The sequence below is a fragment of the Clostridium sp. KLE 1755 genome (assembly GCF_000466465.2).
GTDB classification, from domain to species: domain Bacteria; phylum Bacillota; class Clostridia; order Lachnospirales; family Lachnospiraceae; genus Eisenbergiella; species Eisenbergiella porci.
On record NZ_KE992697.1, the window covers coordinates 1 to 57671 of the forward strand.

Consider the following 57671-nt stretch of genomic DNA (forward strand, 5'->3'; position numbering starts at 1 on the left):
TACAATACACAGTTATATAGACAGTCTCTGTGCTTTTGACATCTCATGCGCAACGGTAACAAAGGACTCATCCTCCACCTGTTCGATTAAGAAACTGTGTGCATCGTCCGTTTCCTCCGCCTCTTGTGCAGGCAGTGTAATGCCGCAGCAGCTTACCACGCATTTTCCAAGCGTATGAATGACATTGCCGCAAACGGGACATACATAAAAAACACTGCGAAGCATATTTCCCATTTTGTTCTGATTGGTCACATAATCCCCGCTCAATAGCTCTGCGACAGAAATATCCAGCGCTGCAGCCAGAGGCTCCAGGAGGCTGATATCGGGATAGCCTTTGCCTGTTTCCCATTTTGAGATGGTTTTGTCACTGACACCCAGAGTCTGCGCAAGACTTTTCTGGGTGATTTTTTTCTTTTCCCGGAGTTCACGGATTGCATTTCCGGTAATATAATGATCCATTTTTTTATCCTTTCAGCTGTACTTTACAGCGCGATATATTTTGGAAGTGCCGGCTTCCCTGTAAATCAAGGATAATGGATGACAGGATGGAATGCAACCTACGCTTCGTAGAGAATATATAAGAAAAGAAACAATATCTCTGTTTACGATTGGCTATTGGCTGTGCGGCCCTGCATTCAGGATAAACGCAACAGCCCAGGTACTTGCTCAGCTGATCCCTGACACGCCTTTTATCTGCACTCTATAAGAAATACATTTGAACTGTTACAAAAAAACAACAGTGCTGACAAATAAAACAACAAAAAAACACGGCTGAATATGCGGTATTTATTGACATTTTCCCTGGAAAGAACTATACTGAATCTGGAAAACCACAAAAATAAGGCGAAATATATGCCGAAAACAACATAAAACAACGATACACAGTAGATACAGTGCCTTTCGGAGCAGGAACCTCCTATATGTACAGCATGTACAGCCCCTGCCCCGGAAGAGAAATATGGAGGGAAAGCAGGGATGAGCAGTAAATTCAACAACAATCCTACGGCCAAGTCGGAACGCATTACCAGACTGGTTGAAAATCTGTACCGCAACATGCCGGAAATCGAACCGGCCAGGGCGGTGCTGCTGACGGAAAGCTACAAGGAAACGGAAGGGGAGCCGATTATCATGCGCAGGGCCAAAGCCTTCGCGCACATTCTGGCCAATATCCCCATTACCATAAGGGATGAGGAGCTGATCGTGGGAAGCTCCACGCTGGCGCCCAGGGGCTGCCAGACCTTTCCCGAATTTTCCTATGAATGGCTGGAAGCGGAATTCGACACAATAGAAAAAAGAAGCGCCGATCCCTTCTACATTTCAGAAGAAACGAAGAAGCAGCTGGCAGAGGTACATAAATACTGGAAGGGAAAAACCACCAGCGAACTGGCGCTTTCCTATATGGCGCCCGAAGCCGCCAGGGCGATTGAACATAATATTTTTACGCCGGGCAACTATTTTTATAATGGCGTGGGACATGTTACCGTGCAGTATGATAAGGTGCTGGAAATCGGTCTGGAAGGCATTATCAGGGAAGCGGCCGCCGAACTGGCAGGCTGCAGCGTGGGAGACGGAGATTATGCCAGAAGGCACTGCTTCCTGGAGGCTGTGATTATGAGCTGTGCAGCCGTAATCGGTTACGCGGGCCGCTATGCGGCGCTTGCCGCGAAAGAGGCGCAGGAGTGTACGGATACGGAAAGAAAGCAGGAGCTTTTACAGATAGCATCCAATTGTGAGAGGGTTCCCGCAAAGGGGGCGCGCAGCTTCCAGGAAGCCTGCCAGAGCTTCTGGTTCATCCAGCAGCTTTTACAGATGGAATCCAGCGGACACTCCATTTCTCCGGGACGCTTTGACCAGTACATGTATCCTTATTATAAAAAGGATTTGGACGAAGGCAGGATTACCAGGGATCAGGCTCAGGAACTGGTTGACTGCATCTGGGTGAAGCTGAATGACCTGAACAAGGCCAGAGACGCGGCCAGCGCAGAAGGCTTTGCGGGCTACAGCCTGTTCCAGAACCTGATTGTGGGAGGCCAGGATGAAGACGGCCGGGATGTGACCAACGATCTTTCCTTCCTGTGCATCTGGGCATCCGCCCATGTGTTCCTTCCCCAGCCGTCCCTGTCCGTCAGGGTTTGGAACTGCACGCCCCATGAGCTTCTTGTGGAGGCGGCCAGGCTGACAAGAACCGGAATCGGGCTTCCGGCCTACTATAATGACGAAGTGATCATCCCTTCCCTGATGAACAGGGGACTGACGCTGGAGGATGCCAGGACCTACAACATCATTGGCTGCGTGGAACCGCAGAAGGCGGGAAAAACAGAAGGCTGGCATGATGCGGCGTTCTTTAACATGTGCCGTCCGCTGGAGCTTGTTTTCTCCAACGGCAGGGATAAGGGAGAGCAGGTTGGCCTGCAGACAGGGGCCGTGGAGGATATGACCACCTTCGATCAGTTCTTTGACGCCTATAAGAAACAGATGGAGTACTGCATCAGCCTGCTGGTAAACGCGGACAATGCTATTGATACAGCCCATGCGGACCGCTGTCCGCTGCCGTTCCTTTCCAGCATGGTGGACGACTGCCTGAAGCGTGGAAAAACAGTACAGGAGGGCGGCGCTGTTTACAATTTCACAGGCCCTCAGGGCTTTGGGATTGCCAATGTGGCAGACTCCCTGTTTGCCATAAGAAAGCTGGTATTTGAAGAAAATAAGGTGACGCTTGCGGAATACAAGAGAGCGCTTGCCCTGAATTTTGGAAAGGGCTTTGACTCCATCACCGTTTCGGAGATGACCGGTGAAATTATCAAAGAGCTGCAGAAAGCGGGACAGAAGCCCAGCGAGGCTCAGGTTGCAGGCATTGTGAAGGGCATCGTGGACACTCAGCTTTCCGACAAAGACAGACAGCTGTGCGAAAAACTGTATGATATGATCGAAGAGGTTCCCAAATTCGGCAATGATCTGGAAGAGGTGGACTTGTTTGCCAGGGAAGTGGCTTATACCTACACCAGACCTTTACAGAATTACCGCAACCCGAGAGGCGGCACCTTCCAGGCGGGTCTGTATCCTGTATCCGCCAATGTGCCTCTGGGAGCGCAGACCGGCGCTACGCCCGACGGACGTCTGGCCCATACCCCGGTGGCGGATGGTGTTTCCCCAACCGCGGGCAAGGATGTGAACGGGCCGACGGCTACGGCCAATTCCGTTTCCAAGCTGGATCACGGCATTGCCTCCAACGGAACGCTCCTTAACCAGAAATTCCACCCCTCCGCCCTCAGCGGTGATGAAGGACTGAATAATTTCGTGGCTCTCATCCGTTCCTATTTTGACCAGAAGGGCAGCCATATGCAGTTCAATGTGGTGGATAAAAATACCCTGATTGACGCACAGAAGCACCCGGAGAATTACAAGCATCTGGTCGTGCGTGTGGCGGGCTACAGCGCCCTGTTTACCACGCTGTCACGCTCCCTTCAGGATGATATTATCCGCAGGACGGAGCAGGGCTTCTGAGAAAAGAAGAAAAGAGGAATAAACGATGGACTACCTGGACACAACAGGCCGGATTTTTGACATACAAAGATATTCCATCCATGACGGCAGGGGAATCCGCACCATTGTATTTTTAAAAGGCTGTGTACTTCGGTGCCGGTGGTGCTGCAATCCGGAATCCCAGGAATATGCGGTGCAGACCATGATGGTACAGGGTAAACCGAAAATCATCGGCGAAGATGTAACTGTCCGTCAGGTCATGGAAACCGTGGTAAAGGACCGGCCGTACTACAGACGTTCCGGCGGCGGCCTCACGCTTTCCGGCGGAGAAAGCCTCTGCCAGGCGGAATTTGCAGCGGCGCTGCTTCGGGCGGCCAAGGAAGAGGGAATCAACACAGCGATGGAAAGCATGGCCTGCGCTCCCATGGAAACCATAGAAAAGCTTTTGCCCTGGCTGGATCAGTATCTGATGGATATCAAGCATATCAACAGTGCAAAGCATAAGGAGTTTACCGGCAAGGGGAACGAACTGATGCTGGAAAACGCCAGGAAGGTGGCGCAGAGCGGCAAAACAGAGCTGATTATCCGCGTCCCCGTAATTCCCACCTTTAATGATACGGAGAGGGAAATTGAGGAAATCGCCCGGTTTTCAGATGCGCTTCCCGGCGTGAAGCGCATCCATCTCCTGCCTTACCACAGGCTGGGACAGGATAAATATGACGGACTGAACCGGGAATATCTCATGAAGGATATCCTGCCTCCCACCAATGAGCATATGGCGCAGCTGAAACGCACGGTGGAGCGCGTAAGCAGCCTGGAATGCCATATCGGCGGATGACGGAAGGAAAAATGGAGGCACGCAGTACATGAATTTTCAACAATATGATTCTGAAAAAAAACAGAGAATCGTGCAGGAGCTGGTTCCGGGAAAACAGATAACGCTTGCCCATATCATTGCCAATCCTGACGGTGAGCTGTACGAAAAGCTGGGACTGGACCCGAAGGTGGAGCTGAACCGGGCGGCCATCGGCATCATGACGGTAACCCCTGCGGAGACAGCGATTATCATGGCGGACATTGCCATCAAATCTTCCGGCGTGGATCTGGGCTTTGTGGACCGCTTCAGCGGCTCCCTCATTGTGACCGGCACGGTTTCCCAGGTGGAGGCATCCACCACGGCGATTCTGGAATATACGGAGAATAAGCTGGGCTATGAGGTCTGCAGCATAACAAGAACATGAAAAAAATAATACTTATCGGCAGGAGCGGCGCGGGAAAGACAACGCTGACACAGGCGCTGAAGGGCGAAGAAATCAAATATCATAAAACGCAGTATGTGAATTATTTTGAATGCATCATAGATACGCCCGGAGAATATGCCCAGACCCATGAGCTGGGTTACGCGCTGGCGCTCTATTCCTATGAAGCGGATGTGGTGGGACTTCTTCTGGCGGCCACGGAGCCCTATTCCCTGTATCCGCCCAACATAACCTGCATGGTGAACCGGGAAGTGGTGGGAATTGTAACCCAGATCAATGACCCGAAGGCGAACCCGGAGCGATCGGCCAGATGGCTGCGGCTGTCCGGCTGTAAAAAGATTTTTTTCGTGGATTCCAAGGCCGGAACCGGAGTTTCGGATATCCTGGATTATCTGAATGAGGAACAGACAGAAGAAATACATACAAACAACAAAAACAACAGCTGAAAAACCTATAAAAACAAATAAAAACCACAGGTAAAATGTTGACATGTGTTGTATTTAGGACTATAATGAACACGAGCTAACAAAGCGGACAGTCAGCATGTATGAAAAATGGAAAAGCAGGGCTTTTCCATACAAAATCCGCACAAAGTGCGAACATATTTTTTTTACGCCGCGGGAAGGCGGCAGAATGGAGGAAACAATGCAGAACGAGTACGAACTTAAGAAATTGATGTGCGACATCGGAAAGAGAATTTATGACCGTAATATGGTGGCTGCCAATGACGGCAATATTTCAGTAAAGCTGAACGACAATGAATTCCTTTGCACACCCACAGGTGTTTCCAAGGGCTTTATGACACCCGATTTTATCTGCAAGGTTGACGCGCAGGGCAATGTAATCCAGGCAAACAAGGGCTTCCGTCCTTCTTCCGAAATCAAGATGCATATGCGTGTTTACCAGAAGCGTCCCGATGTGGGAGCAGTAGTACATGCCCATCCTACCTTTGCAACCTCCTTTGCTATTGCAGGCATTCCGCTGACACAGCCCATCATGCCCGAAGCCGTTATCGCCTTGGGATGTGTTCCGATTGCTGAGTACGGTACGCCTTCCACGATGGAAATTCCTGATAATGTGGAGAAATATCTTCCTTACTATGATGCGGTTCTGCTGGAAAGCCACGGCGCCCTTACCTGGAGCACGGACCTGACCGCAGCTTATATGAAAATGGAATCCGTTGAATTCTATGCGGAGCTTCTTTACAAGTCCAAAATGCTGGGCGGCCCGAAGGAATTCGATAAGAACACCATTGAGAAGCTGTATGAAATCAGAAGAAAAATGGGCCTTCCCGGAAAACATCCGGCTGACCTGTGCCAGAATAAGGGCAAAAAGAACTGCCACAACTGCGGCAACGGCTGCGGTTCCGTATCCTCACCCGCGCCTGCTTCCAATGAAGTGAGCGAAGAAATGGTTGCTGAAATCGTAAAAAAGGTTATGGAGCAAATGAAATAATGGATGAAAATCTGATTGCAAGTACTGTCCGCAGGGTCCTTTCTGAAACCGGCAGCGCGGCGCACATGTCGCTGAAGCTGGCACAAGCGCTGGCGGCAAAGGTGGAGGAAAGAGCGGAAAGCCTTGGGATGCGCGTGGTTACGGCCATCGCCGACGAGGCCGGCCATCCGAAGCTTGTGCGCAGCATGGACGGGGCCTACATAGGAAGTCTGGATGTGGCTGTGAATAAAGCCTATACAAGCATAGCGTTCCAGATGTCCACAGCGGCGCTGGGAGAACTCAGCCAGCCGGGTGCCCCGCTTTATGGCATCCAGCATACCAACGGCGGCAGGATTGTGATTTTCGGCGGCGGAGAACCGCTTATGGTAAATGGTAAGATCATAGGAGCTCTGGGTGTCAGCGGCGGAACCGCCGAACAGGACACGGCCCTTGCGGCTTACGGAGCATCCATGTTAAAGGAGGTAATCTCGTGCCTGTAAATGAAAGTATGGTACAGGATATTGTGAAGGAAGTAGTTGCCAGGATGCAGCTCTCCGGAACGGCCCAGTCAGCGCAGCACGGTGTGTTCAATGATATGAACCAGGCCATCGAAGCTGCCAAAGAGGCGGAGAAAACAGTCCGCCGCATGACCATGGACCAGCGGGAACAGATCGTTTCCAATATCCGTAAGAAAACCCACGAAGCCGCGGAAATCCTTGCCCGTATGGGAGTGGAGGAAACCGGTATGGGCAATGTGGGCGATAAGATTCTGAAACATCATCTTCTGGCAGACAAAACGCCTGGTACGGAAGATATTACAACAACAGCCTGGTCGGGAGACAGAGGGCTTACCCTGATTGAAATGGGCCCCTTCGGCGTAATCGGCGCCATCACTCCCTGCACCAACCCCAGTGAAACCGTCCTGTGCAACAGCATAGGAATGATAGCCGCAGGGAATACGGTGGTATTCAACCCCCATCCCCAGGCCATCAGGACCTCCATTTTTGCCATCAATCTGGTAAATGAAGCTTCCCTGGAAGCTGGCGGCCCGGATAATGTGGCATGTACCGTGTTCAAGCCCACACTGGAAACCAGCAATATCATGATGAAGCATAAGGATATCCCGCTGATTGCCGCAACAGGCGGTCCCGGCGTGGTTACCGCAGTCCTTTCCTCAGGTAAAAGGGGAATCGGCGCAGGCGCAGGAAATCCTCCCGCGCTGGTGGACGAAACAGCCGATATCAGAAAAGCGGCGGCGGACATCGTGAATGGCTGTACCTTTGACAATAACCTTCCCTGCATTGCAGAAAAGGAAATCGTTGCTGTGGACAGCATCGCTGATGAGCTGATGAATTACATGATCAGCGAGCAGGGCTGCTATCTGATTTCCAAAGAGGAGCAGGATAAGCTGACGGCCACCGTCCTCACACCCAAGGGACTGAACCGCAAGTGCGTGGGCAGAGATGCCAGAACCCTTCTTTCCATGATTGGGATACAGGCGCCGGAGAACATCCGCTGCATCGTATTCGAAGGGGAAAAGGAGCATCCGCTGATTTCGGAGGAGCTGATGATGCCGATTCTGGGCCTGGTAAGGGCAAAGGATTTTGACGACGCTGTGGAGAAGGCTGTATGGCTGGAGCACGGCAACAGACATTCCGCCCATATCCATTCCAAGAATATAGACAACATCACCAAATATGCCAGAGCGATCGATACGGCTATTCTGGTTAAGAACGCACCTTCTTATGCGGCACTGGGCTTCGGCGGCGAAGGCTTCTGTACCTTTACCATCGCCAGCAGGACCGGGGAAGGACTTACCAGCACAAGCACCTTCACCAAGAGAAGAAGATGTGTAATGTCAGACAGCCTGTGCATACGATAGGAATCGTACGATAGAAGCCGTAGGATTGAAAATCGTATACGACAGGGCAGAAAGGGAAGGAAAAATGGACGTTAATGCAACGAATATAGAAGAAATCGTAAGACAGGTCCTCAACAGCATGGAAGGCAGACAGCCTGCGGCGAACAGCGGCGCAGGAAGCGCTCCTGCGGGAGCAATCCCGAAGACGGCGCATGTGGCCATGCTGACAAGCCTGGAGCATTACGATGTGAAGGAATTCCCCATCCCCGAAGTGGGAGACGACGATATTCTTGTAAAAGTGGAAGGCTGCGGTATCTGCGGAACCGATGCACACGAATTCAAGAAGGATCCCTTCGGACTGATTCCCGTGGCTTTGGGCCATGAAGGAACCGGCGAAATTGTCAAAATGGGAAAGAACGTTAAAAAAGACAGCGCAGGAAAAGACCTTAAGATAGGCGACAAGGTCGTAACCTGTATGATTTTCAAGGATAACCCGGATATCACCATGTATGACCTGAACAGACAGAACGTGGGCGGCGCCGATGTATACGGCCTGCTTCCGGACGATGATATCCATTTAAACGGCTGGTTTTCAGATTACCTGTTTATCCGCGGAGGCTCTACCGTGTTCAACGTAAGCGATCTGGATCTGTATTCCAGAATCCTCATTGAGCCCTGCGCCGTTCTCATCCACGCGGTGGAAAGAGCGAAATCCACAGGAATCCTCCGTTTTAACAGCAGAGTGGTAGTGCAGGGCTGCGGACCTATCGGCCTGATCTGCATCGCTATCCTGCGTACGATGGGAATCAATCACATTGTAGCGGTGGACGGAGAGGAAAAACGTCTGGAATTCGCAAAGGAAATGGGCGCATCCGATACGGTTAACTTCAAGGACCATAAGGGAATCGAAGCCCTTGCAGGCGCTGTGGAAGCCAAATTTGACGGACATCTGGCGGATTTTGCCTTCCAGTGTACCGGTTCTCCCATGGCACATGCCAATATTTATAAATTCATCCGCAACGGCGGCGGACTGTGCGAGCTTGGATTTTTCATTAACGGCGGCGACGCCACCATCAACCCGCACTTTGATATCTGCTCCAAGGAAATCACCATCGTAGGCTCCTGGGTATATACCCTTCGCGATTATGCCACCACCTTTGAGTTCTTAAAGAGCGCAAAGAAGGCGGGCATCCCCATCGAGAAGCTGATTACACATACTTTCCCGCTGGAGGAAATCAACGAAGCGCACAGGACTAACCTGGCGATGAGCGGCCTGAAGATAGCAATCATCAACAAGTAACGACAGGTAGGAGGCGAAGCCCATGGGGGAAGCCGTAGGAATTTTGGAAGTATTTGGTCTGGTATGCGCCTTTATGGCGGCGGATGCCGGATGTAAGGCAGGCAATGTGTGGCTGGAGCCTTTTGATAAGAACAAGCCGGCCAACGCCGACAGCCTTCCGGTGCCTCTTCTGGTTACCATCAAATTCAGGGGAAGCGTTTCCGATGTGGAAGCGGCGATGGAAGCGGGAGAACGCGTGGCCCGCAGCCTTACGGGAGTGGTGCAGAAGCATATCATCCCCAGGCCCACGGAGGATACGGAAAAAATGCTCAAGCTTTGCGCATTTGACAAGTCATAACCGGATTCAGTACAATAGACAATGAAGACTCAGGTAACTGTGAGAGGACAGAACAGTTACAAACTTTGAACAATTATTCAGTATAAGCGGAGGAAATTAAAAATGGCACAGGAAGCATTGGGAATGGTAGAAACAAGAGGTCTTACCGCAGCGATTGAAGCAGCGGATGCAATGACCAAATCTGCGGAAGTAAGACTTGTGGGAACAGAGAAAATCGGTTCCGGTCTGGTAACCGTTATGGTACGCGGCGATGTAGGAGCTGTAAAGGCTGCTGTGGAAAGCGGAACTGCAGCGGCAAGCAAGCTGGGCGAGCTGGTAGCGGCTCATGTAATCCCCAGGCCTCATACCGACGTGGAAAAAATTCTGCCTTCCATTTAACAATTAGGAGAGAATGTTCATGGGGAAATCATATGGCCTGATAGAAATAACAGGAGTGGTAGCGGCGATGGACGCCCTTGACATCATGTGCAAGTCCGCGGACGTAACCCTGTCAACCTGGGAGAGAAAACTGGGCGGAAGACTTGTAACCATCATAGTGGAAGGCGAAGTGGCGGCGGTTACGGCCGCTGTGGAGGCAGCCAGGACACAGGCGTTAAAGCCTCTGGCAGCTTTCGGCGTGATTGCCAACCCCCATGAAGAGATCGTCGGACTGGTGGAGCGCAGTGCAAGCCGCTTTAAGGACAGTGAGCCTTCCGATGAAAGCTATCTCCAGGAGGTTTAAAGCCTGGTTTAATGCCGCATCGGGCGGCATTGCCGTGTGAGCGGCAGCAAGGAGGAAGTCATGCCGGACAGCAATAAAGATAAGACAACACAATCCGAAACAGTCTCTGGCGGAGCTATCAAAACGGCCCGCAGGACAGCAGCAAAAACAGCACAGAAACCCGAAAAGGCACAGGTTAAAGAAGAGCCTGCAGTGAAAAAGGAGGAAAAAAGAATGTCACAGGAAGCATTGGGAATGGTGGAAACAAGAGGACTTGTTGCAGCAATTGAAGCAGCGGATGCAATGTGCAAAGCGGCTAACGTAGCGCTGGTAGGCACAGAGAAGATCGGTTCCGGACTGGTAACCGTTATGGTGCGCGGCGATGTAGGAGCCGTGAAGTCCGCAGTGGAAGCAGGCGCAAGCAGCGCAGGCAGACTGGGCGAATTAGTGGCTACCCATGTAATCCCCAGACCTCACACCGACGTTGAGATGATTCTGCCTAAGGTGAAATAAGATAGCGGTTCAGCCAACTGAGCTGCTGTAAACTAATTTTACCTGAAAGGCAGGAAATCAGTCCGGACAGGATTCTCTGTCCGGCCCGGTTTCCGGATTACGAAGAAAAGTGGGTGTGGCTGTGGAGACGAATCAAATTGAACTGATTACCAGAATGGTAATGGAAGCCATGGAAAAGAAAGAAAATGCCGGAAACGGCTATATGGTTCCCGTGGGCGTATCCGCCAGACATATACATCTTACCCAGGAGCATGTGGAAGCGCTCTTTGGTCCCGGATATCATCTGACCAAAAAAAAGGATCTGATGGGCGGCCAGTTTGCGGCAAACGAACAGGTTACCATAGTGGGCCTGAAGCTGCGGGCGATAGAAAACGTAAGGGTCCTGGGTCCGGTCAGGAAAGCCTCCCAGGTGGAGATTTCCGCGACAGATGCGATGAAGCTGGGCATTAAGGCTCCTCTGCGGGAGTCCGGAGATGTGGCGGGAAGCGCTGCGATTGCAGTCGTAGGCCCCAAAGGCGCCGTATATCTGGATGAAGGATGCATTGTTGCAAAGAGGCACATACATATGTCTCCCCGCGATGCACAGGCTGCCGGAGTAAAGGACGGCGACTATGTTTCCGTGAAAGCGGATAACGAAAGAGGAACTGTTTTTGACCATGTGAAGATCCGCGTGGACGACAGCTTCACGCTGGAAATGCATATTGACACGGATGAAGCCAACGCGAGTAAAATCGCTACCGGGGACACTGTGAAAATTATCTGAAGGTTCTCCCGGTATTCTTTCTTATTAAAAAGGATACCGGGAACTATGGAATAAGGGGAGCGCTATGATAGTAGGAAAGGTAACAGGAAGCATAGTTTCCACACGCAAAAGTGAGAAACTGATAGGCAATAAATTCATGATCGTTGAGCCCCTGGAATCCATGAAAAGTCATGCGGACCGACTGGTGGCTATTGATAATATCGGCGCGGGAATCGGCGAATATGTACTGGTAGCCCAGGGCAGCGCCGCAAGAATCGGCTGTGATATGCAGGACGCTCCTGTGGATGCGGCCATTGTTGGAATCATAGACGACGCAAGCCGGTTGGAATAAGTGGGGCAGGCTATGGATAGTAAGGAACTGAGCAAAATCATAAAGGATAACGGCATTGTCGGTGCAGGCGGCGCCGGCTTTCCGACTTATATGAAGATTGACGAAAGAGCGCAGACGATTCTGCTTAACTGCGCGGAATGTGAACCGCTGCTGAAGCTGCACAGACAGCTTTTGCAAAGGCATGCGGAAGAAATCCTGGAGACGTTCCAGCTGGTGGCTGACACCGTGGGCGCCGAAAGGGCGATTGTCGGAATTAAAGAAGAATATAAAGACACTGTGGCGGCCTTAAAGGAATGTATCCATAAATTTCCCAAGGTATCCCTTCATCTTCTGGACAGTGTATATCCCATGGGAGATGAAGTGGTGCTGATTTACGAGGCGACGGGAAAGGTGGTCAGGCCCGGTGGACTTCCCATAGAAGAAGGCATTGCTGTCTTCAATGTAGAGACCATGTATAATATCCACAAGGCGCTGGTGAAAAAAGAGCCGGTTGCCGATAAGCTGGTAACCATTGTGGGAGAGGTGGCGTCTCCTGTCACCATCAGAGTCCCTCTGGGGACCTCTTTGGAAAAATGTGTGGATTTTGCAGGAGGGGCTGTAATAAAGAACCCTGTATTCCTGGTAGGAGGCCCTATGATGGGCAATATCAGGGAGGCGGCTTTTCCGGTCACCAAAACCACCAATGCGGTGCTTGTGCTGTCTGAGGAGCATCCGTTGATCCAGAAGAAAAAACTGAATCCGGCCATTGGGCTGAAACGTGCGGCTTCCGCCTGCTGTCAGTGCCAGATGTGTACGGATTTATGCCCCAGGCATGCGCTGGGACACCCGATAGAGCCGCATAAATTCATGCGCGCTGCAGCGAACCGGGATTTCCGGGACGCCAATCCCTTTGTCAATACATACTTCTGCAGCTCCTGCGGGTTATGTGAACTGTATTCCTGCCCACAGGGCCTGTCGCCCAGAAGCCTTATGGCAGAATACAAGGCGGGGCTCAGAAATGCCGGAGTAAAGCCTCCGGCAGGTGTAATCCCCGCTCCCGTAAAGGAGTCCAGGGAATACCGCAAGGCGCCGGAGGAGAGGCTGGAGGCAAGGCTTGGACTTTCCGCCTATGACAGGGAAGCGCCCATTGATGATGAAGTGAAAAAGGTAAATACCGTTACAATTCTGCTCAGCCAGCATATCGGCGCTCCGGCCCGTCCGGTGGTTTCCGAGGGGGATATGGTAGCCAGAGGACAGATGATTGCATCCGCTGCGGACGGCCTGAGCGTACCCATTCATGCATCCATCAGCGGAAAAGTAATGAAAGCAGACAAAAACATGGTGGTTCTGGCAGCGGTTTAGACGTGCAGATGAGAGGTAGAAATAGATGAGCAAGGCAATAGGCATGATTGAATTTAAAACGGTTTCAGCAGGAATTACCGCTGCGGACGCGATGGTAAAGACCGCGGATGTGGAACTGCTGGAGGCACAGACGGTCTGTCCCGGAAAATACATTGCTTTAATTACCGGTTCCCTGAGCGCGGTGAACGCGGCTGTTGAGGCGGCACAAAAGACACGGCAGGAGGAGCTGATTGACAGCTTTGTCCTGGGGAATCCTCATGAAAGTATTTTCCCGGCCATCTACGGAACGACCCAGATAGAAAAGGTAAACGCCTTCGGCATTCTGGAAACCTATGATGCGGCATCCATAATCGTTGCTGCGGATGTGGCTGCCAAAACCGCAATTGTTGATCTGATCGAACTGCGGATCGCCAAGGGAATGTGCGGAAAATCCTATCTGATTCTTACCGGGGAGGTAGCGGCAGTGGAATCTGCAATTGAGAAGGCAAAACAATCTGTTGCAGGCAATGGAATGTACCTGGATTCCTCTGTGATTGCCCATCCGGATGAACAGATCTGCCGATCCATACTATAAAGAAAGGCTGGGTTTTTGGGGTTATGTTAGCGGTAGAGAGAAGAAATCTGATTCTTGAAAAGCTTCAGGAGGATAAGAAGGTTATTGTCAGCGAACTGAGTCAGGAATTCCAGGTATCGGAGGAAACCATACGCCGGGATCTGGATAAGCTGGATAAGGACGGCCTTGCCGTTAAGAGCTACGGCGGAGCGGTGCTCAATGAAAATACGAGTCTGGATATGCCCTTTAATATCCGGAAGAAAAACAATCCGGCGGGAAAACAGAAAATAGCCAAAATCGTGGAAACCCTGATAGAAGACGGAGATCATATCATCCTTGATCCCAGCACCACGGCGGTATTCATTGCCAAGGCGCTCAAGGCCAAGGAACGTCTTACCGTGATCACCAATTCCATAGAGGTTATCCTGGAACTGTCCGATGTTTCGGACTGGAATATCATCTCCTCCGGCGGAAGCCTGAAGGAAGGGTATCTGGCCCTGGTAGGCCCCCGTGCCATTGAAGGACTGGGTGCCTTCAACGTGGAGAAGGTGGTGCTTTCCTGTAAGGGGCTGGACATGGAAAAAGGAATTACCGATGGTAATGAACTTTTTTCCCAGGCAAAGCAGACCATGCTCAAATCCGCGAAGCAGTGTATTCTTGCGGTGGATCACACCAAGTTCGGAAGAGTTGCTTTTTCCAAAATCTGTGACATCAACCACGTTCAGGTGGTAGTCACCGATGAAAAGCCCTCCGATGTGTGGCTGGAAACCTTTGAACGTTCCGGCATTACCTGCCTGTATCCTGAGAATTGACAGCTTCATGGGCAAGGCGGTAGGCGCGCGGCGTCATGCCGAACTGCTCCCGGAAAATCCGATGAAAATAACTTGTGTTGTCATATCCCACAGACGCAATAATTTCCTCCACGGGAAGTGTTGTTGTGGTAAGCAGAAAGGCTGACTGGTTCAGCCTTTTTGTCTGCAGTAAATTCTTAAAGGTCTTTCCTGTCATCCGGCGGATCAGCCGGCTCAGATAATAGGCAGGTTCACAAAGACGGACGGACAGCTCCTCCAGCGCAGCCGTCTTATAATTTTCCTCGATATATTTCATGGCCGTAAATACTATATTCTGCTCATGCTGCCCGGGATCATCCTGGTTGATCTTGTCCGTATGGTTCAAAAGCTGCAGGAAAAGAAGCCCCATGGTCGTCTGATTGATATTCCTCCGGTTAGGCTGCCTGTTCACCAAAGACCAGATAAGATTTTCCACCAGGTTCTGAATGGGCAGCACCTCGCTCACATGGAAATGCAGGTAATCGGTAAAGCTGCGATCCTTTTTCAGGGAACCCACCAGAAATTCCCGCAGCTCGCTGCGCTCATCCATCATGAGAAAAGCCCGGTCAAAAAACTCAGGCAGAACAATGAAATTCACTGCAATATCGTCCTCCCCCGCCGGAAGAATTTCCTGCGCGGCGTTCTGGTTCAGGAACAGCAAATCCCCCGTATCCAATACGACACGCGTCGATTCATTAATTATATGGGTCGTCGTCCCGCTGCACATGTAAATAATTTCGATATAATTATGACGGTGCTTCGGAAAACGCACAAACCGCGTATGCGGCCTGATATCGATCAGCTTCCCCGCATCCAGCATCTGCCTGCTGTCCACAATAAAATCATCGTCCGCGGTGTAAATGCTCTTCTCCACCCGGGCCTCCCCGTCCAATATCTTCCTTTCCTCCGGCGAAATCACCCTCAGCTTATCAAGCAGCTCCTGATTCATCTGTTTCCCCTTCCGGTCCCGTCCCGGACCGCCTGTTTTCTCTTAAAAGCCTGTCCCTGCGCCTGCTGCAGCATATCCGCTTTGCGGTATATTGGCCTCCGGCGGAGTTTAGTACCATGTTTTCTGCGGTGGCTGCAGAAACCGGAATGCACATATGGAAAGTCAGTCGCATCGACTTTCCATGGTATAATGTCAGCTATGCTGACATTATACCATTTCTGCCATCTTGCCGTCAAAAGGGATATATCTCATGTGATTGGTGGGTAACTGTGAAGAGGCTGAACAGTTACATTAGTGGAGTAACACCTGCAGTTATTTTCGGAATTTCCCGGAGGAGGATCAGGCACTGATTTATGGTATTGTAGGAGGGACTCCTCAATATCTGCTGCAAATAAACGATCGCCTGAGCGTTGAGGAGAACATTAAGAATACATTTCTGAATCCCACTTCCTCAATGTTTGAGGAGCCGGAAAAATAATTGAATCTTGCCGGATGAAATCAAGGCAGAGTATATTTAAAAGCAGCAGGAGCAAAAAAGATAAAATTATTTTTTACTCCTGTTTCTTTAAAATAGGAGTGCAAATAAGGACGGTAAATTTGCAATTGCCGTCCTAAAAAAATAAGCGCCGCAGAGGTATAATAGTAGCAGTGAAATCGGGACGAAAGAAGGTAAAATTATGGCAGAGTACTATCTTGCTGTGGATATAGGCGCCTCCAGCGGCCGCCATATCCTGGGACACCTGGAAGACGGCAGAATCGTATTGGAGGAGGTATACCGTTTTGAAAACGGCATGGAGAAAAAGGACGGCCATCTGTGCTGGAATCTTCCCCGCCTTTTCCACGAAATCAAGGAAGGCCTGAAGGCCTGCAGGGCGGCCGGGAAAATCCCCAAATCCATGGGCATTGACACCTGGGCCGTGGATTATGTCCTTCTGGACGGGGAGGACAGGATCCTGGGAAACACCTATGGCTACCGGGACGGCAGAACCAAAGGCATGGACAAAGAGGTATATAAAATCATACCGGAGGACGCCCTGTATGCCAGGACGGGAATCCAGAAACAGATGTTCAATACCATTTACCAGCTGATGGCGGTGAAAACCCAGGAGCCGGAGAATATGGAAAAAGCGGAGTGGCTGCTGATGCTTCCTGATTATTTCCATTTTCTGCTCACGGGCAATAAGCTGTCCGAGTACACCAACGCCACCTCCACACAGCTGGTCAGCCCGGAAACAAAGCAATGGGACTATGAGCTGATTGAACGGCTGGGCTATAAGCCCTCTGTTTTCCGGCCGCTGCATATGCCGGGAACCGTGGTGGGACCTTTTTCCAAAGAGGTGGAAGAGGAAGTGGGCTTTACCTGCGAAGTGGTGATGCCTGCAACGCACGATACGGCATCCGCGGTTATTTCCGTACCCGCGCTTACCGATGACTGCCTGTACATAAGCTCCGGGACCTGGTCGCTGATGGGAATTGAAAATGACAAGGCAATCTGTTCCCCGGAAAGCAGGGAAAGAAACTTTACCAACGAAGGCGGATATGAGTACCGTTTCCGTTATCTGAAAAATATCATGGGGCTGTGGATGATCCAGTCCGTGCGCCATGAGCTGGGGGACAAATATTCCTTTGCACAGCTGTGTGATATGGCGGAGGCAGAAAGCGATTTTCCTTCCCGCGTGGATGTGAATGACGACGCTTTTCTGGCGCCCGACAATATGACGGAGGCCATTAAGGCTTATTGCAGAAAGCATGGATGGAGAGAGCCGGAGACAACCGGACAGATTGCAGCCGTTATTTATCAGAGCCTGGCGGAAAGCTATGCGGAAACCGTCAGGGAAATCGAAGCGCTCACAGGGAGAACCTTCCCGGCCATCAATATTGTGGGCGGCGGATCCAATGCGGCATATCTGAACCAGCTGACTGCGGATAAATCCGGAAGATGCGTTTACGCAGGCCCGGGAGAGGCGACAGCTATCGGCAACCTGGCGGTACAGATGCTGAAGGACGGAAAATTTGAGGGACTTGCCCAGGTGCGCGCCTGCATTTACGATTCCTTCGGTGTGAAAAAATATGAAGCGAGGTAAAGATTCATACCCATCTGAACTGTTACCCAATTACATCATCAGTCGAAAACGTGTGAAACGCACGTCGTCCCATGGGACGGAAAGGAGATAATTATGAACGTAAAAGAAAGATATGAATCCGCAAAGGAAATTTATGCGGCGATTGGCGTGGACACCGACAAGGCGGTGGAAACCCTGGAAAACATTGCGATTTCCATGCACTGCTGGCAGGGCGACGATGTTACCGGCTTTGATCAGAAGGGACCTCTTACCGGAGGAATCCAGACTACCGGAAACTATCCCGGAAAGGCAAGGACACCGGAAGAACTGATGGCAGATATTGATAAGGTATTCAGCCTCGTGCCCGGAAAGCATAAACTGAACCTGCATGCAAGCTATGCTATTTTTGAAGATGGTGAATTTGCGGACAGAGACAAAATCGAGCCGAAGCATTTCAAAAAATGGGTTGATTTTGCGAAGGAAAAAGGAATCGGCCTTGATTTCAACCCCACCTTCTTCTCCCACAGCAAGGTAGTGGACGGCCTGACCCTTTCCAGCCCGATCGATGAAGTTCGCAATTTCTGGATTGAGCATGGAAAAGCCTGCATCCGCATTTCCCAGTATTTTGCAGAAGAGCTGGGAATCCCCTGCGCAATGAACATCTGGATTCCGGACGGCTATAAAGACATTCCCGCCGACAGGCTGGGGCCCAGGGCGAGATTCAAAGATTCCCTGGATCAGATCCTTTCCATCCCTTACGATAAAACCAAGGTTCTTGTGTGCCTGGAATCCAAGGTATTCGGCATCGGCCTGGAATCCTACACTGTGGGATCCAGTGAATTTACCGTCAATTATGCGGCAAACAACGGCATTATCAGCCTTATGGACAACGGACATTATCATCCCACAGAGATGGTATCCGATAAAATTTCCTCCATGCTCCTGTTCAATGACAAGATTGCGCTTCATGTAACAAGGCCGGTACGCTGGGACAGCGACCATGTAGTTCTTTTTGATGATGAAACAAGAGAAATTGCAAAGGAAATCGTAAGAAACGACGCCATTGACCGCGTGCTTCTTGCCCTTGATTTCTTTGATGCCAGCATCAACCGTATTTCCGCGTGGACCGTTGGTATGAGAAATATGCAGAAGGCCCTTCTTTACGCCCTGGTTTCTCCCAACAAGCGTTTTAAGGAGCTGCAGGATACCAACCAGTTTACAGAACTGATGGCAATGCAGGAAGAAATGAAAACCTATCCCTTCGGTGATGTGTGGGATTACTTCTGTGAGAAAAACAATGTTCCTGTCAAGGGAGATTGGTTCAGGGAAGTAATGAAATATGAAGAAGAGGTTCTTTCCAAAAGAGCGTAGTTGCAATAACACCGGAAAACGTCAGGGCAAAATTGTAATTGCCGGTCATTCTGGCCCGTCCGGACTGTTACAGATTGACGGGGAATCAGAAAAAAGGCCGGAAAAACCGGCAGGTCATAAAATTTGACAAAATAGGACAGGCATGATATGATTTCCACGTAAAGGCCGGTTAAGCCCGGCGGGAAAAAGTACATATTTTTCAGGGGAGCTTGTGGAGCAGGCTGAGAGGAAGTAATCCAACTTCGACCCTTAAACCTGATTTGGGTAATGCCAACGTAGGAAGAAGTTGCACAGCTTACATGATATGAAAGCGGAGTATACCGATCCTGGTATGCTCCGTTTTTTTAGTGAGCGTCCGCCAAAAGCCGCATTTTCTTTTGCTGCAATTCCTGTTTCCTGCATTCGCACTGCCGCACAGGCCCTGAAAAGAAAGAGAAAAACTGTGAAGGAAGTAAACGGTCAGGAGGAAACAGTATGAATTATGCAACACAGATGGAAGCCGCGAGAAAAGGTTTTCTCACGGAACAGATGATAGCGGTGGCGGAAAAGGAGCATATTTCCGGGAAGGAGCTGTGCAGGCTTATGGCGGAGGGCAGGATTATCATCCCCTGCAACAAAGAGCATAAGTCGATTGTGCCAAACGGTCTTGGCTCCATGCTGAAAACCAAAATCAATGTGAACCTGGGCACATCCAGAGACATGACGGATTTGGAAATGGAATATGAGAAGGTGCGAAAGGCAGTGGAAATGGGAGCGGAAGCCATTATGGATCTAAGCTCCTTTGGCGACACGAGGAAGTTCAGACGTTACCTGACGCATAACTGCCCCGCCATGATTGGAACCGTGCCGATTTATGATGCGGTGGTCTATTATCATAAGCCCCTGAAGCAGATTACCTCGGGGGAATGGATTGATATTGTGAGAATGCACGCCCGTGACGGCGTGGATTTTATGACTATCCACTGCGGGATCAACAAAGAAACCGCCCATAAGTTTAAGAAGAATAAGCGTTTGACCAATATCGTTTCCAGAGGCGGTTCCATTATTTTTGCGTGGATGGAAATGACAGGAGAAGAAAATCCTTTTTATGAGCACTATGACGAGATTCTGGATATCTGCCGGGAATATGACGTTACCCTCAGCCTGGGGGATGCCTGCCGTCCAGGATGCCTTGCCGACGCTACCGACGCGTCCCAGATAGAAGAACTGATTACCCTTGGGGAGCTTACAAAAAGAGCCTGGGAAAAAGACGTACAGATCATGATTGAGGGACCCGGGCACATGCCGCTTAACCAGATCGCAGCCAATATGGAAATCCAGAAAACCCTCTGCCACGGTGCACCCTTTTACGTGCTCGGCCCCATAGTAACGGACGTGGCCCCTGGCTATGATCATATTACGGCGGCCATCGGCGGGGCGGCGGCAGCGGCGGCGGGAGCCTCCTTCCTCTGCTACGTAACGCCAGCGGAGCATCTGCGCTTGCCTGACGTGGAGGATGTGAGGGAAGGCATCATTGCCGCCAGAATCGCAGCCCATGCGGCCGATATCGCCAAGGGCGTACCCGGGGCCATGGACTGGGACAATCAGATGAGCCTTGCCAGAAAGAAGCTGGATTGGGAGCGGATGTTCTCTCTTGCCATGGACCCGGAGAAGGCCAGGAGCTACAGGGAATCCTCCCGGCCGGAAAAAGAGGATACCTGCAGCATGTGCGGAAACTTCTGCGCCGTAAAAAATATGAACCGCATTCTGGATGGAGAAATCGTGTCCATCTATGAAGAGTAGCGCAGCTAAATCTATGGAAAACGAGGGTGAAAAAATGCTGAAAGAGCAACTGGAAAAAGTAAGAGGGCAGATGCCTTTAATTCACAATATTACAAATTATGTCACCGTAAACGACTGCGCCAACATCCTGCTGGCCTGCGGCGGTTCGCCGATTATGGCCGATGATTTGGAGGAAGCGGAGGAAATTACCGCTGTCTGCGGCGGCCTTAACATCAATATCGGAACACTGAACCGCAATACGATTCCTTCCATGCTGGCTGCCGGTAAAAAAGCCAATGCCTGCGGCCATCCTGTGCTGCTTGACCCGGTGGGCGCGGGAGCCAGCCGGCTGCGCACGGAAACTGCCCGGAGACTGCTTAAGGAAGTACATTTTACAGCCATCCGTGGGAACATTTCCGAAATCAAAACCCTTGCGCTGGGAATGGGAGGCGCCAGAGGCGTGGATGCCGACGGCATGGATGCGGTAACGGATGCGAACCTGGAAAGCACGATCCTTTTTGCCGGACGCTTCGCAGAGGATACAGGAGCCATAGTGGCAATTACCGGAGCAATCGATATTGTAACAGACGGTGATTTTGCCTGTGTCATCCGCAACGGCCATCCCCTGATGAGTAAGGTGACCGGCACCGGCTGTATGCTGTCCGCCATGATGACAGCATACCTGACCGCCAATCAGGAACAGCCCCTGGAAGCGGCCGCTGCGGCCGTCTGTGCCATGGGGCTGGCAGGAGAACGGGCTTATCAGAGGCTTTCCGCCAAAGAAGGCAATGCCTCCTACCGCAGCAAAATCATAGATGAAATTTTCCTGATGGACGGGAAAATCCTGGAGGAAGGCGCCAGGCTACGCAAATACCGGCTCCAAAAGCAGGAAAACGGAGCTTCTGAAAAAATCATCTGTACGGAGGTTCCCTATGAAATGTGACAGAAGCATGCTGCTCCTCTATGCCGTAACCGACCGTGCCTGGACGGGTAAAAAAACACTGCTGCAGCAGGTGGAGGAAGCCCTGGCAGGCGGCGCCACCTGCATCCAGCTTCGGGAAAAGGAGCTGCCGGAGGAAGAATTCCGGCAGGAAGCCCTGGCTGTGAAAGAACTTTGCCGCAGATACCATGTCCCTTTCCTCATTAACGACAACGTAGAGCTGGCTGTCAGCTGCGGCGCGGACGGCGTCCATGTGGGCCAGCACGACATGTCTGCGGCGGATGTGCGCCGCAGAATCGGCCCCGGCAAAATACTGGGAGTATCCGCGCAGACGGTGGAGCAGGCCCGCCAGGCGGAAGAAGACGGCGCAGATTATCTGGGCGTGGGCGCTGTTTTTTCCACCTCCACCAAATCCGACGCAGACGCGGTATCCCATGAGACCCTGCAAAAGATCTGCGCCGCAGTATCCATCCCCGTCTGCGCCATAGGCGGCATCCATAAAGAAAATCTGCATTTGCTCAAAGGCACAGGCATCGCCGGCGTGGCCCTTGTTTCCGCCATCTTCGCAAGCCCGGATATCCGTAAGTCCTGCGAAGACCTGAAAAAACTGGCCCTGCAGATAAACGCGCAGGACACACTGGAAGCACTGCTGCATACAAACATCCGCGGAGCCATCTTTGACGCGGACGGCACCCTTTTAGACTCCATGGGCATCTGGGATACTCTGGGGGAAGATTACCTGCGTACAAAAGGGAAAATCCCCCGGGAAAACCTGCGTGAAACCTTCCGCGACATGAGCCTTCTCCAGGCCGCCTGCTATTACCGGGAAAATTACGCCCTTACGGAAAGCCCTGAAAAAATAGTGGAAGAGCTTAACGCCATGATCGCCTCCTTCTATGAAAAAGAAGCCCCCCTGAAGGAAGGAGCCGCCGCCTTCCTGGAAGCGCTTTGCCAAAGAAACATAAAAATGTGCATTGCAACAGCCACCGATCACAGCCTTATCCGGGCCGCCCTGAAGCGATGCGGAGTGCTGCATTACTTTACTTTTATACTTACCTGCGGACAAGCAGGAGCGGGAAAAGACACCCCCGCCATTTATGAAGAAGCCCTGGCCCTGCTTGGAACCGGAAAAAAAGAAACCTTCGTTTTTGAAGATGCCCTGTACGCCCTGAAAACGGCGAAAACAGCCGGCTTTCCTACAGTCGGTGTAAAAGACCCCTCCTCCGCCGGACAGGAAGGGGAGATTATAAAACAAGCCGATTACTATCTTTATACCTTCACGAAATGAGGAACAGCCCCATGAAAAAGATACTTACCATAGCCGGCTCCGACCCAAGCGGAGGGGCCGGTATCCAGGCCGATATCAAAACCATAACAGTACATGGCATGTACGCCTGCAGCGTCATCACCTCCCTGACCGCCCAGAACACCACCGGCGTATACGGAATACACAACGTTCCCCCGGAGTTCGTAGCTGCCCAGATGGACTGCGTATTTACCGATATATATCCGGATGCCGTCAAAATCGGCATGGTATCGGAGGAGCCGATACTGGCCCAAATCATCGCCGGTCTGCAGCAATACCGCCCCCAAAACCTGGTCATCGACCCTGTCATGATATCCACCAGCGGCCGCCGTCTCCTCTCAGAACCCGCTTTTTCTCTGCTGAAAGAAGAACTCCTCCCTCTGGGAACCCTCATCACCCCCAACCTCCCCGAGGCACAGGCCCTCACCGGCCTTGCCATTCGCACGCCGGAAGACATGGAAAAAGCCGCCCGCCTCCTTTTCAATGCCACGGGAACCGCTGTCCTCATAAAAGGCGGACACCTTCCGGACGATGCCACAGACCTGCTTTATGACGGCGCCCAAACCACCCTTTTTCCCTCCGCCCGCATCCACAACCCCAATACCCACGGCACCGGCTGCACCCTTTCCTCCGCCATCGCCTGCCGCCTGGCCGAAGGAAAAAGCCTCCCCCAAAGCATAAAAGAAGCCAAAACCTACCTGACCGGAGCCCTTAATACCCCCCTGGACCTGGGAAAAGGCAACGGCCCCCTGAACCACATGTACACCCTCCCCTAAAATTCAGCTGCTTTCACTTCCAGGTTCTGCCGCCGGCTGTTTGTGTGTTCCGGCATGGCGCCCAGGCGGAACACACGAACAGCCGGCGGCAGAACCGTCCTCCCACAAGATTTTGCATAAATTCTTTTCAAGGGGACAAAAAGTTGTTACAATAGAGTGGTGTATATATTGTGCAGTAAAAAAAATGACAGGGAAAGGAAACGGCCTCCGGCTTTGAGACCGCAAAGGTAATATGGAAAAAAGAGTAAAAAGGAAATGGAACATGCTTGAGGATTCGCCGGGAATAACGCTGTTCCTGTTTGCGCTTCCCATGATTTTAGGCAACCTGTTCCAGCAGTTTTACAACATGGTGGACTCCATGATTGTAGGACAATTTGTAGGAGAGGATGCACTGGCGGCGGTTGGAGCTTCCTATGCGCTCACCAATGTATTCGTCATGATTGCAATCGGCGGGGGAATCGGAGCCTCCGTTATCACCTCCCAGTATCTGGGGGCCGGAGAAGACAGGAAGATGAAAACCTCCGTGTATACGGCGCTGCTTACCTTTCTGGCCATGGGAATTGTGTTGGGGGTATTCGGCTTCCTGATGAACCGGCAGATCCTCATATGGCTGAATACGCCGGAAAATATTCTGGCGGCGGCAGGAACCTATCTGGGAATTTATTTTCTGGGCATGCCTTTTTTGTTTATGTATAATATACTGTCTTCCATGTTCAATGCGCTGGGAGATTCCAGGACGCCGCTTTGCCTGCTGATTTTTTCCTCCGTGCTGAATGTGTTTCTGGATTTATGGTTTGTCATCGGGTTCGGGGCAGGTGTGGCGGGCGTCGCTGTTGCCACGGTAATCGCTCAGGGTACGGCCGCTGTCATTTCCTTCTGTCTGCTGATGCGCAGGCTGCATGGCTTTGCCGTGGAAGGAAAGGTGCGAAAGTACGACACGGCCATTCTGGGAGCTATGGTGAAAATAGCCATCCCCTCCATTTTGCAGCAGTCCATTGTATCCATCGGCATGCTGCTGGTGCAGTCCGTGGTGAATGGCTTTGGCTCCTCCGTTCTGGCCGGCTATGCGGCGGCGACAAGAATCGAATCCATCTGTATTGTGCCCATGATATCCACTGGAAATGCCGTATCCACTTTTACCGCGCAGAACATGGGCGCGGGAAAACCGGAGAGGGTACGCAAAGGCTACCGGGCGGCCTGCGCCATAGCAGGCGGTTTTGCCCTGCTGATATGCCTTATCCTGCTGTTCTTTGACAGACAGATAATTGGCACCTTTATGGATACCTCAAGCGGAGCGGTGGCATATGCCACAGGTACGGGGTATCTGTCCTTTATCAAGTTTTTCTTCATCTGTATCGGACTGAAGGCTGTTACCGACGGCGTGCTCAGGGGAGCGGGGGATGTGGTGGTGTTCACCCTTGCCAACCTGGTGAATCTTGGCATCCGGGTATCCGGCGCCTTCCTGCTGTCTCCCGTGCTTGGCGTGGCAGCCGTATGGTATGCCATCCCCGCGGGCTGGACGGTAAATTACCTGATTTCCCTGTGCAGATATCTGACAGGAAAATGGAGTAAAAAGAATTTGATTGTATAGAGAAAAGGAGAAGAGTTATGGCAGAAAGATGTGTAATTATCGGGGCGGGAGATTTAACCGTATCCGAAATACCTCTGCGTGAAGGGGATTATGTGATTGCGGCGGACGGGGGTTTCGCCTACTGCAGGTATCTGGAAATAGAACCGGATCTGGTTCTGGGGGATTTTGATTCCCTCGATGAAAATAATATGGAAGCCATTATGGAGATGCGCTCCAGAGAACCGGAAAAGGTCAGGGTGCTTCCGGTGAAGAAGGACGATACGGACATGCTGGCGGCCATCAAGGAGGGCCTGAAGCTGGGATATAAGGAATTCGTCATCTATGGCGGCCAGGGCGGAAGGCTGGCGCATACCATGGCAAATATCCAGTGCCTGAATTATCTGAAGGAAAAAGGAGCCAGAGGCTATCTGATGGACGGCGACGGCATGATCCTTGTGGCGAAGAATGAAACGGTCAGCTTCAAAAAGAACCTGGAAGGCCTTCTGTCCCTGTTTTCCCTGGGAGATAAGGCGGAAGGGGTCACCATCCGGAATATGAAATACCTGCTGGATAATGCCACGGTCACCAATGATTTCCCGATCGGCGTAAGCAATGAATTTATCGGCAAGGAGAGCAGCATTACCGTAGAAAACGGAACCCTGCTCATCATGATTACCTGGATTTAAAAAAATAAAAAAAGATGATTAAAAAAGCAGGAGAAATTTCTTCTGCTTTTTTAAAACCTTTTTCAGCAAAATCAGGTTATATCAGTGTAGCCATTTTTATGGTGGTTACAGTTTGGCCGCCGGCCTGACTGTAACTGCATCCGGCCATTAAAAAGCTATGCGGCGGGACGGATGCCTGCCGCCGTTACATATTCATGCAGTCTGTGCAGCGCCTGTACAGACACTTTAAATGCTGCATTTATTCCCGCGAGCAACGAGCCAAGTATCCATGCTTGCATGGATATTTGGCGACTGCCGCGAGGGTCAAATACCCCGCTTTTTGCAGCGAGGTCTTTGATTTTCGCTGCTGCCCGTTGCCTGCTGCGGGATATTTGAATTCACAAAGGGGCCTCTTCGTGGACGACAAAAAATGGATCAGGGAAATACATCAGGGAAATAATGAGCCGCTTGGACAGATTGCGGAAAAATACTATGACGATATCTACCGTTTCTGCTGCTATCAGACAGGAAATCCGGCGGATGCCTGCGACTGCGCCCAGGAAACGTTTATCAGGTTCATCCGTTACGTGGACAGTTACCGGGAGCGGAATCTGAAGGGCTATCTTTTGACTATCGCCGCCAATGTGTGCCGGGATTATTTTAAAAAGCTGTACCGGGACAGGGAACTGGAACAGGCGCAGCTGGCCCGGCCGGCCGGACAGGAACGGGATTTTACGGAAAACTGCGGGCAAAGCAGCCTGCTTCAGGCGCTTTCCCGCCTGCCCGGCGTACAAAGGGAGGCGCTGACCCTGTATTATTTTGATGAACTGAAAATCAGGGAAATCGCCCGGATAACGGGGACAAATACAGCTACGGTAAAGTCCAGGCTGCATCAGGGCAAACAAAAGCTGAAAAAAATATTGGAGGAGGAAAGCCAATGAAAAGGGACCGGGAATTAACAAGACTGTTCCGGCAGGAGCTTCCTGTGGATGTGCAGGGCAAAAAAAGGGCGCTGGAAGCGGTTGAAAAAAGCATACGGAGCAAAAGGCCGGTATTCATACCAACCTGGCAGCAGATTTTTTGTACGCAGCTTACCCTTTTTTCACGCGGTTACTGGTGTTTCCAGGCCTTTTGGCTGCTTCTTGGCGCATCTGCCGTCCTGTGGCTGGGAGATCTGACTGCTTATGGGTTAAACAGCCCGTTTTTTACGCCATCGGTTCCGGGCGGCCTGGTGGAACAGGGCAGTGTTTCCTATGTGGTGCTTCTGCCGGTTCTTTCCGCAATTATGGCATTGGCAGGGGCAGCCGGTTTTGCAGAGCTGGGGAAATGCTTTTCCTGCCATATGTGGGAGCTGGAACACAGCTGCTGTCTGGATTTAAGACAGCTTCTGGCGGTACGCATGGCGATTACGGGGCTGGTGGATCTTCTTCTGCTTGTCTGCTTCACAGCTGTTTCCCGGGGAAGGCTGCAGACAGGATTTTGGCAGACGGGAATCTATCTACTGACGCCTTTTGTGTACAATACGCTGCTGTACCTGACGGTATTCACCTTCACCAGAGGGAATAACCGTTTCCTACAGGCCTGCGTGCTTGCGGCGGCCTGCTGTATTTCCTTCCTTCCTGCCTGCATTCCGCATCTGTATGAAAAAACCATGCTTTGGCTGTGGGTTGCCGCACTTGCCGCAGCAGGAAGCCTTGTGGTGGCAGAGCTGTATTGCCTGGCCGGGAAATTAGAAAGAGGAGAAGAGTTATGCTGGAATTAAAGCTGGACGAGGTGACAAAAAAATATAAGGATAACATAGCGGTAAATCATATCAGCGCTGCGTTTACCCACGGGGTATACGGCCTTTTGGGGGCTAACGGCGCGGGAAAAACCACGCTCCTCAGACTGCTGTGCGATATATTAAGGCCGGATGAGGGAAAAATTTTATGCAATGGCAGACCGATAGATAAGCTGGGCGCCGGCTACCGGCGTTATATGGGCTACCTTCCCCAGGATTTTGGCTTTTATCCGGACTTTACGGCGGAGCGGTTTCTTATGTATATGGCGGCCCTCAAAGCGCTGCCTGTGTCGGAAGCAAAAAGGAAAACGCAGGAGCTGCTCGCCATGGTAGGTCTGGAAGAGAACAGCAAAAAAAAGATTAAAACGTTGTCCGGAGGCATGGTGCGGCGGCTGGGAATTGCCCAGGCCATGCTCAATGATCCGGAAATCCTGATTCTGGATGAGCCTACGTCAGGGCTGGACCCGAAAGAACGTATCCGTTTCAGGAACATTATCAGCGCTTTTTCCCGGGACAGGATCGTTATCCTTTCCACCCATATCGTGTCCGATGTGGAATATATCGCGGATGAAATCCTTCTTATGAAGGGCGGAAAGCTTCTGCAGCAGGGCAGTGTGGAGAATGTTGCCAGGCAGGTGCAGGGCTGGGTATGGGAGCTGGCCGCAGACAGGGAAGAGGCGGAAGCGCTGAACCGCCGCTATGCGGTGAGCAGCCTGAAAAACCAGGGGGATAAAACAGCCCTGCGCATTATTTCGGAAGACTGCCCTGCCCCGGAGGCGGTCAGTGTACCGCCGACGCTGGAGGATGTATACCTTTATTACTTCAGGGAGGAGGCGGACAAATGCTGCTGAAAATTGAACTGGAAAAGCTTTGCAGGAAACCTGCGCTCTGGACAGGCTTTCTCCTCTCCTTATTGGCGGGGCTGTATCTCATTAGGATTATGATGCCCGTGGTTTATACCGGAGAGGAGGAACTGCAGGGTATGGCCGCCGTACGCTATAACCGCAGCATTACTGCAGAATATGAAGGCTATTTGACGGACAGGAAGGCGGAAGAAATCATCGCCCGTTATGGTTTCGCGAAATATAATGACGATGGCGGCTGCGTCTACGGAAATTATCTGAACCGTTTTATTACGGAAAATATGACGGACTACAGATACAGTGAGAACAGGAAAAGCACAGTACTCTATTCCCTGCAGGATGAAAACGGCGGTTTTGGCAGAGCCTCCTACGCAGACCGGCTTTATTTTTCCTATGCCGAAGGGTGGGAAGGGTTAATGGAGGTATTGATGGGAACGGCCATCCTGTGGGGGATTACCATGGTGGTGGTATTGTCTAATGTATATTCCTCCGACAGAAGCCTGAAAACAGCATCCGTGATCCGCTCCAGTGCTGAAGGAAGAAGAAAAATGCCCTTTATGCGGCTGTTGGCGGGCTGGATCGTTGCTTTGGGAGGCTTTTTGCTGCTTGGAGGTTTTCTGTTTCTTGTGAATGGCATTGTCTATGGTTTTGAAGGCCTGCGGGCAAATGTGCTTTGTGCGGGAGCTGCGCCATATTTGTGTCCGGACTCCATAACTACAGGACAGTTCTGGGTGTCGGTATATCTTCCGCGCACAGTGCTGGGAGTAACGGTTCTTGTCTGTCTGACAGCCGGAGTATCGGCGTTATGCAGCTGGCCGCTGACGTCTCTTTGTGTTTCAGCCATCCTTTTTGTCTATCCCCTTATCAGCCGGATGCTGGTATTTAAGCTGGGTATTATCAGCTTCAGCCGTTTGTTTGCCCGTCTTCTGACTTTACCGAATGAAGGGCTGCCGCTGAATCTGATGATTCCTTCCTTTGATGGAGGAGCAGGTGGCGGCCGGATTTTTCCGGGCATTGCCGGAGCTGCTTTGTGTCTGGCAGGGCTTTGGATGCTTTGGCACGGCTGGTGCCGGAATGGAAAGAAGGGATGAGAATGCGGCTGTATCTTTTTGAACTGGAAAAACTGATAAGAAAACCATTTTATCTGACGGCAGCCGCGGGAAGCTTTTTATTTACCGTCATAGGCTGGCGGGTATATGCGGAGCAGGCGGATTTTCATGCGGGAGAAGCACAGGCTGTGATGCTTATGCTGATGGAGCTGCACGGCCTGTTTGCCGCAATGCTTATCATCATTTTTACCGCGCCTGTATTTGCCGGGGAATATAGCCTGAAGATGGAGGAACTGCTGCAGACCGCTGCGAATGGGATGGAAAAAACGGCCTGTGGAAAAGCCGCTGCCGTACTCACCCTTTCATTGTCCATTTTTGGGATTCTTCTGGGTTCGGATTATTTATTCATCCGCTGTGTCTGGGGAAAAGAAATCTGGAGAGCCGGTATGATGCGGCCTGCGGCCGAAGAACTGGATACTGTTCTGGCTGTCAGCTGCGGCCGGGCCTTTACTGCCTCATTTTTCCTGGGGATCTGCGCCGTAATTCTGCTTGCGGGAGCGGTGTACTGTCTGTCCGCTTTTTCACATACACCCTTCCAGTCCGCCGCAGGCGCGGGTATCGGTTATTTCGCCTGTCAGCTCCTGTATAACTGGGGGATCCGCGCGGGATTTTTGCCTGCGGCTTACCTGTTTTCCTTCAGCCCTGTGGTACTGGCAAGATTTCAGCTGTTCAGGAAACCGTGGGAGGGAAAATGGTTCGGCGGTTTTTACCTTTGGCTTGTGCCTGTGATAACAATCGTGTTGTGCGCCGTATTTTTTCTTTCAGGCCGCCGGAGGTTTCTCAGGAAGCCGGGGTGATTTTAGGATAGCTACTCTGATTCTCCGGAGGCCGGTTTGGTTTTGGGATAGTTGCACTGATTCTCCGGAAGCTGGTTTTATTTTCCGAGAGCCTGACCTGATTCTCCGGAAATCAATCTGATATCCAGGAATTGAGCTGATTTTCAGGGAACTGATCTTATTTTAGAAAAACGGCATAGATTTCAGGGTATCGGTTTCCGGGCAAATTAAGAATTTGCAGAGTCTTCAGCTTCGCCGATTGCCGTTTTTGCCCCTCGCAAGGCAGCAAGTCTTTTTTTCCAGTCTGCCAGGCTGAAGGTCTGCACGAAATCAATCAGCAGGGAAGAAATAGTAACAGTAATCAGGGAATAGGCGATGCGTCCCACCGGAATATAGGTCAGGGAAAGTATAAGCACAGTCAGATCCGTCGCCAGATAGGCCCGTGATATTTTACAGTGCGTCAGCTTGGAAATCACGAGAGCCAGCGCATCATCGCCGCCGCTGGACGCTTCCTGCCGCACCACGAGTCCCACGCCGATTCCCACAAAGCAGGCGCCGGCAATGGCAGCCAGCAGCGGTTTATCCGTCAGATCCGGAAGAAGGAAGGGAAGGCTTTCCCATACCTTCAGAAAAACTGCAAGACAGAAGGTGGCGGCGATGGAACGGATAAGAAATTCTTTCCCCAGATACCGGAAGCCGACGAGATAACACAGGGCATCCAGAATGGGGGATAAAAGGGAGGTGGGAATGGCAAACCAGTAATTAAGCAGCAAAATCATACCAAGGACGCCGCCCTCCGTAATATGGACCCTTTTATGAATATTCACCATACCGAAGGCCAGAATTGCAGTACCGGCCAGGATGGACAGTATCGTCTTCGGAGGAAAAATCTCTTTTCCCTGTCTCTTAAAATCATTCCAATTCATAGCTTTTAACTTCTTTAGTAACATTGTACGCAAAATAAAACCTCATTTCTGTAGTGCCGGGTTTCTTTCTCAGCGCCAGGTATACACAACGCCATACCTGACGCTGAGAAAGCGCCCGGAATTAAACTTTTATTAATTTTTTTACAACCGCATGTAAAATGATTATAAACTCTGGTATAATACTAAGGTCAACAACAAATCAGAAAAGTATTAATCGTATGGCAAATGCCGTGACACTCAGAATATTTCAAGACCAAATCATCCTAAGGCTCCAGAGTCTTTTAGATATAAAATATTTTATCGTGGGTTTGACAAGACAGAACTGCACATTCATTGCGTGAAGCGTATAGTATACGTTCGATTTGTCCTTGCCGCGGCAGATATCCGGGCTGAACCTGCGCCGCACGGATAAAAAACAGGAGAAAATGCAGAACCATGAAGGATTATTATACCATAAGCGAAATTTCCAAATTATATGGGATCGGCACGGATTCCCTCCGCTACTATGAGGAAGCCGGCGCGCTGGAGCCTAAAAGAGGTAAAAATAATTACCGCCTTTACCGCCTGAAGGATGTCTACCGCCTGAACATTATCAGAGACTTACTGCAGCTGGGCTTTTCCATGAAACAGGTGAAGACCTATCTGGACTGCCAGAATCTGGAGCATACACTGATTATGCTGGAGGATGAAAAAAAGAAAATACGGGAACAGGAAGAACGCCTGAAGCTGGCGGAGGAATCCATACGGAAGCGTATGGAGCATATAAACAGATACCGGGAAGCAAAAGAAGGAGAGTACCTGTTGAAAAAATTTCCGGACAGATACTGTCTGCAGCTCAATGAGGATTTTACCCGGGATGAAGAGGTGGATTTTGCAATTAAAAGGCTGCAGAAGCGCCATGAAGATAAAATAAGGAGCCTGGGCGACCAAAGCTTCGGAGCCAGCCTGTCGCCGGCGGATATCAAAAACGGAATCTATAATCTGTTCCATTCCGTATTTTTCATCCTGGAGGATGCCGAACCGGATAGCACAAGAACGCAAAACGCTGAAGATTTACGGGAAAACAGCGATATTCTTCTGCCGGCCGGCAGCTATCTGACCACCTTCTACCGCGGCCCCTACACACAATCGCCGCAGAAAATTAAAGCGCTTATGGAGGAAGCCGAGTCGAGAAGGTTTAAGATAACCGGGGATATCCTGGAGCTGTACCCGATTGACAACCGCTACACAACGCAGGCGGAAGAATTCGTAACGGAAATACAGATCCGTGTCGAAAAACAATAAAAAACTCATACAGGCCAGGCTGATTTATTTGCTCTCCAGAATGGATTGATGAAGCTGCACGAACAGCTCATCATATTTCAGGTGCTTTCCCTCAAACCTGGTTACCGTGGCATACAGGGAAAGCGGAATTTCCCTCCCTTCAAAGCAAATCGTTTCACCATTCCTTCCGGTAATTAGTTCAGCCAGCCTTCGTGCATAAGAAATATCCCTGCTGTTTGTCAGAAGCGCAAATTCATCCCCGCCAATGCGGAAAACAATATCATCTTCGGCAGCGAAGCTTTCCATCCTCCGTACAGCTTCCAGAATGGCCAGATCCCCGGCTTTGACAGAAATTTCATTTATGGGCACCAGCCCCTTTATATCACAGCAGATAAAATAGCAGTCCCTCCGTTCAAGGAATAAATCATAAAGTTCAGATATGTCTACAGGTTTTCTTTGTTTCATATACGCATCTCCTTTTTCAAACGGCTTTTGCAGACGCGGGAAGATATCGGTGAAACGGTTTCGGCTGCGAAAGGCGGTAGGTGAACATCCACGGCTTTGTTCAAAGGCTCTGGTGAATGCTTCATGAGACTGATAGCCATAGCTCAGGGCAATATCCAGTACGGATTTTTCAGGATTCTGTATCAGCTCTTTGGCAGCTTTGGTCATCCGCCTTTTAATTACATATTCCTTAACACTGCAGCCATAGACGCTGCGGAACAGCTTTTCCAGGCATGATTTTGAACAGAAGCAGTTTCTTGCCGCAGCCTCCGCAGTTATTGTTTCACAGAGATTTTCTTCCATATAAGCCAATGCATCTGCAAGCAGTTCCAAATTGTTCATAGAGGCCTCCTGATTTCTGGATTACGGTACCGTAAGCAACAGTCCGGATTCATCGGGATTGTTCTGCCTTAATCAAAGAATAGCATCTTTATGCCCAAAAAGCTTGATATTTTGGATATCTTATGCCGTTTCTTCACTTTGCGGCAAAAAATAACAGCCACAAACCCTCCGTCTTATGTATCATATCACGGAAGGCATTGCGGCTGCTTCAATAAAACAGGGTTTTTTAATATCTGTTAAACGACATTCTTAAACTGGCTCATATACAGCTGGTAATAAGCTCCCTTCATCGCCATAAGCTGCGCGGCGTTACCCTCTTCAACGATTGTTCCGTTGTCGATGACAAAGATCCGGTCCGCCTTCTGGATCGTGGAAAGACGGTGGGCGATAACAAAGGAGGTGCGGCCCTTTAACAGGCTTTCGATGCCGGACTGAACCAGCAGCTCTGTTTTTGTGTCAATGCTGGAGGTGGCTTCATCCAGTATCAGTATCCTGGGATCGGATACCATGGTGCGGGCGAAGGCCAGCAGCTGTTTCTGGCCGATGGACAGCCCGCCGCCGCGTTCACTGAGAACGGTATCGTAGCCATTATCCAGACGCATGATAAAATCGTGTGCATTTACCGCCTTGGCCGCAGCTATGATTTCCTCGTCCGTGGCGTCCAGTTTTCCGTATCGTATGTTATCCTTAATCGTTCCGGAGAACAGGAAATTATCCTGGGTCATAATACCCATTTGGTGCCGCAGGCTTTCAATGGAAACATCCCGGACATCATAGCCGTCAATGTATACATGCCCGTCCTGGATGTCATAAAATCGGCTGATCAGGTTGACTATTGTTGTTTTACCGGCGCCGGTAGGGCCTACCAGGGCAATGGTTTCTCCCGGTTTGATATGGAAGCTGACTTCGTTCAGCACCTTTACCGTGCCGTCATAGGAGAAGGATACCTTATCAAAATCCACTTTCCCCTGAATGGGAGGCAGCTCCTTTACGCCCTCCCTGTCCGTAATGGCGGAAGGGGTATCCATGATTTCAAAGACACGTTCCGCGCCGGCAATGTTTGTAATCATCTGATTGTAGAAATTACTCAGATTCATAATCGGATGCCAGAACATGGAAATGTAGGAGCCGAAGGCAATAAAGGTACCGATGGATACCTTATCCACGCCGATGATCAGAATTCCTGCAAAATACAGCGATACGGTGCCAAGTCCCCAGCAAAAATCAATTACGGAACCGATGGCATCATTTAAACGCACCGCATGGATAAAGGAATCCCGATGCTCCTTTGTCAGGCCACGGAAGGTATCCATAGTTTCCTCTTCCGCACCAAAGCTCTGGATAATCCGGATACCGGACAAATCCTCATGGACAAAAGCGTTAAGGTTGGAGGATTTTTTCCTGTGGATCTGCCATCTTTTGTGGGAACGCGTCTGGATATACCAGATACAGGCCGCCATCAGCGGAAGGCTGATTAAGGAAGCCGCCGCAAGTCCCGCATTTTTAATAAACATAATAGCCACCACCGCACAGATGGTAATGAAATCCGGAATCAGGGTGGTAACGCAGTTGGAGAGTACATCCTTCAGAGAATTGATATCCCCGATAATACGCGCCAGGATTTTTCCTGTAGGGCGGCTGTCAAAAAACTGGAAGTCAAGCGTCTGGATATGGGTATATAATTCCTGACGGATGGTTACCAGAATGCTGTTGCATACCTTTGCCATAACATACATACGAAGCTTTATGCCCAGAACCATCAGGATATTCAGAACGACTGCAAAAACGATAAGCCGTCCCAGCCCTCTGAAATTCCCTTTGGAAATATAGTCATCCACCGCTGATTCCATGATAAGCGGGTTCAACAGGTTTACAACCACGCAGAAGCCCATGATAAAAAGGACTCCGATAATCTGTTTTTTATATGCAAGCAGGTACTTGAAGAGACGCATGAGCGTGGCCATTTTCCCTACTTCTATTGTTTTTTCATCATCTTTAAATGAATTGAAGGGCATTTTTTACGCCTCCTTTCTTTCGTGGCCGTCGGTGCCCAGGGCGCCGTACTGTGCCTGCCATGTTTCATAATAAAGTCCCTTCTGTGCGAGCAGGCTTTCATGCGTGCCCCTCTCCTTGATGGAACCGTTTTCCAGAACAATAATTTCATCCGCATTGCGGACTGCGCTGATACGGTGTGCGATAATCAGCTTGGTGGTATCGGTAAGCTCCAGCAGAGCCTGCTGAATGGCATATTCGGTTTCCATATCCAGTGCGCTTGTGGAATCGTCCAGCACCAGAATGGGATTTTTCTTGGCGATGGCGCGCGCAATGCTGATACGCTGCTTCTGCCCGCCGGAAAGCCCTACGCCGCGTTCACCGATAACCGTATCATACTGTTCATCCAGTTTTTCAATAAAATCACTGGCCTGGGCACAGGAGGAAGCGCCGCGTATCGTCGATAAATCCACCAGGTTCCTTTTCCCGAGCTTTACATTTTCACTGATGGTATCCGAAAAAAGAAATACATCCTGCATGACAATGGAGATATTGCTTCGAAGCTGCTTTAAGGACATATCCCTTATGTTCACATCGTCCACATAGATAGAACCGTCCGTGGCATCGTAAAGACGCTGCAGAAGCTGGATGATGGAGGTTTTTCCCGCGCCGGTAGCGCCCATAATTCCTATGGTTCCGCCGGGTTTTACATGGAAGGAAATGTCATGAAGGATTTCATGTCCGTCCTCCTTATGAAAAGAGACGTTTTTAAACTCCACTTTTCCCTGAACGCCGGGAAGCATTTTGGGAACTTCCGGCTCAGTGATGGTAGGCTTTTCAGCATAAATCTTACGGATTTTCCGGTAGCTGCCCACGGCAGAGGAAAAGTCGTTGGAGAGCCAGCCCAGCATTTCCATGGGCCATACGATATTCATGGAATATTCCACGAAGGCGCTCAGACTGCCGATGGTGAGCCTGCCGTTGATAACAAGGCTTCCGCCGAAGAGCAGCACAATGAGCGGCAGCAGCTTGGTGATCAGTGAAAAATACGGATAGTATTTTACGAAAACCTTGGACTGACGCATATTCAGCTCGTAATAGCGGTTGTTGTGTGAAAGGAATTTGCCGATTTCGTATTTTTCCCGGGCAAAGGCCTTTACTGTCCGTACGCCGGCCAGGTTCTCTTCGGCCACCGTATTCAGGGCCGCGTTCTCCTCACTGATATCTTCGTAGATATCGCCCAGCCGGCGTTCCTCCAAAATGGCGATGGAACCGGTAATGAGCATGGCCAGGGTAGGAATCAGCGCCAGCTTCCAGTTCAGGCTGTACATGCAGAAAAGAACGATGGCGGTATGGAAAATAACCTCCAGAATCAGCATGCTCACGTAGCTGACCGCATTCCAGATCCGGTCGATATCATCCTTGACGCGGCTCATCAGCTCTCCGGTATTGGTTCTGTCAAAATAGTCTGCGCTCAGAGACTGGATATGGGCAAAGAGATCCTTTCTCATATCTGTGGCGATGAAAGAGCCGATCCGGTCGAAGGTAAATTCTTTGGTATAGCCGAATACGCATCGGCCCGCGCCCACCAGAAGGATGCCTCCCAGCAGATATTTCAGCCGGCTTAAGTCCCCGCCCACAATGACATCATCAATGATGTGCCTGGTAAGCTGAGGCGATACCATATCCAGTGATACGGCAATTACCATGGACAGGAAACCCAGCAGATAGCCGAATTTGTGTTCCAGTAAGTAGGTAGATAGTTTTTTCATGATTGTGTTAAGTCCCCCTTATGTAATTTTAGAGCTTTCCGCGCATCCGCCACAGGCAGGAGCTGTCATGCGCCCCCCCTGTTTTTTGGCGGATGATGCAAAATAATCAGAGAAAAGAAAGAGGAAAGCGGTTTCACCGCTTTCCTGGCGTGGTTTAAGGCGGTAAAGCGGCCTCCGGAAGAATTGCCGGCCGGGCTGACCGGACATTTTTTCCATAAAAAAAACCACGCCAGAATTACCTGTCGTGGCTAATGCCGCTTTGGCTCCTTATGTATGGGAATACTGTCAGTTATATACAGAATCCGGAAACTTAAGAAGTGATTGTAGCATTATTATACCAGGAGGCAATTCCAAGTCTTTTCTCGTCATCAAGCAACGTCGCACTGATTGAATTACGTAATCTTCTGTTTCCGTTAGACATAAGTTTTACCTCCTTTTCTCTCAAATTTTTAACCGGTTACAGACTAAATATACCTTACCACCGGGCCGTGTGTTTTGTCAATCGTCTTTTTCAAAATGAAGAAAAGAAATGTAACGGTTGTTACTGTTCACTCAGTACTGTGCATTTACTGCACAGTACGTAAGAAAGTGATTCAAGAGTGCATACATCCCATCGCCGCAGGCGATTTTTAATGGATTTATGCAGTTACTGGTCACGGAGTGAACAGTAACTAACGGTTTGCAATAATTCTGTTATCTGAACCGTATAACGGTTCGGCCAGGCCTGCGGCGCAGCAGCTTGGGCCGTACGGATACGCAGCATAGCAGGCAGCCGGCCTGCGGCGCAGTGGTCCGTGGCGCAGCGATTATATAAGGCCGGATGCCAGCTGGCCGGGCCGGTATCGGTCAGATCGTATAATCTTTGTCAATATTAATGACAGCATAGTAGGAGGCGGATATGCTGTGGATTTTTTCTTCCATAAAACGGCTGATTTCCGCGTCGCTGAGCTGAAATTTAAAGGGAACCAGGATGTCAAATATAATATTGGTATGGGTAGGGCCCTTTACAATCCTGAAATCATGGAGATTCAGAGACTTGTCCAGTTCATGGAGGCAGCAGGTGACCTGCTTTTTCAGTTCCTGGGTCTCTTCATCGTCATTCATAACAGGATCCATATGTATTACCGCGTCACAGTGCAGCTCACGGTGCAGCTGACGTTCAATATTGTCGATGGTATCGTGCAGGTGGAGCATGTCTCCGGAGGCGGGCACTTCCGCATGCAGGGAAATCATGACCCGGCCCGGGCCGTAATCATGCACGATGAGATCATGGATGCCCAGCACCTGAGGATAGCTTTGCACAATGGATTCTATCTTTTCCACAAATTCCTTCTGAGGAGGCTGGCCGAGCAGGGGGCTGATGGTATCCTTTGCTGCGCTGAAGCCTGCGTAAAGGATGAAAATGCCCACCAGAAGACCACACCAGCCATCAATTTGAAGCCCTGTAAATTTACCGATGAGGGTTGCAATAAGGACAACGGAGGTGGAGAGCATATCGCTCAGGCTGTCGGCAGCGGTAGCCATCATGGCGGCGCTGTCGATTTTGCGGCCGGTGGAGCGGTTGTACAGATACATGTAAAGCTTGACCAGGATGGAGACAATCAGAATACCTGCCACCACTGGCGTACATTCCGTGGCTTCGGGATGCAGTATCTTGGACACGGAGGATTTGATCAGCTCCACACCCATCAGCAATATCAGCAGGGAAACGAGCAGCCCGGTCAGATATTCGATTCTGCCGTGGCCGAAGGGATGCTCCGTGTCCGGCTTCTGCCCGGCCATTTTGAACCCGATCAGGGTAATCAGCGAAGAACCTGCATCGGAAAGATTGTTGAAAGCATCCGCAGTGATAGCGATGGAATTGCTGATAAGGCCGGCCAGAAACTTACCGATAAAAAGAAGGATATTAAAACCGATTCCCACGCTTCCGCAAAGCACTCCATAGGACTGCCTGACAGAAGGGCTTTCCGTCTGTTCATAGTTTTTAATAAAATATCTGGCCAGCAGCTGTACCATGATGCAACCTCCTTGGAATTAAAATAAAGACTGAAAATATTATGCAGTATTCCCCTATTTTAACAGCTTCTGCAAAAAAAACAATCCCTGCTTTTGCTTTTCTGGCAGGAGCCGGGATAAACGCATCAAGGCTGGTTTCACCGGAAAAAACGTATTGCGCCCTTCAGGGAAAGCGTGTATAATTGCTAAGGAATAGGCCGGCGCGTCATCCGGCGCGGCCGCCTTGCTGGAACAGTTATGTTATCCGGAAGTGACATATATAGTTATAATGAAGAAAGAGGAGAAGAATATGAGCAAGAAACCGGTAGTATTAATGATTCTTGACGGCTATGGGCTGAATGAAAAGAAGGACGGCAATGCCGTGGCAGAAGCCAAAACTCCTGTAATGGACAAGCTGATGGCGGAATGCCCCTTTGTCAGGGGAAATGCCAGCGGCATGGCAGTCGGACTTCCTGACGGACAGATGGGCAATTCTGAGGTAGGCCATCTGAACATGGGCGCAGGCCGTATTGTATATCAGGAACTGACCAGAATTACCAAGGAAATCCAGGACGGAACCTTTTTTGAAAATCCTGCCCTGCTGGATGCTGTGGAAAACTGCAAAAAGAATGATTCCGCGCTGCATCTGTACGGCCTCGTGTCCGACGGCGGCGTCCACAGCCATATCACTCATATTTACGGGCTGCTGGAACTGGCGAAGAGGAATAATCTTTCCAAGGTTTATGTGCACTGCTTCCTTGACGGACGTGACACGCCCCCTTCAAGCGGAAAGGGCTATGTGGAGCAGCTGGAAGCAAAGATGAAGGAAATCGGCGTGGGCCAGGTGGCTTCCGTGATGGGCCGCTACTACGCAATGGACAGGGATAATAACTATGACCGTGTGAAGCTGGCTTACGATGCGCTGACCAAAGGGGAAGGCCTTACCGCTGAAAGCGGCCCCGCAGGCATCCAGGCTTCCTATGACAGAAATGAGACGGATGAATTCGTGAAGCCTACCGTGGTTGTAAAGGACGGCGCGCCGCTGGCAACCATTCAGGATAAGGACTCTGTTATATTCTTCAATTTCCGTCCCGACCGTGCAAGAGAAATCACCCATGTTTTCTGTGACGATGAATTCAAGGGCTTTGACAGACCGCACAGACCGGACGTTACCTATGTATGCTTTTCAGAATATGACCCCACAATCCCGAATAAGGAAGTGGCTTTCCATAAGGTGGATATTACAAATACCTTCGGCGAGTGGCTGGCAGACAACAATATGACCCAGGCCAGAATCGCTGAAACGGAGAAATATGCCCATGTTACCTTCTTCTTCAACGGCGGCGTGGAAGTTCCCAACAAAGGGGAGGAAAGAATCCTTGTGAATTCCCCCAAGGTTGCCACCTATGATCTCAAGCCGGAAATGAGCGCTTATGAAGTGTGTGACAAGCTGGTTGAGGCTATTAAGTCCGATAAATACGACGTTATTGTAATTAATTTTGCCAATCCGGATATGGTGGGACACACAGGTGTGGAAGCAGCAGCCATCAAAGCGGTGGAAGCAGTGGATGAATGTGTCGGCAAAGCGGTGGATGCGCTTAAGAGCGTGGACGGCGTAATGTTCATCTGCGCGGATCACGGCAATGCGGAGCAGCTGGTGGATTATCAGACCGGCGCGCCTTTTACCGCCCATACAACGAACCAGGTTCCCTTTATTCTTGTGAACTATGATCCTGCCTACACCCTGAAGGAGGGCGGCTGCCTGGCGGATATCGTTCCTACGCTGATTCAGATTATGGGGAAGGAACAGCCTGCGGAAATGACCGGAAAGTCCTTGCTCATTAAGAAATAAGAACCAAAGGAAGCAGGAATTTTATAAAGTTTATAAGATAAGAAGCGGGAAAACCATAATTTCCTGCCGGCAGATCTGTGAAAGAAATGGAGCTTTGCTTAGATATTAAGCAGAGCTCTTTTTCTGTAACATTTATGTAACAAATAATTGCATAATATGTCAAACTATGGTATATTAAGTGTATCAGAATGATTAGTACACTTGATACAGCATTCAATCCCGACAGCAGCAGCACAGACGGATGCGCCTGCGCATTAGCGCATGCTTGAAAATTGCTTTCCGGCTGCTGCTGCGAGGGTCAAATATCCCGCAGCGGAGTATTTGACTGCAGAAAGGAGTCCTATGATTATACTTGACTATAAAGATGCCAGGCCGATTTACGAGCAGGTTGTGGACAAGTTTCAGAAGCTCATTCTGACAGGAGCGTTGGAGCCGAATACGAAAATGCCGTCGGTACGGAGCCTGGCGGTGGAACTGTCAATCAATCCCAATACCATCCAGCGGGCCTATGCCGAGCTTGAAAGGGAAGGATTTATTTACACGGTAAAGGGCCGGGGGAATTTTGTCGCCTACGACGAAGGCCTGTTAAGTTACCGGAAGAAGGAAATATACAGTAAGCTGGACGAGCTTATCAGGGAAGCCGGTGAAATCGGCATCAGCAGAAGCGAGATGTCCGACTATGTGAAGGAAGGGCATGAAGCAGTGCTGCAGGGGGCAACCGGGGAGGGCTTTGGTTATGATTGAAATTAAAGATGTGACCAAGCGTTTTGACAAAATCAAAGCGGTGGATCATGTAAGTTTTTCCATCAGGGAAGAAAATGTGTTTGGGCTGATTGGAACCAATGGCGCAGGGAAAAGCACGATGCTGCGTATGCTGGCGGGCGTTCTGAAGCCGGACGGCGGTATGGTGCTTGTGGACGGCATGCAGGTCTATGATAATGTAAACGCAAAGAAATGCTTCTTTTTTATCGGGGACGAGCCTTATTTCTTTTCCACTGCCACCCCCCGGGATATGGAGAAGTATTACAGCAGCGTATTCCCCTCCTTCAGCAGGGAATCCTATTATCTGTACCTTGCCAACTTCGGCCTGGACAGCAGGCGGAAAATCAATACCTTTTCCAAAGGCATGAAAAAGCAGCTTGCCCTGATCTGCGGCGTCTGCTCCGGCACGAAATATCTGTTCTGCGATGAAACCTTTGACGGACTTGACCCGGTAATGCGCCAGGGTATAAAAAGTATTTTTGCCCAGGAAATGGAACGCAGGGGGCTGACTCCCGTGATTGCCTCCCATAATCTGAGGGAGCTGGAGGATATCTGCGATCATGTGGGGCTTCTCCACCACGGCGGCGTGCTCCTGTCCAAGGAACTGGAAGAGATGAAATGCAATATTCAGAAAATACAATGCGTCTTTTCTTCCGAGGAAGAAGCGAACAGGGTACTGGAAAAGTTTGATATTGTAAAAAAGGAAAAAAGAGGCTCTCTGTTTACGCTGACGGTAAGAGGAGGCAGAGACGAGATCATTGCGCAGTTTACGGCGGCGGAAACCTATTTTTATGAGGTGCTGCCTTTATCTCTGGAAGAAATTTTCATCAGTGAAACGGAGGTGACCGGGTATGATATCAAAAAGCTCCTTTTGGGCTAGTATGAGGGAGAATCTGAAAAGGCGGGGCTGGACGGTCCTTTTGTGTATGCTTGTTATGTTTCTGGTGCTGCCCGTGAGCCAGGCCATGGCTGTTTCCGTCAACCGCCAGAAGGTGGAGGCGGGAGGCAGCTACTATATGGCCGGCAGCAACGGCCGGGAGTGGGTGGCAGAGACCTTCATGAATGCCATAAGCTTTGACATACGCCTGGTTGCCGTTTTCGCAGCCTTTGCGGTGCTGTTTGCGATTCAGGGCTTTTCCTGGCTGTACAGCCGCAAGAAGACGGACATGTACATGAGTGTGCCTGTATCCTCCGGAAAGAGATACTTTACTATTTACCTGAATGGAATCGGTATTTTTGCAGGCTGCTATTTCTGCACGCTTCTTATGGTGCTTGCAGTGGGCGCGGCGCTGGGGGTCCTGTCGGGAAAAACTATACTGGTTGCCCTGGGTGCCTTTTTATGCAATATGATTTTTTTTGCAGCGGTCTATAACCTTTCTGTAATCGCTGTAATGATGACAGGAAATGTGCTTGTTACACTGCTTGCCTGCGGCTCCTTTTTCATGTATGAGTATATGCTCCGTTTCCTGTTGGACGGGATGCGTTCCGCTTTTTTCAGAACCTACTGTTCCTTTGCGGATGTTATGGATAAGTCATGGACATCGCCGATATTGACCTATTCCCTGGGACAATTCTCTGCAAACAGCTATTGCACCGGAGGGGGCAGCAGATATCTGCGGCTTTTTATGGAAGATCTGGCCCTGGTTGCCGTACAGGCAGTTGTATACGGCGTACTTGCCTATATTTTATACCGGAACAGGAAAGCGGAGGCTGCAGGGAAGTCCATGGCCTTTACCAGAAGCAAAAGTGTGGTGAAACTGCTGTTGATGATTCCGGTTACCCTTATGGCTGGACTGTGGTTCAGAGGGCTTTCCGGCGGAAGTATTTTTTTCACTGTTCTGGGAATGCTTATCGGACTGCTGCTTTGTCATGGGCTGATACAGATTATTTATGAGTTCGACATCCGTTCCGTGCTGATGAAAAAGTGGCATCTGTTTGTGGCAGGCGGCGCGGCAGCATTTATTTTCTGCTTCTTTTATTTTGATTTTTCAGGTTATGATACATATATTCCTGAGACCGAGGATATTGCCAGCGTGGCTTTTACCCTCCAGAATGATATTTATGGCTTTGTTAATTATGACAGATTATTCCAGAAGGATATCTACTATGTGAATCATGGGGAATATATGCTGGAACATATGGCTTCGGAGGATACGGATACCATAGAGGCGGTAAGGACTATCGTCCGGAAGGATCATGAAGCCAATCTGGATATGAGCGTATACCATAAAGATTATACGCTTGTATATATCCGCTATAATCTGACAAACGGTAAATCTGTCTGCAGGACTGCCGCGGTAAACCTGCGGGAAGTTCTTCCGGAAATGGATGCTGTTTTTGCGGACAGAGCCTATCAGCTCGCCCGCTACCAGATCAATGATCCCCTCATGATGGAAAATTCGGATCAGCTGTCGGCTGTTTACAGCAACGGTCTGGAAGAGGTAAATTATCTGGGGGATATGGGCCAGCTGCTCAGGGTCCTCAGTGATGAGCTGAATAAATACAGCTGTACCATGATGATGAACGAACTGCCGCTGGGCAGCCTGCGGATTAAATATCAGCTGCCGGGAGCGCCGGAAGAAATGTATTATTCCTGGAGCTATCCGATCTACCGGGAATTTGATGATATGCTTGCGCTTTTAAAGGAACAGGGAGCTTATGTGGAAGTTAGTGAAGACGGCATCTTCATCGATCCGGACAAGGTAGTCAGCATTACTGTTACCTGCTATAATCTGAAGGACAGCGATATCTCCTATTCGGCGGACGGAAGCCGTTCTGTCAGCTATTCCAATGAACAGGCTGTTACGGAAACCTTTACAGATCCGCAGGATATCAGGATGATAGCCCCCGCGCTGTATCCCGCCATGCTTATGGATATTTCAGGCGGATATATCACAGGGCGTCTCCAGGATGAAAATTATGATATCAGCGTGGTATTTAAACCCGGCGTGAAATACAATACACCGAATATCAGATTCATCCCTGTGCCGGAGAAATTTCCTGATTTCGTTATCGAAAAGACATCGCCCGCACAATAAGGCGCTGCCGAAAGCAAAATTTTTCTTATAAATTGCATACCGTAAGGTTAAAAATCCCTTTTTCGGAAAATACTATGTAGGATAGAAAAATCTGTCCGCATGGTTTGCCGGAAAAGGGATTTTTCCACTGATTTTAAAGCTGCCCTTCGGCAGCAGAAAGAGAGGAGGCGTCCCTTCGGGCCGCCGGGGAAACCTTCGGTTTCCCACTGATTTTAAAGCTGCCCTGCGGCAGCAGAAAGTGAGGAAGGTATGCATTTGTTTTTGGAGATTACTGATGTACGTGCGAGAGAAATTCTGGATTCCAGGGGAAATCCGACGGTTGAGGCGGAGGTGACTTTGGAAAATTCGGTTACCGGCAGGGCGGCGGTTCCTTCCGGCGCGTCCACTGGACAGTTTGAAGCGGTGGAGCTGCGTGACGGGGAGACCCGGTATTTCGGCCTGGGCGTGCAGAAAGCGGTGAAGAATGTGAATACAAAGCTGAGAGAAGCTCTGCTTGGAAAGAATGCCCTCTGCCAGCTTGAGATAGATCGTATCCTCATGGATGCCGATGGTACGGATAATAAAGGAAACCTGGGTGCAAACGCAACATTGGGAGTTTCCATGGCAGTGGCGAAAGCCGCGGCAAAAACACTTGAGCTTCCGCTGTATCAGTATCTGGGCGGGATACATGCAAGACAGCTGCCGGTTCCCATGATGAATATCCTCAATGGAGGCAAGCATGCAGACAATACGGTGGATCTGCAGGAATTCATGATAATGCCGGTTCAGGCCGATACCTTTGCCGATGGTCTTCGTGTTTGTGCGGAAATTTACCATAACCTGAAAAAAATATGTAAAGAGAGAGGCCTATCCACGGCAGTAGGAGATGAAGGCGGCTTTGCCCCCGATTTGGGAAGCTCATCCGACGTTCTTCGTTTGATTGTGGAATCCATAGAAGCAAGCGGCTATGCTCCCGGCCAGGATATCAAAATTGCAATCGATGCGGCGGCAAGCGAGCTGTATGATGAGAAAACAAAACGCTATTATTTCCCGGGAGAAAGCAGGATGAGCGGAAGCGAGGTCTACAGGGATTCGGAAGCCATGGTAGATTATTATGAGCAACTCATCCGTGAATTCCCGATTTTGTCCATAGAGGACGGGCTGTTTGAGGATGACTGGGATGGCTGGAAAATGCTCACTGAAAGACTGGGAGAGCAGGTTCAGCTGGTTGGAGATGATCTTTTTGTTACGAATACCAAACGGCTGGATGCGGGGATCAAACTGGGCGTTGCCAATGCGATACTGATAAAGGTGAATCAGATAGGCACGCTGTCCGAAGCCTTTGAAGCCATCAGCATGGCCCAGAAAAACGGCTACAAAACGATTATATCCCACAGATCGGGCGAAACGGAGGACACCACCATTGCAGACATCGCTGTTGCGGTGAATGCAGGGCAGATTAAGACAGGCGCGCCCTGCAGGACGGACCGGGTGGCAAAATATAATCAGCTGCTTCGCATTGAAGAAGAACTGGGCTGCGCCGCTTGTTATAAAGAACCTTTTAATAAAATCTGATTAGAATTGCTATATTAATAGAAGAAACAGGAGAAACGGGGCTGTATCCCAGGTGGATGCGCTCCGTTTTTTATTTGGCAAAAAAATAAAAAATTGCCTTAATTTGTACGATTGTGTAATAAATTTTTGGAAATTCACGTTTTGCCAGGGAAAATTCTTGCATCGAAGTTAGTATTGTGGTATATTTGAAAAGCTGGTATGATATAGATCTGTGTAATATTAGACAGATGATGTTACGACAGCAGCAGAAAATTCTGTGGGGTCCGCAGGATTTTAAATTGCAGGACGGCTGGTTTCCCAGGCGTCATTGTTTAGTGCCTGAGTGTCCGCACGAGAATAATACATGTGTTTCTGTGGAAGACACAACAGGCAAGAAGGTCAGTTTTTAAAAAAAACAGCCATTGCTGTCGCTGGACTGTATTACTCAGAAGGAACAATGGCCAGTACAAACAGAAAAGGAGTGTTTCAGTTGACAAAATACGTTGTAAAGAGAATCCTTCTCGCAATAGTAACCATACTGATTGTCTGCGGTATCACATTCTTTGCCATGAATGCGATCCCCGGAGGACCTTTCGATGGTGAGAAGGCAGTATCCCCGGAGGTTAAAGCAGCTCTGGAAAAAAGGTACAATCTGGATAAGCCCATACCTGAACAATTTGTGATCTATATGAACAACCTGCTTCACGGAGACTTTGGAATTTCCACCAAGACAGGCCGTGATATTAAGACTCTGATCTTCGAATCCTTCCGGGTTTCTGCAAAGCTTGGAGGAATGGCGATTCTGGTCGCTCTTGCGTTAGGTCTTGTTTTCGGCAGCCTTGCGGCTTTGACGAGAAATAAGCTTCCTGACCGTTTGATTATCTTTTTTTCAACCCTGTTTACGTCCCTGCCCAGCTTCGTGTTTGCCACGCTGCTGTTGCTGGTGTTCTGTGTCCAGCTGAAGTGGATACCGGTATGGGATGCCAATCATCAGAATTATATCCTTCCGGTCATTGCGCTGGCAGCATATCCAATGGCTTATATTACGCGTCTTACCAAGACCAGCATGCTTGACGTTATGGGACAGGATTATGTCCGTACGGCGAGAGCGAAAGGCGTTGCCCGCTGGAAGGTTATCTTTAAGCATACATTAAGAAATGCCCTGATTCCCGTTATCACTTATGTGGGACCGATGACGGCATCCATTCTGACAGGTTCCCTTGTTGTGGAGAAAATCTTCACCATCGGCGGACTCGGCGCGAAATTCGTAGACGGCATCACTAACCGTGATTATCCCATGATTATGGGTACGACCATTTTCCTGGCGGTACTGATGGTAACCATGAATTTAGTGACGGATATTGTCTACAAGCTTGTAGACCCCCGTATTAAACTTGATTAAGGAGGAGGCCAGTAATGGATAAAGTAAAAAATATAGATGAAATGCCGAAAAAGTCTCCTTTGAGCTTACAGATAGATTTAAAGAAATTTGAGAAAGCTACAGAGGAAGAGAAGAAGCAGCAGGATGTCATGAGCGAATCCGTTTCCTTCTTCCGTGACGGCATGCGTAAATTGATGAGGAATCCCCTTGCGGTAGGCAGTATTATCGTCCTTTTGCTTATCGTTGCAATGATTCTGATTGTACCACATGTAGTGCCGTATTCTTATTCCCAGATCATTTCCGTAAATGGCAAACGTGACAAGACCGCTTCCAATATGGCGCCTTTCCAGTATTCTGATAAGGAACAGGCCTATATCGCAGAAGGCGGAAAGGTGTTCCCTCATATTATGGGTACCGATGAAATGGGCCGTGACTACTTTGTACGTGTTGTTTATGGTACCAGGGTTTCACTGACGGTAGGTGTGTTTGCCGCGATTATTGTTCTGATAATAGGCGTGTTGTACGGAAGTATTTCCGGTTATTTCGGCGGCAAGACCGACCTTATTATGATGCGTATTGTAGATATTATATATTCCCTTCCGGATATGCTGATGGTAGTATTGCTTTCAGTCGTACTCCGTGAGGTGCTGAATGTGGATCAGTTCCCGGCGCTGCAGAAGATAGGTACGAATATGATTTCCTTGTTTATTGTATTCGGACTTCTGTACTGGACAGGTATGGCAAGACTTGTACGCGGGCAGATCCTGACAATCAAACAGAATGAATATGTTCTGGCAGCCAAGGTCAGCGGAGCAAAATCAGGCAGAATTATCCGCAAGCATATCCTGCCCAACTGCATCAGTGTTATCATTATTTCCGCAGCCCTGCAGATTCCGTCCGCAATTTTTACGGAGTCCTTCCTGAGCTTTATCGGTCTGGGCGTTCAGGCTCCCATGCCTTCTCTTGGTTCCCTGGCCAATGCGGCTAGAGCGGGTATCAGCGTATATCCTTACAAGCTGATTTTCCCGTCCTTGCTTATCTGTCTGATTACCCTGGCTTTCAACCTGCTGGGTGATGGTCTGCGTGATGCATTTGACCCGAGATTAAGGAGATAATAAAATGAGTGATAATATACTTTCGGTAAAAGATCTTCGTACCTCCTTTACAACTGATAATGGGGAGGTAATGGCTGTAAACGGTATTTCTTTTAATCTTGACAAAGGGAAAATCCTGGGTATTGTAGGAGAATCCGGATCCGGGAAATCCGTTACGGCATATTCAATTATGCGCATCCTTGAGAGCAACGGCAGCATTAAGGGCGGCCAGGTGCTCTATAAAGGAGAAGATGTAACTAAATTTTCAGAAAAGAAGATGAGGGAGTTCCGCGGAAAATGTTGCTCCATTATTTTCCAGGATCCCATGACCAGCCTGAATCCCGTATTCACCGTGGGCAACCAGCTTCGGGAAGCGATTGAGCTTCATACGGACAGAAAAGGCAAAGAGGCGGAAGCGCGTGCCGTGGAAATGCTCACCCTTGTGGGCGTGAATGAACCTGAAAAGCGTGTAAAGCAGTATCCTTACGAACTTTCCGGCGGTATGCGTCAGCGTGTCATGATCGCCATGGCGCTGGCATGTGAACCGGATATCCTGATCGCTGATGAACCGACTACTGCTCTGGATGTTACCATTCAGGCGCAGATACTGGAACTGATGCAGGAACTGCAGAAGAAGCTGGGAATGGCGATTATCATGGTAACCCATGATCTGGGTGTTATTGCAGATATGTGCGATGAAATTATCGTTTTGTACGGCGGACGTGTGTGTGAAAGAGGTACGGCAGAAGATATTTTCTATCGCCCTTGTCATGAATATACGAAGGGGCTTCTGCGTTCCATCCCGAACGTGGACAGAATCGGTGAAAAGCTGATCCCGATTCCGGGTACTCCCATTAACCTGCTGAATATGCCCAAGGGCTGTGCTTTCTGCCCCCGCTGTGAAAATGCCATGAAGATCTGTATTGAGGAGGTTCCCCAGGAAATGCAGATGCCTGACGGACATTACGCATCCTGCTGGCTGAATGTAAAGGCCGCAATGGAGGCGGAGCAAGGAGGCAGAAAACATGAGTAAAGAAGCAAAAACAACGAATAAAAGCGAATATCTGGTTGAGGTCAAGGATCTCAAACAGTATTTTCCCATAAAAGTCGGTTTCATGAAAACTATTCCCTTAAAAGCGGTGGATGGCGTATCCTTTGCCATCAAACCCGGTGAAACACTGGGAATGGTAGGTGAATCCGGCTGCGGCAAGACGACGGTAGGACGTTCTCTTTTAAGACTGTATACGCCCACCGGCGGAGAAGTATTTTATAACGGGGAAAAAGTGGATGGTTCCACCGTCAGGCATATGAGAAAAGAAATGCAGATGGTATTCCAGGATCCCTACTCATCCCTGAATCCCCGTATGACGGTAGAGGATATTATCGGAGAGCCTCTGGATGTACACAAGCTCTATACCTCCCGGGGAGAACGCCGTGACAAAATCATCAACCTGATGGAACTGGTCGGACTGAATGCGGAGCATGCTACCCGTTATGCCCATGAGTTCTCGGGCGGACAGCGCCAGCGTATCGGTATTGCAAGGGCGCTGGCAACGGATCCCAAATTCATTGTCTGTGATGAAGCGGTCAGTGCGCTTGACGTTTCCATTCAGGCGCAGGTTATTAATATGTTTGAAGAACTGCAGGAGAAGCTGGGCGTTGCATATCTGTTTATCGCCCACGACCTGTTGGTAGTGCATCATATTTCAGACAGAATTGCAGTTATGTATCTGGGAAGAATCGTGGAGATTGCGGATTCCAACGAACTCAACGAGAATCCGATCCATCCTTATACCCAGTCGCTTTTAAGCGCAGTGCCTTATCCTGATCCGAAAATGGCAAGGGAAAGGCATCGTATCGTGCTGGAGGGAGATGTGCCAAGCCCGCTGCATATGCCCAGCGGATGTGCATTCCGCACTCGCTGTAAGTACGCAACAGAGCAGTGTGCAAAGGAATGTCCTCCCCTGACAGACAGAGGCGACGGACATCAGGTTGCGTGCTGGAATAAATAAGCAATAACAGCGGGAACGGCTGCTTTGCCGTATCCCGCTGTAAGCATAAATATTGTAAGAAGGGCTGATAACCGCATTTTTTTGGCCTAAACCGCCTTTTTTCTGCAATATTTATCCTGTTTTTCAAATTTTGATACAATTTGTTCTTTCTTTTTTGAAAAGGACGTTGTATAATAAATCGTATCTATTATTATTCATGGGAGGAAATGATTATGAAGAAAAAGTATCTGGCATTAGCGCTGGCTGCTTCCATGGTTGTAAGTACCCTGGCCGGATGTGGTTCCAATAACGCATCTACCGGTGATACCCCTGCAACTACAGCAGAAACCACCGCAGAATCTTCAGCTGAAACAACAGCAGCAGAAGAATCCACCGTAGCAGAAGAAGCAGGAACGACCGCACATGGCCCGTCCAGCGAAGCAGCACCTGCTTGGGAGCAGTATGATGAAAGAATCGCTGCAATCAGACTGGAAACAGATCTGGAGAAGCGTGAAGCGCTTATGCATGAAGCAGAAGACGAGCTGATGAGCACATGGGCTGTTATTCCGCTTTACTATTATAATGATGTTTATCTTCAGAAGACTGATGTAGAAGGTATCTATGCTAACCTGTTTGGTTTCAAGTATTTTGGATTTGCAACCACACCTACCAATACGCTGGCACTTCAGATTGCATCTGAACCCAACAAACTGGATCCGGCTCTGAACTCCACAGTAGACGGTGCATGTCTTGCAATCCTGGCTTTCTCCGGATTGTTCATGTATGATGAGAATGGACAGCTTACACCCGATCTTGTAGATACATATGAGATGTCTGAAGATGGCCTGACCTATACCTTCACTATGAAGGACGGTCTGAAATGGTCCGATGGCACAGAGCTGACTGCCAAAGATGTTGAATACAGCTGGCAGAGACTTGCTAATCCTGATACGGGAGCTGACTATGCATACCTGACCACCGTTATTAAGACCAAAGATGACGGAACTCTGGATGTTGCTGCTTCTGAAGACGGCAAGACCTTTACCGTTAACCTTGTAGCTCCTTGTGCATATTTCCTTGACCTGTGTGCATTCCCTGCATTCTATCCTGTTCCTCAGGCTAACATCGAAAGCGCTGAAGGATATGCTGAGAACCCGGGAGCATGGTGTACAGAAGCTGGCTTCGTATCCTCTGGCCCGATGGTTTGTACAGGATGGAAGCACAATGAATCCATGACTTATGAGAAGAACCCTAACTACTATGCAGCTGACAAGGTTTCTCTTGAAAAAGTTGAATTCATGCTCAGCAGCGATGATACAGCTATTTACAATGCATTCAAGGATGGTTCCCTGCAGTTCTCAGATACTATCGCAACAGATATGATGGCAACTGTAAAGGATACACCTGAATTCCACAAGATTCCTACTCTGGGAACCTACTACTGCGGATTCAATGTTAACAGTGATCTGTTCAAGGGCAAGACCATTCAGCAGGCAGCTGATATGAGAAAAGCTCTGAGCCTGTTAATCGACCGTCAGTATATTGTTGATACAATTGCCCAGGCTGATCAGGAAATCGCCAATACCTTCATCCCTACCGGAATGTCTAATGGTAACGGTGGTGAATTCAGAATGAATGATGATGCTTATACCTATCCTGTAGAAGATAAAGTTGGTTATTATGACCCTGAACTGACAGACGCTAATATTGAAGAAGCTCAGGCTCTTCTTGAAAGCGCTGGATATGTATTTGATGAAAACGGCATGCTGTCCCCTGAAACTCCTATCAACATGACATACCTTACCAACGATTCCGAAGGTAACGTAAAGATTGGTGAAGCTATTCAGCAGGATCTTGCAGCTATCGGTGTTAATGTGACTGTTGAGACTCGTGAGTGGTCCGTATTCCTTGATGAAAGAAAGCAGGGACAGTTCGACTTCTGTCGTGAAGGCTGGCTGGCAGACTACAATGACCCGATCAACATGCTGGAAATGTGGGAAACCGATTCCGGTAACAACGATATGCAGTTTGGTAGATAATCATATAGATTACCACTTTCTGGATATGTGATTGAATAATTAAAGGGCCTGTGCGCTGTGTGCGGCGTACAGGTTCTTTTTTTAACTGTTCAGTTCCTTCACAGTAACCGGCGTGTAGTAACAGTTCAGACCTGTCTGGCCTGTTACGGCATGTACAGCATTTTTGAATTATTTTATTTTATATATTGTAAATATCCGTCTGATGTGGTAAACTAACAATTGCTTGGCATTAGGAGGTGTAGAAATGGCAGTTCTGAGAATAATATTAACAGTGCTTTTTATAATAATTTGTATTGCATTGACAGTTTTGGTACTGATGCAGGAAGGCAAAGCGGCCGGTCTGGGAGCTATCAGCGGTGCGGCAGAGACATATTGGGGAAAGAACAAGGGACGTTCCATGGAAGGAACTTTAGTAAAGATTACCAAGTACCTTGCAATCTCCTTTATTGTTATTGCAGCAATTCTGAATATATCCAAATTTTAACTACCAAAGCACTCTTGTATGCAAACAGGGGTGCTTATTTTTTTCCGGTCTGCGCAGGCTTTCCAGGGGAAAACTGCGCTGCATTACAGAAACAGAGGAGTTATGACAGAAAATAAAACAGAAGCCAGAAAACTTAAGGTGCTGGGCCTGATGGAAGACCCCAGCTATGTCCCTATGCGTGAAAAGGAACTTGCCTGCATCATGCTGGTAGAGCCGGAGGATCGTCCCGAATTCAAAAGGATCCTGCAGGAGCTCCTTTCAGAAGGGAAAATTCAAATTAATAAAAGAGGAAGATATTCTAAACCTGAACAGCAGCTTTTGACGGGGGTTTTTACCAGTCATCAGAAGGGATTCGGGTTTGTGCAGATAGACGGACGGGAAGAAGACCTTTATGTCCCTGAGGATTGTGTTAACGGTGCGTATCATTTGGATACGGTAGAAGTACGCCTGCTTCCCGGACAGCATGGACAGAGACAGGAAGCGGAAGTATGCCGCATTATAGCAAGGGGCATGTCCCATGTTGTTGGAACCTATCAGAAGAGCCGCAGCTTTGGATTCGTCATTCCTGATAACAGTAAGCTGCCTTCGGACATCTTTGTATCCCAGGAACGTTCCAAAGGGGCTGTGAGCGGTTCGAAAGTCGTTGTGGAAATCACTGATTATGGCGGAAGCCGCCGGAAAAGCCCGGAGGGAAAAGTGGTTGAAATACTTGGCCACATCAATGATCCCGGCGTGGATATTATGTCCATTGTAAGAAGCTTTGATCTTCCGGAAGGTTTTCCGGAGAAGGTGATGAACCAGGCGCAGCGCAGCGGTACTGAGGTTACGGAAGCAGACCGGGCCGGAAGGCTTGATCTGCGGGAGTTGACTATGGTAACCATTGATGGTGAAGATGCCAAGGATCTGGATGATGCAGTAAGCCTGGAGAGGGATGGAGAGAATTATTGCCTGGGCGTCCACATCGCAGATGTTTCCAACTATGTGCAGGAAAATTCCGCATTGGACAGAGAAGCCTTAAAAAGAGGCACCAGCGTGTATCTTGTGGACAGGGTAATCCCCATGCTCCCGCATGCACTGTCCAATGGTATCTGTTCGCTGAATGAAGGAGAGGACCGCCTTGCTTTGAGCTGCCTTATGACGGTAAACCATAAAGGGGAAGTGGTGGATTACCGTATAGCTGAAAGCGTTATCCGTGTGGACCGCCGGATGACCTACACAAGTGTTGCAAAAATTCTTGAAAAGGAAGACCCGGAGGAATGTGCCGCTTATGAAGAATTTGTCCCTATGTTCCGGGATATGGCTTATTTGTCTTCTGTAATCAGAGAGAGGCGCCGCCGCAGAGGAGCAATTGATTTTGAGTTCCCCGAAAGTAAAATAATCCTGGATCAATCCGGACATCCGCTGGAGATAAAGCCTTATGAACGGAATACGGCTACTAAGCTGATTGAAGATTTTATGCTGCTGGCCAATGAGACGGTAGCACAGCACTTTTACTGGCTTCAGACGCCGTTTGTTTACCGGACCCATGATAATCCGGATCCGGAAAAGGTGCACCGTCTCAGCCTTTTTATCAATAATTTCGGTTATACCATGAAGACGGGGCAGGAAGAGATACACCCGAAGGAACTGCAGAAGCTCCTGGATAAGGTGGAAGGGACACCGGAGGAGGCGCTGATCAGCAGGCTGACGCTGCGCAGCATGAAGCAGGCGAAGTATACAACGGAATGCACGGGCCATTTTGGACTGGCGAGCCAGTATTACTGTCATTTTACATCTCCCATACGGCGCTATCCCGATTTGCAGATTCACCGCATCATTAAGGAACAGCTTCGCGGGAGGCTGGATGAGGACAGAACGGCACACTATCAGCAGATTCTTCCCCAGGTGGCAAAGCAGTCAAGCCAGCTGGAACGGAGGGCGGATGAAGCCGAACGTGAAACTGACAAACTGAAGAAAACAGAATATATGGAACAGCATGTGGGAGAGATTTATGAAGGCGTGATTTCAGGTGTGACGGCCTGGGGACTCTATGTGGAGCTGCCTAATACCGTGGAGGGCCTGGTTCATGTATCCATGCTGCCCGGGGATTATTACTATTATGATGAAGCCGCCTGCGAGATGCGGGGAACCCAGACCGGGAAAGCATATAAGCTGGGAGAAAAGCTGAAAGTAAAAGTGAAATTTGCGGACAGGTTTACACGGACTATAGATTTTGTCCTGCCGCATGAAGAAGAGGGGATTGACGATGGCGAAGGAAGCACAGAAACTGGTTGCCAATAATAAAAAAGTTTTTCATGATTATTTCGTGGAAGAGAAATATGAAGCTGGCCTGGTGCTGCACGGAACGGAGGTAAAATCACTCCGTATGGGTAAATGCAGCATCAAGGAGGCATTTATCACCGTAGATAAGGGCGAAGTATTCATAAATGGAATGCATGTCAGCCCGTATGAAAAAGGAAATATTTTTAATAAGGATCCGCTCCGGGTGAGAAAGCTGCTCATGCATAAGGCGGAAATTATGAAGCTGACTGGAAAGGTGGCGGAAAAAGGTTACACTTTAATGCCGCTCCAGGTATATTTCAGGGACGGAAGGGCTAAAATTGAAATAGGCCTTTGCCGAGGCAAGAAAATGTATGATAAGCGGCAGGATATTGCTAAAAAGGATGCCAGAAGGGATACGGAGAGGGAATTCAAGGTGAAGAATCTTTATTGATTCCCGCCGGTGCGCCTTGACAAGAGCAGAAAAGGTGTGTATACTAACGGTACCAAAAGTTTTTAATTGAATAAGGGGTAGTCAAGGTTTCGACAGGGGTCTTGCAGCTGGAGAAGCTATCCGCAGGAATGCGTTAAATCCAAACCTAAATACAAACGCTGAAGACAATACTTTAGCTTACGCAGCAGCTTAATGCTGTGTTGTCTGACTTAGAGCACCTACACTTTAAGACTCAGGCATCGACTTTGTAGGAAACGGCACAGGCAAAGCTTTGAGCCTGTGGACGTATTATGAAGCTACTGAAGTTAACCGGATGTCAATTTCCGGTTAATGGAGGGAATGTCTAAGAATTGACTATGATAGTAGAAGGACAGGGAATGGGCTTTTGGACACGGGTTCGACTCCCGTCTACTCCATTAAAAACACTGATAAAATGGGGCTTTTTTTGGATGCGATTTTAAAAAGGTAATACCAAAGGTAATACCTGGAATTGTCCAGGCTTTCCTGCAAATTCAATTTATTATTATTTTGGGGCTATGGAGTAGAAGACTTAGGTTTTCTACTCTATTTTATAGTATAACAGAACGGAAAACGTACATAAATGAAGCAACAGGCTTCATGGGGAGGGAACAATATGCACAAGGAATACTTACTCAGCTGCTTTGACATGACAAAAATGGAAGACGAAAATGAATTCTTTGAATCCTTCGATGAGATGGAGCTTTTTATAGAGCAAAATAAAGAAAATATAATAATTGACGGGACATATCATCTGGAGGAGCTCAATCTCTAAGGAAGACATGACAGGAGGCTCACAGAAGCTTTATGGCAGCAACAAGAAAAAAAGATACGCTTATGACAGAGGGCGCTATCTGGAAAAACATTCTTCTGTTTGCACTTCCCCTGATGCTGGGGAATATTTTTCAGCAGCTTTACAATACGGTAGACAGTATTGTGGTCGGCAATTTTGTGGGAAAAGAAGCACTTGCGGCGGTAGGTACAACGGACAGCATCATAAATACCTTTATCGGATTTTTTTCCGGACTGGCGACCGGTTCGGGGATTATTATATCCCAGTATTTTGGCGAGAAAAATGAAAAGGGCGTGCATGACGCCGTACATACAACAATAGCGCTCACCTTTCTGATGAGTCTGATCTGCACAGTTTGCGCTATTCTTCTTGTGCCGGCGTTTCTTCATATGATGGGGACTCCGAAGGATGTGTTTGATCAGTCGGCGGTTTATCTCAAGATTTATTTTGCCGGAAGCATGGGACTGCTTTTTTATAATATGGGGGCTGGGATTCTGCGTGCGGTGGGCGATTCCAGGCGGCCACTCTATTTCCTTATTTTTTCA

Annotated in this window: 52 protein-coding genes, 1 other RNA gene, 1 pseudogene and 1 riboswitch (1 of these 55 running past the window's edge); of the genes and pseudogenes, 47 read left to right on the forward strand and 7 right to left on the reverse strand. The window is 49.5% G+C overall.

Translation table 11 applies throughout. The features are described from left to right. Nucleotides 1-12: 12 nt before the first annotated feature. On the reverse strand, nucleotides 13-459 hold the full coding sequence (locus HMPREF1548_RS11360; RefSeq protein WP_021636239.1) for a helix-turn-helix domain-containing protein: 447 nt from the start codon (nucleotides 457-459) through the stop codon (nucleotides 13-15). Between the two features lie 516 nt (nucleotides 460-975). On the opposite strand from HMPREF1548_RS11360, the gene HMPREF1548_RS11365 reads away from it, so the two are divergent. The 17 genes from HMPREF1548_RS11365 to HMPREF1548_RS11445 all read left to right on the forward strand — a co-directional run bounded on the left by HMPREF1548_RS11365 (nucleotide 976) and on the right by HMPREF1548_RS11445 (nucleotide 14687). Continuing rightward, nucleotides 976-3504: a glycyl radical protein gene (locus tag HMPREF1548_RS11365; protein WP_021636242.1), complete on the forward strand. Its 2529-nt coding sequence runs from the start codon at nucleotides 976-978 to the stop codon at nucleotides 3502-3504. 25 nt (nucleotides 3505-3529) lie between these two features. Further along, on the forward strand, nucleotides 3530-4321 hold the full coding sequence (locus HMPREF1548_RS11370) for a glycyl-radical enzyme activating protein (RefSeq protein ID WP_021636243.1): 792 nt from the start codon (nucleotides 3530-3532) through the stop codon (nucleotides 4319-4321). 28 nt (nucleotides 4322-4349) lie between these two features. After that, nucleotides 4350-4724, forward strand: coding sequence for a BMC domain-containing protein (locus HMPREF1548_RS11375; protein ID WP_021636244.1), 375 nt, complete (start codon nucleotides 4350-4352; stop codon nucleotides 4722-4724). Then, a complete protein-coding gene (locus tag HMPREF1548_RS11380) occupies nucleotides 4721-5188 on the forward strand; it encodes a EutP/PduV family microcompartment system protein (RefSeq protein ID WP_021636245.1) in 468 nt (155 codons plus the stop codon). Before HMPREF1548_RS11375 ends, HMPREF1548_RS11380 begins: the two co-directional genes overlap by 4 nt. 187 nt (nucleotides 5189-5375) lie before the next feature. After that, on the forward strand, nucleotides 5376-6197 hold the full coding sequence (locus tag HMPREF1548_RS11385; protein ID WP_330406296.1) for a class II aldolase/adducin family protein: 822 nt from the start codon (nucleotides 5376-5378) through the stop codon (nucleotides 6195-6197). After that, nucleotides 6197-6676: a GlcG/HbpS family heme-binding protein gene (locus tag HMPREF1548_RS11390; RefSeq protein ID WP_021636247.1), complete on the forward strand. Its 480-nt coding sequence runs from the start codon at nucleotides 6197-6199 to the stop codon at nucleotides 6674-6676. Before HMPREF1548_RS11385 ends, HMPREF1548_RS11390 begins: the two co-directional genes overlap by 1 nt. After that, nucleotides 6667-8058 carry an aldehyde dehydrogenase family protein gene (locus tag HMPREF1548_RS11395; protein WP_025490266.1) on the forward strand — a complete coding sequence of 464 codons (1392 nt, stop codon included), beginning with the start codon at nucleotides 6667-6669 and terminating at the stop codon, nucleotides 8056-8058. Before HMPREF1548_RS11390 ends, HMPREF1548_RS11395 begins: the two co-directional genes overlap by 10 nt. Nucleotides 8059-8122: 64 nt before the next feature. After that, a complete protein-coding gene (locus HMPREF1548_RS11400; protein WP_025490265.1) occupies nucleotides 8123-9337 on the forward strand; it encodes a zinc-dependent alcohol dehydrogenase in 1215 nt (404 codons plus the stop codon). A 22-nt stretch (nucleotides 9338-9359) separates the two neighbouring features. Continuing rightward, a complete protein-coding gene (locus HMPREF1548_RS11405) occupies nucleotides 9360-9674 on the forward strand; it encodes a BMC domain-containing protein (protein ID WP_021636250.1) in 315 nt (104 codons plus the stop codon). 102 nt (nucleotides 9675-9776) lie between these two features. Next, complete coding sequence (gene pduA, locus HMPREF1548_RS11410) at nucleotides 9777-10052, forward strand: propanediol utilization microcompartment protein PduA (RefSeq protein ID WP_021636251.1); 276 nt, start codon at nucleotides 9777-9779, stop codon at nucleotides 10050-10052. Nucleotides 10053-10071: 19 nt separating this feature from the next. Continuing rightward, entirely contained in the window at nucleotides 10072-10395 is a 324-nt protein-coding gene (locus HMPREF1548_RS11415) for a BMC domain-containing protein (protein WP_035321868.1), read from the forward strand. A 213-nt stretch (nucleotides 10396-10608) separates the two neighbouring features. After that, on the forward strand, nucleotides 10609-10887 hold the full coding sequence (locus HMPREF1548_RS29455) for a BMC domain-containing protein (RefSeq protein WP_025483876.1): 279 nt from the start codon (nucleotides 10609-10611) through the stop codon (nucleotides 10885-10887). Nucleotides 10888-11041: 154 nt separating this feature from the next. Next, on the forward strand, nucleotides 11042-11650 hold the full coding sequence (pduL, locus tag HMPREF1548_RS11425) for a phosphate propanoyltransferase (protein ID WP_154466406.1): 609 nt from the start codon (nucleotides 11042-11044) through the stop codon (nucleotides 11648-11650). Between the two features lie 64 nt (nucleotides 11651-11714). Further along, nucleotides 11715-11981 (forward strand): EutN/CcmL family microcompartment protein, encoded by a 267-nt coding sequence (locus HMPREF1548_RS11430; protein WP_021636255.1) that lies wholly within the window; start codon nucleotides 11715-11717, stop codon nucleotides 11979-11981. Between the two features lie 12 nt (nucleotides 11982-11993). Next, complete coding sequence (locus HMPREF1548_RS11435; RefSeq protein ID WP_035321885.1) at nucleotides 11994-13322, forward strand: 4Fe-4S dicluster domain-containing protein; 1329 nt, start codon at nucleotides 11994-11996, stop codon at nucleotides 13320-13322. A gap of 25 nt (nucleotides 13323-13347) precedes the next feature. After that, a complete protein-coding gene (locus HMPREF1548_RS11440) occupies nucleotides 13348-13896 on the forward strand; it encodes a BMC domain-containing protein (protein ID WP_021636257.1) in 549 nt (182 codons plus the stop codon). A gap of 23 nt (nucleotides 13897-13919) precedes the next feature. Next, nucleotides 13920-14687, forward strand: a complete 768-nt coding sequence (locus tag HMPREF1548_RS11445; protein ID WP_021636258.1) for a DeoR/GlpR family DNA-binding transcription regulator — start codon at nucleotides 13920-13922, stop codon at nucleotides 14685-14687. On the opposite strand, the gene HMPREF1548_RS11450 is transcribed toward HMPREF1548_RS11445, so the two are convergent. Beyond that, on the reverse strand, nucleotides 14662-15654 hold the full coding sequence (locus HMPREF1548_RS11450; RefSeq protein ID WP_021636259.1) for an AraC family transcriptional regulator: 993 nt from the start codon (nucleotides 15652-15654) through the stop codon (nucleotides 14662-14664). The two genes, HMPREF1548_RS11445 and HMPREF1548_RS11450, sit on opposite strands and share 26 nt — an antisense overlap. Nucleotides 15655-16331: 677 nt before the next feature. Between HMPREF1548_RS11450 and rhaB the strand changes: the two genes are divergently transcribed. The 13 genes and pseudogenes from rhaB to HMPREF1548_RS11520 all read left to right on the forward strand — a co-directional run bounded on the left by rhaB (nucleotide 16332) and on the right by HMPREF1548_RS11520 (nucleotide 30655). Then, on the forward strand, nucleotides 16332-17738 hold the full coding sequence (gene rhaB, locus HMPREF1548_RS11455) for a rhamnulokinase (protein ID WP_021636262.1): 1407 nt from the start codon (nucleotides 16332-16334) through the stop codon (nucleotides 17736-17738). 93 nt (nucleotides 17739-17831) lie between these two features. Next, nucleotides 17832-19088 (forward strand): L-rhamnose isomerase, encoded by a 1257-nt coding sequence (locus HMPREF1548_RS11460; RefSeq protein ID WP_021636263.1) that lies wholly within the window; start codon nucleotides 17832-17834, stop codon nucleotides 19086-19088. Nucleotides 19089-19279: 191 nt separating this feature from the next. Further along, a riboswitch (TPP riboswitch) is annotated at nucleotides 19280-19387 on the forward strand. Nucleotides 19388-19562: 175 nt separating this feature from the next. Further along, nucleotides 19563-20870, forward strand: a complete 1308-nt coding sequence (gene thiC, locus HMPREF1548_RS11465; protein ID WP_021636266.1) for a phosphomethylpyrimidine synthase ThiC — start codon at nucleotides 19563-19565, stop codon at nucleotides 20868-20870. A 34-nt stretch (nucleotides 20871-20904) separates the two neighbouring features. Next, a pseudogene (gene thiM / locus HMPREF1548_RS11470) lies at nucleotides 20905-21723 on the forward strand (hydroxyethylthiazole kinase); the annotation flags it as partial. A 58-nt stretch (nucleotides 21724-21781) separates the two neighbouring features. Then, nucleotides 21782-23077, forward strand: a complete 1296-nt coding sequence (gene thiE, locus HMPREF1548_RS30845; RefSeq protein WP_021636268.1) for a thiamine phosphate synthase — start codon at nucleotides 21782-21784, stop codon at nucleotides 23075-23077. An 11-nt stretch (nucleotides 23078-23088) separates the two neighbouring features. Then, complete coding sequence (gene thiD / locus HMPREF1548_RS28915; protein ID WP_083492969.1) at nucleotides 23089-23871, forward strand: bifunctional hydroxymethylpyrimidine kinase/phosphomethylpyrimidine kinase; 783 nt, start codon at nucleotides 23089-23091, stop codon at nucleotides 23869-23871. A gap of 262 nt (nucleotides 23872-24133) precedes the next feature. After that, nucleotides 24134-25462: an MATE family efflux transporter gene (locus HMPREF1548_RS11490; RefSeq protein ID WP_330413883.1), complete on the forward strand. Its 1329-nt coding sequence runs from the start codon at nucleotides 24134-24136 to the stop codon at nucleotides 25460-25462. Nucleotides 25463-25479: 17 nt separating this feature from the next. Further along, entirely contained in the window at nucleotides 25480-26127 is a 648-nt protein-coding gene (locus HMPREF1548_RS11495; RefSeq protein ID WP_021636272.1) for a thiamine diphosphokinase, read from the forward strand. A 395-nt stretch (nucleotides 26128-26522) separates the two neighbouring features. Then, nucleotides 26523-27047 (forward strand): RNA polymerase sigma factor, encoded by a 525-nt coding sequence (locus HMPREF1548_RS11500; RefSeq protein ID WP_035321872.1) that lies wholly within the window; start codon nucleotides 26523-26525, stop codon nucleotides 27045-27047. Beyond that, nucleotides 27044-27868, forward strand: a complete 825-nt coding sequence (locus HMPREF1548_RS11505; RefSeq protein WP_021636274.1) for a hypothetical protein — start codon at nucleotides 27044-27046, stop codon at nucleotides 27866-27868. Before HMPREF1548_RS11500 ends, HMPREF1548_RS11505 begins: the two co-directional genes overlap by 4 nt. Beyond that, a complete protein-coding gene (locus tag HMPREF1548_RS11510) occupies nucleotides 27859-28737 on the forward strand; it encodes an ABC transporter ATP-binding protein (RefSeq protein WP_353612048.1) in 879 nt (292 codons plus the stop codon). The genes HMPREF1548_RS11505 and HMPREF1548_RS11510 overlap by 10 nt, the downstream gene beginning before the upstream one ends. Continuing rightward, nucleotides 28728-29840, forward strand: coding sequence for a hypothetical protein (locus tag HMPREF1548_RS11515; protein WP_021636276.1), 1113 nt, complete (start codon nucleotides 28728-28730; stop codon nucleotides 29838-29840). Before HMPREF1548_RS11510 ends, HMPREF1548_RS11515 begins: the two co-directional genes overlap by 10 nt. Nucleotides 29841-29842: 2 nt before the next feature. Beyond that, entirely contained in the window at nucleotides 29843-30655 is an 813-nt protein-coding gene (locus HMPREF1548_RS11520) for a hypothetical protein (protein ID WP_035321873.1), read from the forward strand. Between the two features lie 206 nt (nucleotides 30656-30861). Here the strand turns inward: HMPREF1548_RS11520 and HMPREF1548_RS11525 are convergent, their stop codons facing one another. Continuing rightward, nucleotides 30862-31560 carry a YitT family protein gene (locus tag HMPREF1548_RS11525; RefSeq protein ID WP_051358372.1) on the reverse strand — a complete coding sequence of 233 codons (699 nt, stop codon included), beginning with the start codon at nucleotides 31558-31560 and terminating at the stop codon, nucleotides 30862-30864. Nucleotides 31561-31995: 435 nt separating this feature from the next. Between HMPREF1548_RS11525 and HMPREF1548_RS11530 the strand changes: the two genes are divergently transcribed. After that, on the forward strand, nucleotides 31996-32844 hold the full coding sequence (locus HMPREF1548_RS11530) for a MerR family transcriptional regulator (RefSeq protein ID WP_021636279.1): 849 nt from the start codon (nucleotides 31996-31998) through the stop codon (nucleotides 32842-32844). Nucleotides 32845-32868: 24 nt separating this feature from the next. Here HMPREF1548_RS11530 and HMPREF1548_RS11535 read toward each other — a convergent pair whose 3' ends face one another. The 4 genes from HMPREF1548_RS11535 to HMPREF1548_RS11555 all read right to left on the reverse strand — a co-directional run bounded on the left by HMPREF1548_RS11535 (nucleotide 32869) and on the right by HMPREF1548_RS11555 (nucleotide 39449). Further along, complete coding sequence (locus HMPREF1548_RS11535) at nucleotides 32869-33669, reverse strand: helix-turn-helix domain-containing protein (RefSeq protein WP_021636280.1); 801 nt, start codon at nucleotides 33667-33669, stop codon at nucleotides 32869-32871. Nucleotides 33670-33905: 236 nt separating this feature from the next. Next, complete coding sequence (locus tag HMPREF1548_RS11540) at nucleotides 33906-35684, reverse strand: ABC transporter ATP-binding protein (RefSeq protein ID WP_021636282.1); 1779 nt, start codon at nucleotides 35682-35684, stop codon at nucleotides 33906-33908. 3 nt (nucleotides 35685-35687) lie between these two features. Further along, the gene (locus HMPREF1548_RS11545; protein WP_021636283.1) at nucleotides 35688-37433 is read right to left on the reverse strand and encodes an ABC transporter ATP-binding protein; all 1746 of its coding nucleotides are present in this window, start codon (nucleotides 37431-37433) and stop codon (nucleotides 35688-35690) included. Nucleotides 37434-38279: 846 nt separating this feature from the next. Beyond that, a complete protein-coding gene (locus HMPREF1548_RS11555; RefSeq protein WP_021636286.1) occupies nucleotides 38280-39449 on the reverse strand; it encodes a cation diffusion facilitator family transporter in 1170 nt (389 codons plus the stop codon). 289 nt (nucleotides 39450-39738) lie between these two features. Between HMPREF1548_RS11555 and gpmI the strand changes: the two genes are divergently transcribed. The 16 genes from gpmI to HMPREF1548_RS11625 all read left to right on the forward strand — a co-directional run. Next, nucleotides 39739-41280 carry a 2,3-bisphosphoglycerate-independent phosphoglycerate mutase gene (gene gpmI / locus HMPREF1548_RS11560; RefSeq protein WP_035321874.1) on the forward strand — a complete coding sequence of 514 codons (1542 nt, stop codon included), beginning with the start codon at nucleotides 39739-39741 and terminating at the stop codon, nucleotides 41278-41280. Between the two features lie 342 nt (nucleotides 41281-41622). Beyond that, a complete protein-coding gene (locus tag HMPREF1548_RS11565; RefSeq protein ID WP_025490246.1) occupies nucleotides 41623-42024 on the forward strand; it encodes a GntR family transcriptional regulator in 402 nt (133 codons plus the stop codon). After that, entirely contained in the window at nucleotides 42017-42922 is a 906-nt protein-coding gene (locus HMPREF1548_RS11570) for an ABC transporter ATP-binding protein (RefSeq protein ID WP_021636291.1), read from the forward strand. The genes HMPREF1548_RS11565 and HMPREF1548_RS11570 overlap by 8 nt, the downstream gene beginning before the upstream one ends. Next, nucleotides 42894-45080: a DUF6449 domain-containing protein gene (locus HMPREF1548_RS11575; RefSeq protein ID WP_035321876.1), complete on the forward strand. Its 2187-nt coding sequence runs from the start codon at nucleotides 42894-42896 to the stop codon at nucleotides 45078-45080. Before HMPREF1548_RS11570 ends, HMPREF1548_RS11575 begins: the two co-directional genes overlap by 29 nt. 249 nt (nucleotides 45081-45329) lie before the next feature. Beyond that, a complete protein-coding gene (gene eno / locus HMPREF1548_RS11580; RefSeq protein ID WP_021636294.1) occupies nucleotides 45330-46634 on the forward strand; it encodes a phosphopyruvate hydratase in 1305 nt (434 codons plus the stop codon). Between the two features lie 469 nt (nucleotides 46635-47103). Beyond that, entirely contained in the window at nucleotides 47104-48015 is a 912-nt protein-coding gene (locus tag HMPREF1548_RS11585; RefSeq protein ID WP_025490243.1) for an ABC transporter permease, read from the forward strand. A 41-nt stretch (nucleotides 48016-48056) separates the two neighbouring features. Continuing rightward, complete coding sequence (locus HMPREF1548_RS11590; RefSeq protein WP_035321890.1) at nucleotides 48057-49109, forward strand: ABC transporter permease subunit; 1053 nt, start codon at nucleotides 48057-48059, stop codon at nucleotides 49107-49109. Between the two features lie 4 nt (nucleotides 49110-49113). Then, complete coding sequence (locus tag HMPREF1548_RS11595) at nucleotides 49114-50121, forward strand: ABC transporter ATP-binding protein (protein WP_021636298.1); 1008 nt, start codon at nucleotides 49114-49116, stop codon at nucleotides 50119-50121. Then, a complete protein-coding gene (locus tag HMPREF1548_RS11600; RefSeq protein ID WP_021636299.1) occupies nucleotides 50114-51100 on the forward strand; it encodes an ABC transporter ATP-binding protein in 987 nt (328 codons plus the stop codon). The genes HMPREF1548_RS11595 and HMPREF1548_RS11600 overlap by 8 nt, the downstream gene beginning before the upstream one ends. 212 nt (nucleotides 51101-51312) lie before the next feature. Then, nucleotides 51313-53118, forward strand: coding sequence for a peptide ABC transporter substrate-binding protein (locus tag HMPREF1548_RS11605; RefSeq protein ID WP_025490241.1), 1806 nt, complete (start codon nucleotides 51313-51315; stop codon nucleotides 53116-53118). A gap of 244 nt (nucleotides 53119-53362) precedes the next feature. Beyond that, nucleotides 53363-53602 (forward strand): preprotein translocase subunit SecG, encoded by a 240-nt coding sequence (secG, locus tag HMPREF1548_RS11610; protein ID WP_021636302.1) that lies wholly within the window; start codon nucleotides 53363-53365, stop codon nucleotides 53600-53602. A 102-nt stretch (nucleotides 53603-53704) separates the two neighbouring features. Continuing rightward, nucleotides 53705-55882: a ribonuclease R gene (gene rnr, locus HMPREF1548_RS11615; RefSeq protein WP_035321891.1), complete on the forward strand. Its 2178-nt coding sequence runs from the start codon at nucleotides 53705-53707 to the stop codon at nucleotides 55880-55882. After that, complete coding sequence (gene smpB / locus HMPREF1548_RS11620) at nucleotides 55848-56315, forward strand: SsrA-binding protein SmpB (RefSeq protein WP_021636304.1); 468 nt, start codon at nucleotides 55848-55850, stop codon at nucleotides 56313-56315. Before rnr ends, smpB begins: the two co-directional genes overlap by 35 nt. 74 nt (nucleotides 56316-56389) lie before the next feature. Further along, nucleotides 56390-56734, forward strand: a transfer-messenger RNA (tmRNA) gene (gene ssrA / locus HMPREF1548_RS28920). 215 nt (nucleotides 56735-56949) lie between these two features. Further along, nucleotides 56950-57108: a hypothetical protein gene (locus HMPREF1548_RS29460; RefSeq protein WP_154466949.1), complete on the forward strand. Its 159-nt coding sequence runs from the start codon at nucleotides 56950-56952 to the stop codon at nucleotides 57106-57108. 32 nt (nucleotides 57109-57140) lie between these two features. Then, nucleotides 57141-57671 carry the 5' end (the start) of an MATE family efflux transporter gene (locus HMPREF1548_RS11625; RefSeq protein WP_021636306.1) on the forward strand. It continues 825 nt past the right edge of the window, so only the first 531 of its 1356 coding nucleotides appear in the window; the start codon lies at nucleotides 57141-57143; its stop codon lies off the right edge, out of view.

Excerpts from the sequence above, each read along its gene's own strand:
- HMPREF1548_RS11360 (WP_021636239.1), bottom strand. The coding sequence starts at position 459 with ATGGATCATTATATTACCGGAAATGCAATCCGTGAACTCCGGGAAAAG.
- HMPREF1548_RS11365 (WP_021636242.1), top strand. The coding sequence starts at position 976 with ATGAGCAGTAAATTCAACAACAATCCTACGGCCAAGTCGGAACGCATT.
- HMPREF1548_RS11370 (WP_021636243.1), top strand. The coding sequence starts at position 3,530 with ATGGACTACCTGGACACAACAGGCCGGATTTTTGACATACAAAGATAT.
- HMPREF1548_RS11375 (WP_021636244.1), top strand. The coding sequence starts at position 4,350 with ATGAATTTTCAACAATATGATTCTGAAAAAAAACAGAGAATCGTGCAG.
- HMPREF1548_RS11380 (WP_021636245.1), top strand. The coding sequence starts at position 4,721 with ATGAAAAAAATAATACTTATCGGCAGGAGCGGCGCGGGAAAGACAACG.
- HMPREF1548_RS11385 (WP_330406296.1), top strand. The coding sequence starts at position 5,376 with ATGGAGGAAACAATGCAGAACGAGTACGAACTTAAGAAATTGATGTGC.
- HMPREF1548_RS11390 (WP_021636247.1), top strand. The coding sequence starts at position 6,197 with ATGGATGAAAATCTGATTGCAAGTACTGTCCGCAGGGTCCTTTCTGAA.
- HMPREF1548_RS11400 (WP_025490265.1), top strand. The coding sequence starts at position 8,123 with ATGGACGTTAATGCAACGAATATAGAAGAAATCGTAAGACAGGTCCTC.
- HMPREF1548_RS11405 (WP_021636250.1), top strand. The coding sequence starts at position 9,360 with ATGGGGGAAGCCGTAGGAATTTTGGAAGTATTTGGTCTGGTATGCGCC.
- pduA (WP_021636251.1), top strand. The coding sequence starts at position 9,777 with ATGGCACAGGAAGCATTGGGAATGGTAGAAACAAGAGGTCTTACCGCA.
- HMPREF1548_RS11415 (WP_035321868.1), top strand. The coding sequence starts at position 10,072 with ATGGGGAAATCATATGGCCTGATAGAAATAACAGGAGTGGTAGCGGCG.
- HMPREF1548_RS29455 (WP_025483876.1), top strand. The coding sequence starts at position 10,609 with ATGTCACAGGAAGCATTGGGAATGGTGGAAACAAGAGGACTTGTTGCA.
- pduL (WP_154466406.1), top strand. The coding sequence starts at position 11,042 with ATGGTAATGGAAGCCATGGAAAAGAAAGAAAATGCCGGAAACGGCTAT.
- HMPREF1548_RS11430 (WP_021636255.1), top strand. The coding sequence starts at position 11,715 with ATGATAGTAGGAAAGGTAACAGGAAGCATAGTTTCCACACGCAAAAGT.
- HMPREF1548_RS11435 (WP_035321885.1), top strand. The coding sequence starts at position 11,994 with ATGGATAGTAAGGAACTGAGCAAAATCATAAAGGATAACGGCATTGTC.
- HMPREF1548_RS11440 (WP_021636257.1), top strand. The coding sequence starts at position 13,348 with ATGAGCAAGGCAATAGGCATGATTGAATTTAAAACGGTTTCAGCAGGA.
- HMPREF1548_RS11445 (WP_021636258.1), top strand. The coding sequence starts at position 13,920 with ATGTTAGCGGTAGAGAGAAGAAATCTGATTCTTGAAAAGCTTCAGGAG.
- HMPREF1548_RS11450 (WP_021636259.1), bottom strand. The coding sequence starts at position 15,654 with ATGAATCAGGAGCTGCTTGATAAGCTGAGGGTGATTTCGCCGGAGGAA.
- rhaB (WP_021636262.1), top strand. The coding sequence starts at position 16,332 with ATGGCAGAGTACTATCTTGCTGTGGATATAGGCGCCTCCAGCGGCCGC.
- HMPREF1548_RS11460 (WP_021636263.1), top strand. The coding sequence starts at position 17,832 with ATGAACGTAAAAGAAAGATATGAATCCGCAAAGGAAATTTATGCGGCG.
- thiC (WP_021636266.1), top strand. The coding sequence starts at position 19,563 with ATGAATTATGCAACACAGATGGAAGCCGCGAGAAAAGGTTTTCTCACG.
- thiE (WP_021636268.1), top strand. The coding sequence starts at position 21,782 with ATGAAATGTGACAGAAGCATGCTGCTCCTCTATGCCGTAACCGACCGT.
- thiD (WP_083492969.1), top strand. The coding sequence starts at position 23,089 with ATGAAAAAGATACTTACCATAGCCGGCTCCGACCCAAGCGGAGGGGCC.
- HMPREF1548_RS11490 (WP_330413883.1), top strand. The coding sequence starts at position 24,134 with ATGCTTGAGGATTCGCCGGGAATAACGCTGTTCCTGTTTGCGCTTCCC.
- HMPREF1548_RS11495 (WP_021636272.1), top strand. The coding sequence starts at position 25,480 with ATGGCAGAAAGATGTGTAATTATCGGGGCGGGAGATTTAACCGTATCC.
- HMPREF1548_RS11505 (WP_021636274.1), top strand. The coding sequence starts at position 27,044 with ATGAAAAGGGACCGGGAATTAACAAGACTGTTCCGGCAGGAGCTTCCT.
- HMPREF1548_RS11515 (WP_021636276.1), top strand. The coding sequence starts at position 28,728 with ATGCTGCTGAAAATTGAACTGGAAAAGCTTTGCAGGAAACCTGCGCTC.
- HMPREF1548_RS11520 (WP_035321873.1), top strand. The coding sequence starts at position 29,843 with ATGCGGCTGTATCTTTTTGAACTGGAAAAACTGATAAGAAAACCATTT.
- HMPREF1548_RS11525 (WP_051358372.1), bottom strand. The coding sequence starts at position 31,560 with ATGAATTGGAATGATTTTAAGAGACAGGGAAAAGAGATTTTTCCTCCG.
- HMPREF1548_RS11530 (WP_021636279.1), top strand. The coding sequence starts at position 31,996 with ATGAAGGATTATTATACCATAAGCGAAATTTCCAAATTATATGGGATC.
- HMPREF1548_RS11535 (WP_021636280.1), bottom strand. The coding sequence starts at position 33,669 with ATGAACAATTTGGAACTGCTTGCAGATGCATTGGCTTATATGGAAGAA.
- HMPREF1548_RS11540 (WP_021636282.1), bottom strand. The coding sequence starts at position 35,684 with ATGCCCTTCAATTCATTTAAAGATGATGAAAAAACAATAGAAGTAGGG.
- HMPREF1548_RS11545 (WP_021636283.1), bottom strand. The coding sequence starts at position 37,433 with ATGAAAAAACTATCTACCTACTTACTGGAACACAAATTCGGCTATCTG.
- HMPREF1548_RS11555 (WP_021636286.1), bottom strand. The coding sequence starts at position 39,449 with ATGGTACAGCTGCTGGCCAGATATTTTATTAAAAACTATGAACAGACG.
- gpmI (WP_035321874.1), top strand. The coding sequence starts at position 39,739 with ATGAGCAAGAAACCGGTAGTATTAATGATTCTTGACGGCTATGGGCTG.
- HMPREF1548_RS11565 (WP_025490246.1), top strand. The coding sequence starts at position 41,623 with ATGATTATACTTGACTATAAAGATGCCAGGCCGATTTACGAGCAGGTT.
- HMPREF1548_RS11570 (WP_021636291.1), top strand. The coding sequence starts at position 42,017 with ATGATTGAAATTAAAGATGTGACCAAGCGTTTTGACAAAATCAAAGCG.
- HMPREF1548_RS11575 (WP_035321876.1), top strand. The coding sequence starts at position 42,894 with ATGATATCAAAAAGCTCCTTTTGGGCTAGTATGAGGGAGAATCTGAAA.
- eno (WP_021636294.1), top strand. The coding sequence starts at position 45,330 with ATGCATTTGTTTTTGGAGATTACTGATGTACGTGCGAGAGAAATTCTG.
- HMPREF1548_RS11590 (WP_035321890.1), top strand. The coding sequence starts at position 48,057 with ATGCCGAAAAAGTCTCCTTTGAGCTTACAGATAGATTTAAAGAAATTT.
- HMPREF1548_RS11595 (WP_021636298.1), top strand. The coding sequence starts at position 49,114 with ATGAGTGATAATATACTTTCGGTAAAAGATCTTCGTACCTCCTTTACA.
- HMPREF1548_RS11600 (WP_021636299.1), top strand. The coding sequence starts at position 50,114 with ATGAGTAAAGAAGCAAAAACAACGAATAAAAGCGAATATCTGGTTGAG.
- HMPREF1548_RS11605 (WP_025490241.1), top strand. The coding sequence starts at position 51,313 with ATGAAGAAAAAGTATCTGGCATTAGCGCTGGCTGCTTCCATGGTTGTA.
- secG (WP_021636302.1), top strand. The coding sequence starts at position 53,363 with ATGGCAGTTCTGAGAATAATATTAACAGTGCTTTTTATAATAATTTGT.
- rnr (WP_035321891.1), top strand. The coding sequence starts at position 53,705 with ATGACAGAAAATAAAACAGAAGCCAGAAAACTTAAGGTGCTGGGCCTG.
- smpB (WP_021636304.1), top strand. The coding sequence starts at position 55,848 with ATGGCGAAGGAAGCACAGAAACTGGTTGCCAATAATAAAAAAGTTTTT.
- HMPREF1548_RS29460 (WP_154466949.1), top strand. The coding sequence starts at position 56,950 with ATGCACAAGGAATACTTACTCAGCTGCTTTGACATGACAAAAATGGAA.